We start from the raw sequence: 57,671 nt of genomic DNA on the forward strand, positions 1-57,671 counted from the left end.
TGCAGAATGAAGTAAAAATGAAAACTTATAAAACAAAAAGTAGTAGCAATCTCTTGATTACTACTACTTAAAAAATGTACCTTTAATATCTATAACCCTGTATCGTTTTTTTAGGACTAGTCAACTGTTACAGGGAGCCCTGTAACAGTTTTATTTTAATTCACATCACATGGAAAAGGCTTATATCATTTCTGCTGTAAGAACGCCACTCGGAAGTTTTGGTGGGGCATTATCTACTATACCGGCACCTCAATTAGGAGCTACCGCCATTAAAGCGGCTATCAAAAAAGCAAATATTGACCCGAATTCTGTAGACGAATTGTTCTTCGGGAACGTTTGTCAGGCTAATATTGGGCAAGCACCTGCCCGCCAGGCAGCAATTTACGGAGGGCTATCGGTTAAAACCAATACAACTACTGTGAATAAAGTATGTGCTTCCGGCATGAAGTCAATTATTTTTGGTAGTCAATCTATTGAATTGGGTGAAAATCAGTTAGTAGTCGCTGGAGGAATGGAAAATATGTCAATGATTCCGTTTTATCTGGAAAAAGCCCGTTATGGATATGGTTATGGTAGTGGCGTTTTGGTCGATGGATTGGCTAAAGATGGCCTGACAGATGCCTATCAGCCACAAGCAATGGGTTGTTTTGGCGATTCAACTGCAGCAAAATATGGGATCAGTCGTCAGGAACAGGATGAATACGCTATACAATCGTATAAACGCTCGGCAGAAGCCTGGGAAAAAGGTTATTTTGAAAATGAGGTAACTCCCGTGGAAGTCATTGATAAAAAGGGGAATATCAAGGTTGTAAGTCAGGATGAGGAGTATAAGAATGTGATTTTTGAGAAAATACCCAATCTGAAACCTGCTTTTACAAAAGATGGTACAGTTACGGCTGCCAATGCCTCTACTATCAATGATGGTGCGGCTGCCTTAGTTTTGAGTTCGGGTGAGAATATTCAATTATCAGGTTTGAAACCGATTGCCAGAATTATTGCTTATGCTGATGCAGAACAAGAGCCAGAATGGTTTACTACTTCACCAGTATTTGCTGCGCAAAAAGCACTCGAGAGAGCAGGCCTCTCAGTTTCCGATATTGACTTTTTTGAAGTAAATGAGGCATTTTCGGTTGTTCCTATGGTATTCTGTAAAGAACTAGATTTAAAATACGATAACGTAAATATTTTTGGTGGAGCAGTTTCAATTGGGCACCCGCTGGGTTGTTCAGGTGCGAGAATTGTGACAACCTTAATTAACGTGCTTCAACAGAAAAATGGCAAATATGGATTGGCTGCCATTTGCAACGGCGGTGGCGGTGCCAGTGCAATTATCATCGAAAAATTATAATTGATATAGTCTTCATGAAGAGATGCCTGCAAAAGCATCTCTTTTGTTTTGATGCTTCTTTATGGAAATTAACTCTAATAGCTCTCCTATTTTAAGAAACTTTTTTGGTAATAACCAGCCGCTGGTTCAAGCAAGTTCAACAGGTCGTTTAGATGTAATGGGCGGGATTGCTGATTATTCAGGCTCAATGGTTTTGCAGATGCCGATTAAAGAAAAGGCAACTGTAACAGTTGGACATAGAGGCTACAATCAATTGCATATCAAAAGTCTTGATGTAACTGAAAACAATGAATTATTCATTGATTTAGAAGAATTACCCAAAAACTATAAAGAAGCCAATGAATACCTCAAACAATTAGAGGGCGGCGATTGGGCATCTTATATTGTAGGTTGTTTTCTGGTATTAATGATTGAAAAGCAGTTGAATTTAGGTGGGATTGATATTTTAGTAAAATCAGAAGTGCCCTTTGGTAAAGGTGTATCATCTTCTGCAGCCATAGAAGTAGCAACCCTGAAAGCCCTTGGAGAATTATTTTCAATTGAGTTTTCTGGTACTGAACTGCCAATTTTAGCACAAAAAGCCGAAAATTTAGTTGTAGGCGCTCCTTGTGGGTTAATGGATCAATTGGCTTCCTATTTTGGTCATGATAAATATTTGCTTCCCATTCTATGTCAGCCTGACAAGATTTTTTCAAGTATCAAAATACCAGATAATTTATATTTTGTTGGCATCGACAGTGGTGTCAGGCATGCTGTGAGTGGGGCATCTTATGGAGAAGTTCGGACGGCAGCCTCTATGGGTTTTTCAATTATAGCTCAGAAACAGGGAGTTTCAAAACATGATTTAAAAGGTACAAAGAACCACCTTCTACCTTATTCAGGCTATTTGAGCAATATTTCTCCCTCACAATATGAAGCAAAATATGCCAAATATCTTAGTTCGATGTACGGAAAAGATTTTCTGAATGAATTTAGTGTGGTAACCGATACTTTAGCACATATTAAGCCGGATACCTATTACAATATCAAGGCAAGTACACAGCACCCAATTTATGAAAATCATAGGGTAAGATTTTTTACTGAAATGCTGAAAGGTATTAATGATAGAAATCATAGTGAGTTAATGCCATTAATGGGCGAATTGATGTATCAATCTCATCAGAGCTATAATCAATGTGGCTTAGGCAATGAATACACGGATTTGCTTGTTGAAATGGCACACTCGAAAGGAGTAAATTCCGGGGTTTATGGTGCCAAGATAACCGGTGGTGGTAGTGGTGGTACCGTTTGCTTAATGGTTTATGGTGAACATGGACTTTTAACTGCTAAAGACATTATGAACCAATACAAAAAACAGACAAATCAGGACTCTCTTGTATTTTTTCAATAAGTTTACGCCTTAAATACTTTATCAATATTATAATGAAATTTCTGTATTCTATTCTTCTCGTTTTAGTAATAGCTTGTCATCCTGTTCCGCAAAAATCTTTCATTCAGGTTCCCGGAAAAGGTTTAATTAAGTTTCTGAAATATAATTCCGGCTTTAAACCTATGATTTCCTCGCATAGAGGTGGTGGAGATATTCCTGGTTATCCTGAAAATTGTCTTGAGTCTTTTGAATTTCTGGCGAGTAAAATTCCGACAATTATTGAATGTGATATTGAGATTACGAAAGATAGCGTATTAATGATGATGCATGATAATTCATTGGATAGAACCACCACAGGGAAAGGCAAAATTATTGCCCGGAATTGGGATGAAATAAAAGACCTGAATCTAAAGGATAATGCAGGAACTCTGACAACATTTAAAATACCTACATTGCAAGAAGTTTTGAAGTGGGGCAAAAATAAAGTGATTTTTGGATTAGATGTAAAGCGAAATACACCATATGAAAAAGTAGTGGCGATGGTAAAGAATTTAGGGGCACAAGATTATTGTATGATTATTGTCTATGATGAAAAGCAGGCAAAAAAAGTGTATGATTTAGATCCTGGCCTCATGATTTCTGTTACAATGAGAGATTTAAAAGAATATGAACGACACCAACGGGTAGGGATTCCTGACAAAAACATGGTGGCTTTTATCGGAACCAGAGAGCCGAACAAAGAATTTAATGATTTTTTGCATAAAAAAGGTATCTGCACTATTCTGGGTACATTAGGGAACCTTGACAAAATGGCTATTGCAAAAGGAGACCACCTTTATAAAGGTTTTGTAAATAATGGAGCTGATATTCTTTCCACTGACCGCATGTTTGAAGCTTATGAAGCAATTAAATAACTTGGATTACTGAACTTCAATCGCTAACTTAGTTTTACCGACCACATTAAATCAATTAAAATACTTAAATTAAATTTCATCAATGCGAAATCTCTTGATTAGTCTTCTTACCATGTCTTGTGGTCTTACCATGGGGCAATCAGCACTAAAACCTAAAATCAGTACAAGTGCAGATGCCTTAGAAAAGAAAGTTGTGGCCTGGCGCCGTGATTTTCATGAAAACCCTGAATTAGGTAACCTTGAATTCAGAACCTCTAAAATCGTTGCGGATCATCTTCGTTCATTGGGCATTGTGGTACAGGAAAAGGTGGGTGTAACGGGAGTTGTAGGGATACTTAAAGGCGGTAAACCGGGACCGGTTGTAGCACTTCGTGCCGATATGGATGGCTTACCTGTAACTGAGCGCGTGGATGTGCCTTTCAAATCAAAAGTAATGACGGAATATAATGGCCAGAAAACTGGAGTGATGCATGCTTGTGGGCATGATTCTCACGTAGCAATTCTGATGGGTGTTGCGGAGATTTTGTCGTCAATGAAAAATGATTTAGCTGGAACTGTGAAATTTATTTTCCAACCTGCTGAAGAAGGTGTTTATGATGCTAAATTATTGAAAGATGGCAAATCAGGTGCCGAATTGATGGTAATGGAAGGGGTAATGGAAAACCCTAAAGTAGATGCTATTTTTGGTTTACATATCAGCTCAGTAACAGAAGTTGGAAAAATTGGTTATCGCTCAGGTGCTACCATGGCGGCTGTTGACCAATTGGGTATTAAATTAAAAGGTAAACAAACACATGGAGCCAATCCGTGGTCCGGAATTGACCCAATTGTTACTGCAGCGCAGATTGTGATGGGTCTACAAACCATTGTGAGCCGTAATGTAAATATTACCGAAAACCCAGCTATTGTAACTGTAGGCGCAATTCATGGGGGTATTCGTCAGAATATCATTCCGGAATCACTTGAAATGATTGGAACTATCCGTACTTTTGGAACAGAGCAGCGTCAGTTAGTTCATCGCCGTATTAATGAAGTGGCTACAAATATTGCAGAGAGTGCAGGAGCAGTTGCTGACGTAAAAATCGATACGGGCTATCCTGTTACTTATAATGATCCTGCTTTAACTGATAAAATGATTGGTACTTTAGAAGCTATTGCTGGAAAAGCTAACGTGAATGTTCAGCCTGTACAAACTGGTGCAGAAGATTTCAGTTTCTTCCAGCAAAAAGTACCAGGATTATTCTTTTTCTTAGGCGGCAAACCTAAAGGCCAAACAAGTCCTGCACCTCACCATACACCTGATTTCTATATCGATGAATCAGGTTTTACTTTGGGTATGAAATCTCTGGCGAGTTTAACAGTTGATTATTTCGAAATGAATGCAGTGAAAGCAACTGATTTACAGGCTTCTAAGAGTAAAAAAGATAAAAAGAGCAAGTAATTTTGTGTTCTTATAAAATCCTGAAAAGGTTCGGCGTAAAACTTTACGCCGAACCTTTTTGTTTTATTAGAGGGCTAAACTTAAATTGCCCACCTAATTACGAAAGATATGTCTGCTGAAATCATTGAAATATTTCCAACTAATCCTGACGAGCGTAAGCTTCGCCAGGTAGTTGATTGCCTGAAAGGCGGAGGAATTATCATATATCCAACCGATACAGTTTATGCGATGGGTTGCGATATATTCAGTACCAAGGGAGTTGAGCGGTTGTGTAAAATAAAAGGCATTAAACCTCAGCATCATAATTTTTCAATTGTTTGTCACGACTTAAGTAATATTTCTACTTACGCAAAGGTATCTAATAATGCTTTTAGATTACTCAAAAGGGCTTTACCTGGGCCGTTTACATTCATTCTTCCGGCCACTGCAGATTTACCCAAAATCATGCAAACCAATCGTAAAACCATTGGTGTCAGAGTGCCAGACCACAAAATTCCGCAAAGACTCATTGAGATGTTGGGTAATCCTATTATTACCACGTCAGTAAAGGATGATATCGATGATATTATTGAGTACCCGAATGAAATAGAGGTGCTTTATGACCAGAATAAGGATAAAGCCGATATAATTATTGACGGGGGTTGGTGCGGAATTGAACCCTCAACTGTTGTTCTAGCGATTGATGATGATTTTGAGGTAATAAGAGAGGGACTTGGAGATTTTGACGAAATTAACAGATAATTCATCTGCCAAAATAGTCTTATTTAATTTGATCAGAGTACATTAGCAGGCCGAATATATCTTTTACTCTAATTTTATCTTACCACTACCTAAGAAAACCGTATACTATGAAAATCCTATTCAAAAAGGTTCTTTCTCTAGCTTATCTAATATTTATTTTTCAAATAACTCATGCACAAAACCCTAAAGAATTAAGAACACTTATTGTGTTTTTTGATGGATTAAGGCCTGATTATATTACCCTAGAAAATATGCCGAATCTCTATACTTTCAGCAAAAAGGGTTCTTATGGCAAAAATCACCATAGTGTTTTTCCTACTGTTACAAGGGTGAATTCCTCCTCTTATTCAACCGGAAGTTATCCTAAAACGCACGGTTTGATGGGAAATACGGTTTACTTTCCGAAAGTTGATAAAAAGCAGGGTTTGAATACAGGAGAAGCTGAAAATCTCAATAAAATTAATGACTCAGAGAATGGAAATCTGCTAACTGCTATTTCATTAGGTGAAATATTGACTAAAGCAGGAAAAAAGATGATGGTTTTTAGTTCAGGCTCTACCGGGTCTGCTTTATTACAAAATCATAAAGTAGGCAGCGGTGCGGTTATCAATACGAGCATGATTTTACCTGAATCATTTAGAGAACAAGTACTGAAAGAAATAGGTCCGATTCCGGAAAGTGTAAAGCCTAAACCTAATTTGCTGCAACACAAATGGATTACAGATGCCATATTGAAATATGGCATTACCTTAGATGGTCCTTTGGTGAGTTCGGTCTGGTTTTCTGACCCGGATGGAGCGGCTCATACATTTGGCATTGGTTCTGAGTTTGCGATGGAATCAATCAGAATCGTTGATGAACAGTTTGGACGTATTCTGAAAGATATAGAACAGAAAGGTCTGACAAATAATTTCAACATCATTATTTCTGCAGATCATGGTTTTGCCACCTTTATCGGAAAAACTAATGTGGCTGATTTTTTAGTTAGTCAGGGCTTAAAACAAAGCAAAGAGAGTGAAGATGTGGTGGTATCTGAGGGAGCAATTTATGTTCAAAATCATGATAAAGCGAAGATTCAGCAGATAGTAACAATATTACAAGGTCAGGAGTGGGTGGGTGGTATTTATACAAAAGGGCTAAAAACAGGCGATGCCAAAGGTTTTATTGCAGGCACACTTTCTTTTGAAGCTATTCACTGGAATCATGCCAATAGGACTGCTGATATTTTGGTTGACTATAACTGGAATGATAATAAGAATGATAAAAACTATGCAGGAACAAGCTATGCTAAGGGAGTTGCAGGGCATGGCAGTCTAAGTCCTTATGAGGTACATATTGCACTCTTTGCAAACGGGCCAAGTTTTAAAAAGGCATTCGAGAGCAATCTGCCAACATCAAATGTTGACCTTGTTCCTACTATTCTACATTTGCATCAATTGCCCATACCAGCTTCTATGAACGGACGAGTTTTTTACGAATTATTAAATGAGAAAAACACACCGAAATTACCTGAATTGAAGGTAGAAAAAATCAGTACTAAAGCAGCTTACCCGGGCGGCTCATATGAATTAGTACTACAGCAAGGTATATTAGGAAAATATAGATACCTGGATTATTCTAAAGTAGTTCGTGCTAGTAAATAAGAATTGATAAAAATCTCTTATTTTTACACTGCTCAAAATTATTGAGCAGTTTTTTTCGACCTATTAACACCGCCAATTTAATCCTAGTCTTCTTAACCTTTCAGCTATGATCAAGAGATTCCTTACAGTATTATCCGTCCCACTTATTATCCATCAAACACAAGCGCAAAATTCTTTTTATATTGCTAATAAAGCATCTCTTGCGCCACTTGAATATATTGAACTACCCTTAGGAACAGTAAAACCTAAAGGTTGGTTGCATACGCAACTGACAATCATGAAAAACGGTACAACCGGGCATTTAGACGAATACTATCCTAAAATCATGAATGATAATGGCTGGTTAGGTGGCAAAGGTGATGCATGGGAAGAAACTCCTTATTGGCTTGACGGTGCTCTCCCCCTCGCCTATTTACTGGATGATCAAACATTGAAAACTAAAGTACAGAAATATGTCAATTGGGTGATAGATAGCCAAAGGCCCAATGGTTATATAGGCGGAATTACTAAAGATGAAAGAGAAGGCAAGACAATTGTTGAATGCAAGCAAGGTGATGACTGGTGGCCTAAAATGGTAATGATAAAGGTTTTACAACAATATTATACAGCTACTAATGATAAAAGAGTTATTAAATGCTTAACTAATTACTTTAAGTATCAACATCAGAATCTTAAAAGTTGTCCATTAGTGAAATGGACTGATTGGGCAAAAGCCAGAGGAGGCGATAATCTGATGTCGGTTTATTGGTTGTATAATATTACAGGAGATAAATTTTTATTGGAATTAGGAGATACAATTTACCAACAAACTACTCCATGGACTGACCTTCTAGGTAAACGCAATTGGGTAATGCAAGCCGCTGCTAATCAAACCGATGAAAAATGGATGGAAAGACATGCAGTAAATGTAGGTATGGGCATAAAGCTTCCGGCTATTTATTATCAGGCTAAAAAGAATCCGGAACTATTAAAAAGCCTAAAAACAGGTTGGACAGATTTAATGACTTTACACGGGTTGCCTCATGGTATGTACTCAGGTGATGAAGATTTGCATGGAAATGACCCAACACAAGGCATTGAATTATGTTCAATTGTGGAGACAATGTTCTCTTTGGAGCAAATGATTAGTATAACGGGTGACCAAACTTATATGGATGCTCTTGAACGCATGACTTACAATGCTTTGCCGACCCAAACAACTGACGATTTTAATTCGAGACAATATTTTCAGATAGCAAATCAGGTGCAGGTGAGCCGTGGTGTGTTTGATTTTTCTTTGCCATTCTGGCGAGGCATGTGTAATGTTTTTGGACCTTATGCAGGATACACATGTTGTACAGCCAATATGCATCAAGGCTGGACAAAATTCACCTCGCATCTTTGGTATGCCACGCCTGATAAAGGTCTGGCTGCTTTATTATTTGCTCCCAGTACAATTAAAGCTAAAGTGGGTAATGGAACAGAGGTAAGCATTGAAGAAGAAACCAACTACCCATTTGAAGACCAGATTAATTTTATAATCAGTACTTCTAAATCAGTTGATTTTCCATTAGAGATACGAATACCGGTCTGGTGTAATGAGGCTACGTTAATATTAAATGGTCAAAAGCTAAGAGTGGAAAAGGGAGGCAAAATTGCCCGAATCAAAAGAGTCTGGGCAAATGGTGATAAAATCACTTTGCAATTACCAATGGAGGTAACCACGTCTAACTGGGCAAAAAATTCTCGTGCTATTGAAAGAGGGCCGCTGGTTTATGCCTTAAAAATTGAAGAAGAGTGGACAAAAAAGGAAATCAAAGAAGAAGGAATTTACTATGATATTCAGCCAAAGAGCGATTGGAATTACGGCTTGCCTCAGACAGTTATTAAAAAACCGATAGAAAATTCAACTGTTACAATAAAACCCAAATCAGATGCCTTTGTGTGGAATAGCTCGAATGCCCCGATTGAGATAAAAACAGTTGGTAAAAAGATTCCAAGTTGGAAAATTATTGAGGGTGTGGCTCGTCAGCCTGTTACTCCTCGTGATGGTCTGTATTTAGGTGAAGTAGACGATAAAGCGGAAACTATCACTTTGATTCCATATGGTTGTAGCAAGCTAAGAATTGTCGCTTTTCCTGTGGTTAAATGATCATTCCAACTATATCAATGATTTAAGTATCTTTAATCAAAAAACTAGGTCTATGATGAAGATACTTAAATCATTTTTACTTATCATATTATCATTATTCTTTAGCTCGATGAGTTGTGAAGACGGCGCACCTGAAAGAGAAACTATTGATTTTCAATTCTTTCATAATATGCCGGGCAGTTGTCCTACCTACTTTTTTAATACTTTAGATTCACACGTTGCCCATATCCCTACAGAATCTTCAAATTCTGTTATAAAGGCTTTTTTGAAAGACCAACCCGATGCGACCAAAGTCAGCATATCACTTCAAAAGACCGGAAAAATTATTCAACATGAGTGCGGAGACCGAGAACCTAATCCTAAATTGCATCCATTTGTTGAAATAGAGATATTTTCAATTTCTGAACGCTAATTTATCTTGATATTTTGTTCTAAGAAGATTAATTCCGAAATTGTCAATTGTTCACTAGTTTCTGAAAACCTATTACTCTAATCTTCTTACCTATGAAAAGAATCAATTCCATTGATTTTACCCGTGGACTAGTTATGGTAATTATGGCGATTGACCATTGCCGTGATTTGCTCCACATCGGAATAAACCCAACAGATTTAACTGTTACCACTCCCGCCCTATTTTTTACCAGATGGATAACGCATTTATGTGCGCCAACTTTTGTGTTCTTATCAGGTACATCAGCTTATTTATCTTATAAAAACCAGAATATGGGTTTAAAGGAAAGTCAGCGCTTTTTATTGAGCCGTGGACTATGGTTAATTTTCTTAGAATTTACAGTTATCGGTTTTGCGCTTTGGTTTGATTTCAAGTTCAGGATGTTTTTCTTACAAGTAATTGGCGCTATTGGGATTGGTTTTGTTATTCTTTCTTTTTTAATGAAATTATCATCTAAAACTATTCTGATCATAGGATTAGTCATTATTTTTTGTCATAATCTTCTGGGGCTTTTGCCAATTAATAATACTCCCTTTTCATTACTATCCCCTCTATTCAGTTTTTCACTTTTCCAGATTACGCCTGATACCACTTTTGCAATTGGTTATCCTCCTATTCCATGGTTAGGAATTATGTTGGCCGGATATGGCTTTGGCGGAGTAGTTTTTGATAAATCTCAAAACGTGAGAAAGGCAGCACTATTAAAATTAGGCATAGGCTCATTAGCACTTTTTATAGTTTTACGCTTTATCAATATTTATGGTGACCCTGCCCCTTGGTCTCCTCAAAAAGATGCACTTTTTACTTTCATGTCATTCATGAATCTGACCAAATATCCTCCCTCTCTTTTATATACATTAGCTACATTAGGAATCAGTTTTCTTATTCTTTATGTGAGTGATGGGCCAAAGAATAAGTTCATAGAAATTACGTCTGTATATGGGAAAGTACCGCTGTTTTATTATCTCATTCACTGGTATCTGATTCATACTATTATGTTTATCATGCTATACATGCAGGGGTTCAGCAACAAAGATTTTGTTTTTGGGCCTTTCCAGTTTGGTCGTCCGCAACAACCATCAGGTTTAGAATTAGGTGGAGTCTATCTCGTCTGGTTAGGAGTTATTATTAGTCTTTATCCATTATGCAAGTGGTATAGCACTTATAAAGCAGAGCATAGAGATAAAAAATGGTTGCGATATTTGTAATTTTTATCACAATTTTCATAAAAACAGTGTGTTTAACAATTGATAATGGCTTGGGAAACTGAGCATTTTATTTTAATATCCTTATTCCTAAGCTTTCATATTGATTTATCAAACTTTCATTTGCCCCTAAATCTGTAATCAGATAATTTGCCATGTTAATTGGTGCAAAAGGCAAGTATTTATCTTTCTCGAACTTACTTGAATCACATAAAAGAAAACTTTCTTTGGCATATTTGGCAAGTGCAGTTGAAATTTCTGCTTCTTTTTCGCTTGAAGCACTTAATCCATTAGCGAAAGAAATACCATCTACTCCTAAGAAAGCTTTATCCGCTCTGTATCGGGTAAAATGTTCAATGGCTACATAACCATGACTCGCCTGGCGCTCCATATCAATTTCACCTCCGGCAAAATTTAAACTGACCGAAGAATTAAGCAGAGCATTTACTATTGGGATTGAATTAGTTACGACTTTGATTTTCATGTTCCGGATAAAGGGACAGATTCTAAATACAGTGCTGCCACAATCTAAAAATACTACATCTCCTTCTTTTATATACGAAGCTGCTATCTGACATATATAATCTTTCTGTTCTCCTCTTACTGCTGATTTATTGACAAAATCAACAGGATCATAACTCAGACTAAGCTTCATGGCTCCACCATGTGTCCGGAATATCAGACCTTTATCAGACAGAATAGCTAAATCTCTACGGACTGTTATTTCAGAAGTATTCAATAAAACTGCTAATTCTTTTACATCAGCACTGCCATTTGTCTCTACTTTTTCTATAATTATCTGTTTACGTTCTTGGAAATTCATATCTATTTTCTAAATTTGTTCAAAAATAATCAAAATAATTCAAAAACAATCAAAATGAATAATCGCGTTCGAAATTTGACTACAGAAATTTTATCTGATAATTGGTATACGCTTCGTAAAGTTACATTTGAATGGCAAAAGAAAAACGGAGAATGGCAAAAACAAAGTCGGGAAGCCTACGATAGAGGGAATGGCGCAACTATTTTATTATATAATAATGCAACAAAAACAGTCATACTAACTAACCAGTTCAGAATTCCTACTTATGTGAATGGAAATGAAACCGGTATGCTAATTGAAGCTTGCGCTGGATTGTTGGATAAGGACGATGCTGAAAATTGTATTAAGAGAGAAACTGAAGAAGAAACTGGCTATAAAATAAGTCAGGTCAAAAAAGTCTTCGAATCCTATATGTCTCCTGGGTCTGTAACAGAAATATTGCACTTTTTTGTAGCAGAATATACCAAAGAACAAAAAGTAAATGAGGGAGGCGGTGTGACAGATGAGGAAGATATTGAAGTTTTGGAGCTTGACTTTACAAAGGCTTTACAAATGATGGAAAATGGCGAAATAAAAGATGGAAAAACGATTATGCTTTTACAATATGCTCAGATTCATCAACTAGTAAGTTATAATTAATCCTAATATCGCTAAAATTACACCTAGATTCTTGATTAAGAATCTAGGTTTTCGAGCACTAAATCATTCATGCATTTAAAATGTCCTTTCGGGCATTTATTATACCCTATTTTTGAGCAGGGTCTACAAGGAAGATTTTTATTTTCTATGATTCTGAATTCAGTTTGATAAGGATACATCCCAAATTCCGGAACAGTATTTCCCCAAATGGATATGATATTCTTTTTCAATGCGGAGGCGATGTGCATAAGTCCGGTATCATGGCTTACGACATACTGTGCTTGTTTCAAGATGGAAGCAGACTGGTTCAGACTATATTTGCCACAGGCATTATAGATGTTATTGCCAAGTGCTTGAACAACTATTTCTCCGGCGGGCTCATCTTCTTTTCCTCCCAAAAGAATAATTTTTTTATTGATTTTGCTGCAAAGTTCTATAATTCTTTCAACCGGAAGTTTTTTTGTAAAATGTTGACCACCAATAGCATAGGCTGCAAAAGGCTCTCCTGGCTCTATAATTCCTTCAAGATTTACTTCTTGGTTTGATGGAATGAAATAGTCCAGCCCTTTATTGTCATTTTTAATACCCAAAGTTTCAATCGTCTTTAGATTTCTTTCTACGATGTGAACATCGGGCATGCGATTGATTTTGAGATTGACTAAAAGCCATTTTTCAAAATTCAGTTTATTATAGCTAAAAGATTTTTTACCTAATCGATACTTGATAATAGATGTTCGAAGATTATTATGCAAATCAATTACATAGTCGTAATTTTCAGCCAGAAGTATTTTGATAAAAGAGTCAAGTTTCCCCTCTAATAAAAAAAATTTATCAATATATGGATTGCTTTCTACTAATACCTTAAATTGCCTTTTGGTAGCAAAGTGAACTTCTGCTTCTGGATATTGCTGTTTCAGACATCTAATCACCGGAGTTGTGAGTACAATATCTCCAATAGATGAAAAACGCAAGATTAAAAACTTTGTTTTCATTCTTTATAATTTACATCTATATATTGACCATTGACTTTCTGATATTTCCAACGTTTATGTGACCACATCCACGGAGTTGGATCTTGCCTGATATCTCTCTCTAATTTCCTGGCGTGCTGCTCTAATATTTTTCCTTTTGGTAATTCCTTTGGTATAGTACTTATCATATCAAAAACCGCCCTATACTTGCCTCTGGCAATTCTTTTGATGCAGACATAAACTACAGGTACATTGAATCGATGGGCAAAGATTTCAGTTCCTGAGAAAAAGGAAGTTTCCTGATTTAGAAATGTCGTCCAATAAGCTCTATCAGGTGGTGCTGACTGGTCATTGGCTAAAATTAATAAGAAAGGCTTATCTCCTTTTGTATTAATTTTTTTGTATGCTTCTTCCATCGCAATCATTTCTACGCCATATTTGGAGCGGAAATTAAGAAATAATTGATTGAAATATGGATTATGTTGCGTGCGGTAAATGGTTTTTATCTGAAAAGGCAACATAAAAGGTAAAACCTGATTTACCCACTCATGGTTGCCATAATGACCTGTTGAAACAATTACACTCTGACCTTTATTGTACAGATTGGTAACTACTTCAGGATTTTCTATACTTACACGTTTAAGCAATGCTTCTTTGGAAATCGTGAGACATTTGAGCATTTCCAGAAAAAAATCAATGATATATTGAAAGAAAGCCTTTTCTATTTTAATTAACTCGGTTTCGCTCTTTTCCGGGAAACTGTTTCTCAGGTTAGCTCTTACCACTGATTTTCTATAGCCGACTATATAGTAAATAATTATATATAAAAAATCGGAAAGTAGATAGAGAATCGGAAAAGGTAAAATGGAAATAAAATATAAAAAGGGTAATGCTATATAATAACCACCTGCTCGCATTAGTTCTGATTGTAATTAGACAAAAAATTCCGGTACTCCTCCATCGTATCCAGGTCGATTTTCCCCTCAGGGAAATCAATAGTAACTGTATGTTCTTTATTGGCTAAAATTACTTTTTTTGCTCCGTTATCGCCGCTTAATTCCAATAAGTCATTGAATAGTTTTCTTTTAAATAATACCGGTATCCCTATTTGATTATCATATTTACAGGCAACAATGTCTGGAGAACTCTCAGTATTTCCAGTTACACCTTTAGCCTTTTCGACTATTTTTTGAATCAATTCTGCAGAGACTAAAGGCATATCAACTGTCAAAAAGATAATCGCCTCCAACTCTTTATAAGTCATGTACGAGCCAGCCAATCCCATTTTAATTGAACTCGACATGCCATTTTCCCATTGTGGATTATCTATAATGGTAATTGGCATATGCTCTAATTCTTTACGAATCATCTGCCGATTAGCTCCAAGTACCACAACAATCGGATAACAAGCTGTTTCCATTGTCATTTCTGTAATTCGCTTAATTAATGAAATCCCATCAATATGAAGCAATTGCTTGGGAACACCCATTCGAGAAGAAGCACCTGCTGCTAAAATTATTATTCCTGTATTCATCTATATAAATACCCTCAACCTATTGGGTTGAAAGAATGTAATTATCTAAAAAATAATTGGTGTTAAATCAGAAGGACAGACTTAATAAGGCTATTAGTGCGCCTCTAACCAATTGTTGCCAACGCCCATACCTGTTTCCATCTTAACTGGTAACGGAATAGCGCTACACATTAGTTCATCAACTCTTTGTTTCAGATAATCTACCTCACTCCGAAGTGCATCAAAAACTAACTCATCATGCACTTGTAAAATCATTTTTGATTGCAGCTTTTCTTTTCTCAGGAAGTCGTGAATATTAATCATAGCTACCTTAATCATATCTGCTGCTGAGCCTTGTATAGGGGCATTAATGGCATTTCGCTCGGCAAATCCTCTATCGACTAAATTCTGAGAATTGATGTCACGCAAATATCTCCTTCTTCCTAATATGGTTTCAACATATTTAGTTTCTCTGGCTTTATTAATAGCAGAATCCATAAAAATCTTGATTTTCGGAAACTCCATCCAATAAGCATCAATCATTTCCTTAGCTTCACCACGAGGAATACTCAGTCGTTGAGATAAACCAAACGCCGAAATACCATAAATAATCCCAAAGTTGACCATCTTTGCTTTTCTACGCATATCAGACGTAACCTGGTCGATAGGAACTTTGAAGACCTTTGAGGCAGTTGTAGAGTGAATGTCTATACCCTGATTGAAAGCATTCAACATACTTTCGTCCTCGCTGAAAGCTGCCATAATGCGCAATTCAATTTGCGAATAGTCAGCCGATAATATCACATGGTTTTCATCACGAGGAATAAACGCTTTACGTATTTCACGACCTCTTACTGTACGGATTGGTATATTCTGCAAGTTAGGGTTAGTCGAACTCAAACGTCCCGTGGCAGCTACTGCCTGATTGTAGGAAGTATGTATTCTTCCAGTCTTTTTAGAAATCAGGGCAGGCAATGCATCTACGTAAGTACTTTTAAGTTTTAACAACTCTCTGAAATCTAAAATCTTTCTTACAATCTCATGTTCACCTTCCAATTTTGACAAAACATCTTCACCAGTGGCGTATTGACCTGTTTTAGTCTTTTTGGCACCTTTGTCTATTTTAAGTCTCTCAAATAAAATCTCACCTAATTGTTTGGGGGATGAAACGTTAAATTCGCCGCCTGCCAGACTATATATACTTCTTTGAATCTCCTGAATATCAGTATCCAATACTCTTGACATTTCATGCAAGGTATCAACGTTTACCTTTACTCCCGACATTTCCATATCTGCCAGCACGCAAACAATTGGCATTTCAACATCCATTAAAAGCTTTTCTTGCAAACCAATCGCACTCAATCTTGGTTGTAATACCTGTTTCAATTGCAACGTAATATCGGCATCTTCTGCGGCATATTCTTTTACTTTTTCAACATCAACTTCCCGCATCGTCAGCTGACCTTTGCCTTTTTTGCCAATCAGGGTTTCTATTGAAACAGGGTCGTAGTTCAGATAAACGTTAGCCATATAGTCCATCCCATGTCTTTGCTCTGGCTCAATGATATAGTGCGCCAACATGGTATCGTACATTTTTCCTTTTACTTCTACCCCATAGTTTTGCAGAATCATCAAATCATATTTAATGTTCTGCCCTATTTTCATGATTGACTCATTTTCAAAAATTTCTTTAAATTCCTGAACAAGATGAAACGCTTCTTCCTGATTTTCAGGAAAGGGAACATAATAAGCCTCGCCTTTACGATAAGCAAATGACATACCTACAATTTCAGCATCAATAGCATCAACAGAGGTAGTTTCGGTATCAAAGCAGAATTCATCCTGCTGAGAAAGATAGTATATCAGGCTTTTTCTTAACTCAGGTGTATTAATCAGATGATATTCATGAACAACTGATTCAATAGTATCTTTAGAGGAAGCGTGAAATCCGAATGTTGCTTCTTCTTCCAAATCCGCAGGGAGCGCAGTATTATTTGAAGTATCGGACTCAAACATGGAAATCTGTTGACCAGATTTTGCGCCAATGGCAGATTTTTTCTCTCCAACAGCAGTTGTCGGTTTTGCTACAGGACTGGTTGTTGCTGTGTTTGAGGGGTCGTCAGGTAATAATCTTTTCCTAAGCGTTCTGAATTCTAATTCGTCAAGCAATGGTGATAATAAATCCACATGCGGCGGCATGATTTTTAGTTTATCAGCATCAAAATCAATAGGTACATTCAACTCAATTCTTGCCAGTTCTTTCGACAATAAGGCAATTTCTTTACTATTTCTGACTGACTCTCCTAATTTACCTGATATTTTTTCACTATTGGCTATCAAATTTTCAACTGTATCATACTCAGCAATTAATTTAGCGGCTGTCTTTTCTCCCACCCCTTGAATACCAGGAATATTGTCTACTGCATCACCCATTAATCCGAGTATATCAACTACCTGATCTACACGTTTGATTCCCCATCGGCTGCATACTTCATTCACACCCATTACTTCAGTGTCTTTTCCACCAATAGCAGGTTTATATAAATAAATATGTTCTTCTACTAACTGCCCGTAATCCTTATCTGGGGTCATCATAAATACTTCAAATCCCTCCCTTGCTGCTTTTTTAGCGAGTGTACCAATGACATCATCAGCCTCAAAGCCTTTGAGGCTCAGGCAAGGAATATCCATTGCTTCCATCAGTTTCTTTACATATGGGATAGCTATAGTAATATCATCCGGTTGTTCCTGACGATTAGCTTTATATTCAGGGAATCTTTCATTACGAAAAGTTCCTCCCGGCAAGTCAAAAGCAACACCAAGGTGCGTTGGTTTTTCTTTTTGAATAACTTCTAGTAAAGCATTGGCAAAACCGAAAACACAGCTTGTATTTAAACCATTAGAAGTGATTCGAGGCGCTTTAAGAAACGCAAAGTGCGCTCTGTAAATAAGCGCCATGGCATCAAGAAGAAATAGTTTTTTGTCGGGCATTGTGTAATTATTCGGTATAATTGTTGCAAAATCCTTTTCTAAATCAGATTTTTGTTTGGAATAGAATCCAGATTCAAATATTCGCCTTTTTATTAATATAATCTCTCAACTATGAAAAAATCTTTTTTAAGCATAATTTTAATCATAGTGTGCTCAGGAGTATTTGCGCAACAGAAGACTCCAACTAAAAGTAAGTCCAAAACTAAACCTGCTCCCGTTACCAAAAAGACTAACACTCCTAAAACTTCTACAAAGGTAATTCAACCACAGGTAAATTCACAAGAAGATAATACAATTGAAGAAGTTAATACAGCTACATCAGCACAAATTGGTAGTCCTACATTTATCAGAGTTGAGCCGGTCAGAAAATATAATTATGACTCATCTGACCTTGTAGTAAAGTGGCATGAATTAATTTTTGACCTGGTAGAGCAGACAGTAGGCTATAGCCCAAATGTTTCGGCAAGAAATATGGCCTATATCAATTTAGCAGCTTATGAAGCTATACTTCCTGCCTATCCGGATAATTTCTCGTTGGCAGGACAGTTACAAGGTTTGACAAAACCAGACAGTCTTTTTGCCGATAATACAAATTTCAACGCACCTCTGGCTGTGTCAAGTGCCATATTTACTATGGTGGATAAGTTATTTATTTCGTCGCCATATATCTGGATGGAAAAAGTTTATGCGTTAAACGATACCATCAACGATCATTTTGCGCAAAAACTTACCCCTGAAACGTTGGAAAAGTCAAGAAAGTATGGAGAAAAAATTGCGAATTGGATTTATCAGTACTCAATGACTGATGGCGGGCATAATACCTTTATGCGCACGTATGATATGAATTATAAAATACCAGTGTGTACTTCTTGTTTTGAAATTAACAGAGTAGCTGATTTAGAAAATACAGGGCCTTTACATCCGTACTGGGGTAAAAACAGAACATTTTTGAAAGAAAATCAGAATGGAGTGGATATAAAGCCTAAAGTAGAATTTTCAATCTATCCTAATTCTCCATTTTATAAAATGGCTTTAGAAGTTTATAATATTTCAAAAGAAGTAAAACCGAATAGTGAGAAATTACAAATAGCTAACTTCTGGGACGATGCCTCATCATTTACTTATTCAGCACCGGGCCATTCTGTTTCTATTCTCACTCAGGTGCTTAAACAAAACCCTAAAGGATTGGACCAGGCAACTGAATTATACAGTAATCTTACTATTGGGCTAAACGATACCTTTATAGCTACCTGGAAGATTAAATATGAACAGAACTTCATCAGGCCGATTGCTTATATTAAACGATATATTGATAGCAAATGGGAAGCCGCTTTGTTGACACCTCCATTCCCCGAATTTCCATCTGGTCACTCTGCACAATCGGCAGCCATGGCAACTATTCTAACCGATAAGTTAGGGGATTCAGTAATCTATACAGATTATTCAAAGTATTTTGTAGGCCCACCTAAGCAATTTGCCTCATTCTGGGCAGCGGCCAAAGAGTGTAGCATTTCGAGAGTATATGGGGGTATCCATTTTAGAGATGGAATTGATCAGGGTTCTGAAGTAGGAAAGATCGTTGGCAAAAATTGCTTAAGTTTACATTATAAAAGGTAAGTAATAAATCTGATTCCTATGCATGATGCCATTGTTATTGGAGGCGGACTAGGAGGACTAACGGTAGCAATTGAGCTAGCCGGAAAGGGATTTTCTGTGATTGTAATTGAAAAGCATGCTTACCCATTCCATAAGGTATGCGGTGAGTATATCTCAAATGAAGTAAGACCCTATCTGGAACATATAGGATTAGACATTAATAAACTTGGCGCTTCAACCATTAATAAATTTCAGCTTACTTCAATTAAGGGGAAAAGTCTGCACTCTCCTTTACAAATGGGTGGCTTCGGTATTAGTCGCTATACGCTTGATTATGAATTATATAGAATTGCGCTAAATATTGGTGTACAATTTGAACTAAATGCAAGTGTTGAAGATACCCAACGTATAAACGATACGTTTTTTGTGGATACCAATACAAATAAAACTTTTCAGGCAAAAGTACTTATAGGTTCTTATGGAAAACGAGCACGGGTTGACAAAGTCATTCAGCGGCCAATTCCAAAACAACAGACCAGTTATTTAGGTATTAAATACCATATCTCGCTTGATTATCCAAAAGATTTGATTTCCTTACATAATTTCCACGGCGGTTATTGTGGCATTTCTGCTATTGAAGACAATAAATTCTGTCTTTGTTATTTAAGCCAGACCTCGAATTTGAAACACAAAAGTGGAATTAAACAAATGGAAGAGGATATTCTCTACAAGAATCCATTTCTGAAAGAAATTTTTACAAATGCTGAATTTCTCTTTAAAAAACCTGAGGTGATTAATGAGGTAGTATTTGTAAGTAAAAGTCAGGTTCATGAAAACATAATTATGGTTGGTGATTCCGCCGGATTAATTACACCTCTTGCAGGTAATGGTATGTCCATTGCTATCAGGTCGGGTTTTTTTTCAGCACAATTAATAACAGAATTTTTACAAGGAAATATTAACAGAACAGAATTAGAAAAGTTATATATATCAAACTGGAACAGCAATTTCAGAAATCAGCTCTGGCGAGGCAGACAATTGCAAAAATTATTTGGCAAAGAAAAGATCTCTGAACTGGCTATTACCTTTTTAAAGAATCTCCCTGTGCTGATGCCGCTGGTTATCAGAAGTACGCATGGAAAAGTATTAGAATTCGACCATTAACGCAATTAAAATATGGAACAAAACGAAGACTCAACTTTTAAGAGGAATTTCACACTTAAAAGCAACAACTTGAAGGGGCAGGCAACTGCTAAAGATTTTTTTAACAGCTTCGGCTGTACCGGGCAAAATACATCACCTCACCTATCATGGACTGATGCACCAAAAGGCACTGAGAGTTTTGCCGTAACCATTTTTGATGTAGATGCGCCAACTGGAAGTGGATGGTGGCACTGGATAATTTTTAATATCCCGCCAGAAGTAACTGAATTGAAACCAGAGGCAGGAGATATTAATAAATCAATTGCACCTGAAGGATGCATTCAAGCCCGGAATGATTATGGGACTTTTGGCTATGGCGGCCCTTGTCCTCCGCCAGGTCAACTTCATCAGTATATCATCACAGTATTTGCACTAAAAACGAAATTAGATTTAGATAAAGATACCGTTCCAGCTATTATCGGTTTTAATATTAATGACAATACAATTGCCAAAGCATCTATTGTTATCTACGCTAAGCGTTAATTTTAAAGCTTTTGAGCCGTCAGTGTTAGAGATTAGCAAGATAAACCTATCTTAAGGTATATCCATAAACTTATGTGTTTGCAAGCTCACTTTCCATTGAGGGTTTTCTTTTACATAATCAATTATCAAAGGCAGCATCTCACTTTGCTTGCTCCATTCAGGTTGTAGCAATAACATGCAATCTTCATTGATTAAACTGGCATGTTTTTCAGCAAAAGCAAAATCCGATTTATTATATACAATCACTTTTAATTCATTTGCTACTCTATATATACTTTCGTGAGGCTCTTTAAATTTTTTGGGTGAAAAACATATCCAATCCCAGACGCCTGAAACCGGATACACACCGGAAGTTTCTATATTTGTTTGAAATCCGGCTTGTTTTAAAGCAATTGTTAAATGGTCTAAATTATACATTAAAGGTTCTCCACCAGTAATTACTGCCATTCTACCCTTGTATTCAGTAGCACCTTCAACTATTTCTTCTATTGTAAATTGAGGGTGTATTGAAGCATCCCAGGATTCTTTTACATCACACCATACACAACCCACATCGCACCCACCCAAGCGAATAAAATAGGCAGCCTTCCCCGAATGATACCCCTCACCTTGCAAGGTATAAAACGATTCCATCACGGGCAATTTTACTTCTTCTGTAACCATTAAGCAATAATTTTTCACAAAATTACCAATATTCTATCAAATTCGTATAAGTGTCTTTTTATCGTGAATACAATCACGGAAAATTGACATTTCCTATAATTAAATCACAATTCAATCACAAGTTTTGTACTTTTTTTAGAAGAAAAAAAATCAAGATTGAATTTATATTAAATTTTTCAACCATTCTTTCATAAAAGACGTTATATTCATGTTTAGATTTGCGTAAAAAAACTGAAACATTGAATGTCTGAATCAGAAAAAAAATATTGCGATTCTTTAACCGAATATTCCCGAAGAAAAACGAATCAAGTGCAGGTAGGTGATGTCTGGATAGGTTCTGATTACCAAATCAGAGTGCAATCCATGACTACAATTGATACGATGGATACTATTGGTTCTGTTGAGCAAACTATCCGGATGATTGAAAGTGGCTGTGAGTTGGTAAGAATCACCGCCCCAAGCGTTAAGGAAGCACAAAACCTTGAAAATATAAAAAAAGAACTTCGAAGCAGGGGTTATTCTACCCCATTAGTTGCTGACATTCATTTTACCCCTAATGCCGCAGAATTAGCCGCACGAATTGTAGAAAAGGTGCGTATCAATCCGGGCAATTACGCGGATAAGAAGCGTTTTGAGTTTATTGATTATACTGAAGCAAATTATCAGGCTGAGCTAGACCGAATCAGAGATAGGTTTTTGCCTCTTGTAAAGATTTGTAAAGAATATGGCACTGCTATGCGAATTGGTACTAACCATGGCTCCTTATCTGACCGCATTTTAAGTAAATATGGTGATACACCTTTAGGAATGGTTGAATCAGCTTTGGAATTCTTAAGAATCTGTGAAGACGAAAACTATTTCAATATAGTTATTTCGATGAAGTCTTCTAATCCACAAGTAATGGTTGAAGCCTATCGCTTACTCGTTCAAAGACTGAATGCTGAACAATTAAAGCCTTATCCACTGCATTTAGGCGTTACAGAGGCCGGTGAAGGTGAAGATGGTAGAATTAAATCTTCAATGGGGATTGGTACATTATTAGAGGATGGTTTAGGAGATACTGTTCGTGTTAGTTTAACAGAAGATCCTGAATTTGAAGCCCCTGTTGCTAAAGCATTGGTCGACAGATATACTTATAGAAAGGAGAAAACTACATTTATTCCGGAAATTATATATAATCCTATCAATCCCTATCAATATCAACGCAGAGAAACAGTTGAAGTAGAAAATTTCGGAGGGTTGAATGTGCCGAGGGTAATTGCAGATTTTTCGGACATTTTGGTTGAAAAACATGAAGATTTAAAGCCTATCGGTCATTTTTATTTGCCATTGCCTGATAAATGGCGCATGAATGACATTGGCGCAGACTATATTTATAGCGGTAAAAAATCGATTCCTTTCATGCTGCCAAATGGCTTGAAAGAGATTTTAGATGCAGAGACTTGGGCTTTGCATGAAGATAAGATTAATAAGTTTCCATTGTTCGATGCGAAAACATTTGTTGAGGCAATACAACGCAAAGATCTTCATCAATCAAACAATTTTGTAAAACTTAGCATTACAGATTTAAATGCTGATTTTATTGAAACTATCAAACAATATACGAATGTTATATTAATAGCAGAAACTGACAACGAAGCTGCTATGCCTGAATTAAGAAAATTATACTTCGATTTGCTTAATTCAAACGTTAAAAATCCGGTAGTTCTCAAAAGAGATTATTCAAATATTTCAGAGATTGACGGACAATTATATGCCGCCACTGATTGCGGTGGATTGCTGGTTGATGGTTTTGGTGATGGCATTATGTTATCTTTTGATAATCCTGTAGTAGCTAATAGTACTTCGTTTGGCATTTTGCAAGCCGCTCGTACCCGTATGAGCAAGACTGAATATATCAGTTGTCCGTCTTGTGGTAGAACCTTATTTGATTTGCAGGAAACCACAGCCATGATTCGTAAAAATACAGACCATTTGAAAGGTGTTAAGATTGGTATTATGGGTTGTATTGTGAATGGGCCTGGCGAAATGGCAGATGCTGATTATGGATATGTAGGTATTGGAAAAGATAAAATTGCTTTATATAGAGGGCAGAATGTGGTAAAAAAATCGGTGCATGCTGATAATGCAGTAAATGAATTAATAGAATTAATTAAAGAAGATGGTCGTTGGTTAGAGCCAGAAGTTTTAGAAATGGAGCTAATGAACGGGTGATAAAATTAAAGCGATGATACAAAAACTTAAACACTTTCTTTCAATTGGGCCTGTTTTTGCTTACTTTTTCAGGGTATTTCGCAAAGACAAAGAAGGAAAATATCCCCATAGTTTTAATCTGAAAATGATGCATGGAATTAATAAGATTTCAATAGTCATGTTTTTGATTTGCGTGATTATCATGGTAACCCGTTGCGCAACCAGATAAGAATAACAATGAATATAGAATCGTTCAGAGAATACTGTTTATCTAAGAAAGGCGTAACGGAAGAGCTACCATTTGGCCCTGATACCTTGGTTTATAAAGTGATGGGCAAAATGTTTGCACTGACAGGGTTGGATTCTGAACGATTCAAAATGAGTTTGAAAAATAGTCCTGAAAAGAATGAGGAACTGAGGGCGGAGCATACTTGCGTTACTGGCGCGTATCATATGAATAAACGCCATTGGAACACGGTTTCTGTGGATGGAACGGTGAAAGATAATATATTAAAAGAATGGATAGATGATTCTTATGGGATTGTGGTAAGTAATTTGCCAAAGAAAATTCAAGAAGAACTCACTAAATGATAATATGATGGAGGCCTTGCTGATTGGCATACCGTTTTTGATTTATATCTTTCTGAGAATCAGATTGGGTAGTGATATTTCGCCCCAGGAATACGATGAAATTATTTTTAAAGACGGAATTGAGGCTTACAAATCAGCCGATTATCTAGCTGCTTTCAGATATTTTGATGCGGAGGTGCATGAATACCCAAAATCTTCGACAGCGTATTTGTATAGAGGTAAATGTCATTATTCTTTTGAAAACTGGGAAGCAGCTTTGGCTGATTTTGAAAAATCTATCAGGCTTGATAATGCTTTAGCTGACACTTTTTACTGGAAAGGCCTTTGCCATTATCAGTTAGAAGATTATACTTTATCACTTTTTGAACTAAAACGAGCATCAAGAATGTATTTAGACAAAAATGCAGAAGTGATGCGCATGATTGGCGAATTGGAGTTTAGGAAAGCTGACTTTGAAAGTGCAGAAAAAAGCTTTAAAATAGCTGCTGACTTAGGAGATAATAAATCCAATATACTGTTACAAACGCTTTTCTATGGGAATATCAGAAAAGCATCAAGTTAAATCAAAGAAATGACTGAAGACGAATATCTTTTTGTTTACGGTACTCTATTGAGCGAGTACGGTAATATTGAATCGCACGAGTGGATAAACAAGTTTGCTGAGCCTATGGGCAAGGCTATGATGGAAGGTAAGATGTATATGGTTGATTACTACCCGGGTATTGTACCTTGCCAGAGCGGAGAAAAGTATTTTGTGAAAGGCGAACTATATAAACTAAAAGAGCCTGAGAAACTGTTTTCTCTTTTAGATAAATATGAAGAATATAACCCGATGGACCCGGCGCATTCGGAATATGTAAGAAAAAAGGCAACTATTTTTCTTAAAACCAATAAACAGGAATATAATGCATGGGTTTATTACTTTAATCAATCGGTAGAAGATCTAGAGTTTATGCCTAAAGGAGATTTTATTAATGAATATCATAAATAGAATCCAGTTTATAAGCATTTTGAAAACAATCATATAATAATTTTTATTAATCTTTATTTTCGGTTGACAGTATTTAGCTGTCAACCATTTTTTTTGCATTTTTCAAACAATATCTATCAGGAAACAACGTATTTCATAAAATGAAGCAACCATTTTTATGGCATATTAGTTTTATCATATAGAGAAGTGCACTGAAAAGTTATGAAATGAAGCAACTATATTTTTTAATTATATTCTTATCCTCCACTTTAGTTTTCGCACAAAATACTTATACAATCAAAGGGAAAGTTACAGATTTTGTTACACACGACCCGATCCCCTTTGCTGCTGTTAGTATCAAGAATTCAACTATAGGTAGAAATACTGATTTTGAAGGCAATTTTATTCTTCAATTGCCTAATCTTACCTCTGATTCATTGCTTATCAGTTGCATGGGTTATACAACCAAAACTGTTTTTATCAGACGTGACTCACTTATACAGGTGGTTAATATTCAATTAAAGCCATCGGATATTTTATTACATGAAGTAACGGTGCATGCCGGAGAGAATCCTGCATGGGCTATCATCCGCAAAGCGGTTTCAGCCAAATCTGATAACAATTTCAAGAAAATCAGCGCTTTTGATTATATAAGCTATAATAAGATTGAGGTCGATGTTAACAATATAACAGACAAATTAAGGAAACGTAAAATAGCTGAGAAAGTAAATAAAGCTATTGAAGACATAGGTACATTGACTGACGATGAAGGGAAATCTTTAGTACCTACCTTTATTTCTGAGTCAATTTCTCATTATTACTTCAGAAATGACCCGAGGCTTTCAAAAGAAATTATTGAAAAAACCAATATTAAAGGAATTGGGGTTACAGATGGTAGTCTGACAGCTCAATTGATAGGCTCTACTTTTCAGCAGTATAACTTCTATGTGAATCAGGTAGATGTACTCAATAAGAATTTTGCATCGCCGATTGCTGATGATTGGCGCCTGATTTATGATTATTATCTGGCAGATAGTAGTTATATAGGTGATGACTATTGCTATAGAATTGAATTTACACCTAAACGTAAGCAGGATTTAGCTTTTGCCGGTACTATGTGGATTAATAAAGGTTCATGGGCCATTGCTCAGATTGACGCTACTATCACAAAAGATGCCAATCTGAATTTTGTAGAGCGCATTAAGATTCAACAGGAATTAGAACCTATTGATAGTATATGGATACCCGTTAAAAATCGAATAGTTGTTGATGTTTCAGAAATTACTAAAGGTTCAGCAGGTTTGCTTTTGAAGTTTACCAACTATAATGAAGACATTGTCACGAATAGGCCAAAAGATGTAAAGTTTTATGATAGAGGAATTGAGATTGCTCCTGATTATCGTGAAAATGACAAAAAATACTGGCAATCTGTAAGGCCAGAACCTTTTACGGATAAAGAGCAATTGGCTTATACAATGATAGATACAATTAAAAGTATTCCGGTCGTTAAGACTTATACTGAAATAGCTAAAATACTGTCGAGCGGTTATACACGTTTGTTCACTGGTATTGAACTAGGGCCGTTGGTATATTCCGGTGCTTACAATAATGTTGAGGGAGTAAGAGTACGATTAGGATTGAGAACTAATTATGAGTTTAGCAGAAAATGGGTTCTCGAGGGTTATCTGGCTTATGGAACAAAAGACGATGCCTGGAAGGGAGGAGGTGAAATAACCAAGATATTCTCAAGAAAACCATGGACAACCTTAAGTCTTAAACTTACACATGATATTGAGCAGGTAGGTCTTCGAAAAGAAGATTTAGGCTTAGGAGCTGTTTATTCAGCTTACATGCGCTTCTTTACCTTGATGAGACCTTTCTACGAAAACGAAAGCAGAATTCAGTTTCAACGGGAAGTAGCTAAGGGCATTTTTACCACCGTGGGTTTCAGAACCCGGAGTTTTGACCCATTGTACTCTTTTCAGTATAGACTCCGTCCTGAATTGGGAGATTCCTCACCAACGACTACTCATTTTAATACTTCTGAGTTTCTATCAGAAATAACTTTTGCAAGAGATGAACTGGCTGTTATTAACGATAACGAACGATTGAGTTTCGGAACCATTAAATCTCCAACTATTTCAGTTAAGTACATTGTAGGAGCTAAAAACCTTTTAGGCGGAGATTTTACCTATCATAATATAGCAGCTAAGTATAGCCACACTTTGAACCTAGGTTATTTCGGTAAGACTTATTATCGTGCAGAAGCAGGGGCCATCTTGGGTACAGTCCCCTACCCGCTTCTGAAGAGTCATTTAGGTAATGAAACAATTTTTATAGTGGGTAATTCTTTTAACCTGATGAATAACTTTGAATTTATCAGCGACCGTTATTTCTCAGTAAGATATACTCATGATTTCGAAGGATTACTTTTCAACCGTTTCCCACTTATCAAAAAATGGAAATGGAGAACATTTACGACCGGCAAATTTTTATGGGGGACATTGACTGATAAAAATTATAATATAACACCACAGAATCCTGAAACAGATTTCAGGAACTTTTCAAGACTTAGTACGGCACCTTATATTGAATTAGGATATGGTATAAGCAACATCTTCAAGTTTTTCCGTGTAGAAGCGATGCACCGTCTTACTTACTTAGACAGACCTGACATTAAGCAATTTGGCGTAAAAGTTTCGGCGGAAATCTCTTTATAAACATTAATAGATTTTCTCCATAATGTCTTTGGCTACATTAGGTTTGTAATGGTATATCTCGTAATAATTAGTCTTATCATTGGTATATTCATTCTGTCCTGAGAAGTCATAAATACGCTCTTTGCCAAAGAAGCTTTGTAGTACTTTCAGATCATCAGCATTAAAATATTTCTGGTCGTAGGTAGGGCCAAGAACGATTTTATAGTTGGTATGATTTCTTTCTAAAACTGCCTTAATTCTTTTTAAATATTGGATCTGATAAGGTTTAATCACTTTGCCCACTAACTGTTTCTCAGGACTTCGTTCATAAAATAATACGGGCTGGTTGTAATATTTAACTGAATCTCTTTTGATTTCATCAATATAACTTGTAAAAATAAAATCATTTACTACAGGCGTATAATTGATTTTCCTGAATTCAAGATATTTCTTCATATAACTACGAAATTTCCCGAATAGCTTATAATCATAAAAGGCAGTAAAGAAGCCTTGCGAGAAATAAGAATTCAGAAAAATGGTTTGATATTTTAACCAAGGTAATTTACTCACACGGTAATCCTGAATAAATACGCATCCTAAAGTATCTTGTTCATAATCAAAAATGCTCCTATCCCAGACCAATAAAGCGTTATCAATCTTATTTCCTTGTTTTTCAATAAATTCCAATTTGGTAGCAATACCGTAGACTGTTTCGCAAGAGGCATCAAAATGATAAGGTGTTTTATCATTGATATGCTTTCCCCAATCCTGGGTATAAAAAACACTTGAACGAGAGCTACCGAATATAAATGATTTGTAGTCTTGCTTGGCATTATTATTCAGAAAAACCTGCGTACTGATGCGGTCTCTGTTTAAACTTTTAGCAAAGTTATCCGGGTAGGCCTGGTAAGCATGCAGAATCTGAAATGGGTCGAAGACGAAATAACCTATACCCAATAAAATAACTGGTAATAAGAAAATAAATATCTTTTTGAAAAACTTTAAAAACATCGAACACAAAATTTAGTACACAAATTACTCAATAATCAGTTTTTTAATAATTCTCTGATTCTCCGTATTAATACCCTCTATCAAATAAATTCCAGGATTAAGTTTTGAAGTTGGAATTAAAACATTTTCACCATTAACCGGAATTCGCTGGATAATATTGCCTTGACCATTTAACAATAATAATTCCTGAACAGAAGGTTGTATATTAACTTTTATATCAATACCTTTTGCCACAGGATTTGGATAAATGATTACTTCGTCATTTGAGAATGTTATACCTACCATATCAAGTGGCACTGACACTTCTACAACATTACTGTAAATTTCATCATCAATATTCAAGCGGTAATAATACTTTACACCTTTTTTTATCTTTAAATCCAGGAATGGCCCTTGAGTCAATGTAGCAATTTTAACAAAATTATCGGGCATTCCTACTGATTTCTCAATAGAATAGAATAAGTTATTTTGAGCAGACCATTCTAATGAAACACGCTTCAATATTCCCCCAATCGATTTAACTGATAATATGGGTTTTGGGGTATTAACATGCAAACTGATAGGAAAGTTTTTGAATGTAAAAGCCCGCAATCCACGCGAATTTTTAATGTAGGGAATCCCTGCTAAAGATTCGGAATTTAGCGTAAAATTATCAGGGCAGTAGCTAACTTGTTTTGCATTACTTGGTTCTGATAATTTCAATATTATTTTATTACCTATACCTACTCCACCAATAACTTTTCCTGCTACTCCATCAAGATATATATAGTCTTTCAAAAGAGTTGGAACTCCATTATTTTTTTTGACGGTATAATCGGGGTACTGCATTTTCTGAAACTTATCAAATTCCAGAACTAGTGAATCACGGTTTTCTGAAAAATAGGCTTTTTTAATGTTTGGTGTATGCACTTCAAGGGTATCGATACTATTCATAAAATCCTTGGCGATAAGCCTTGATATCTCCTGACCATTCAATTGATAACCCTCTAAAGTATAATGTAAACCATCAAACCCTGGTGTACCAATTGTTGAAAAGCCTTCACAATCTGGGTAAAGCTGGTTGACTTTTCTTTGAAAATCCCTTAAATCGCCTGCTTTGTTGTTATCTGTCCAATAAATATTATTCTGGAATACGTATATTTTCTTTACTCCTGGATAATCTTCTAAAATTTGCTTTCTTAATTGGGCAAATTTAGTGGGATAAACTTCAGCTCGATTTGCCTCAAAAGCTTCACTTTCACCTTGCCGCCAGATAAATATTCTGGCTGTTTTACTTAGCCCGACTTTGTTTGCTTTTTTGAGCATTTGCCCATAATAATACTGTATATCTTCATGATTTTTCTCATTCCGAATCATTAGTTCATCAATACTTTTATTTCCTACAGCACCATTGATAATTCCTATTGGAACTTTAAATTTATCAATTAGTTGACGCTGAATTTCTAGTCCGACCATACCAGATAGATAGTAATTCCATTTCATAGTCGGAAACCATGAATAATCATTTGTCTGAAAATTGGCGAATGTTGTACGACCATATTTGAATTCGTCTTTGAATTTAGCTAACTCCGTCGGGTCGTTGGCTTCGGCGTTAGACTGTCCATAAATAATTATGTTATCGCCACACAAAACCTGGGTCGATTCCCTAACTAAAACAGAATCCTGTCCTCTGAAAGCATAAAAGTAAAACTCGTATTCAACCAATCCGGCTGTTATGATAGGTTGAAATGAAAAAGGAGCATTTAACAGGTCGCCAGCTTGAAAAGTCAGTTTCTGTTTTTTATAATAAATATCCTTTTTATCTTTTTTTGCAATAACCGCTACATCGGTGTAGCCCTCTGTATACAATTTTCCTTTGATAGTCACTATTCCTCTGTTCAAATCATCACGCTGGTAGATTTGCGCCGTAATTGGGAATTCATCATAAATAACCGCTTGAGCATAAGAAGAAGACAAAGAAATACAAAAAAGTAGTCCTAAAATAAAAAGAGTTTGTCCAACCATATTTAATCGGACAAACTCTTTTTTATGTATGCAGATTGCTATTTTATTCATTCAATATTGCTGACAAGTAATATTTAGCGAATGTACAACAATTCTCTATATTTCACAAGTGGCCAATCTTCGTCATCAATCAAGAGCTCTAATTTGTCAACAGGGTATCTGATTTCCTCAAAGAAATTCTTGATGTCATTACCATATAATTTAGCTCTTTGCTCTAAATCTTCTACGGCATTGGCATGCTTACGCGCTTCCGTCATTTCTTCTACTTTCTTCGAAATTTCAGAAACACGGGCGGATATTTCTTTGATAATATTTACGATTGGCTCGGCTTCCTGATGTAATTCCATATCTTTTAAAGACTTAGCTGTCTGCACCAATTTGGCCTGATAATTAATAGCTGTTGAAACTACGTGGTTCATAGCTAAATCACCAATTAAACGAGATTCAATCTGAATTTTCTTGATATAGTTTTCTAATTCAATTTCATAGCGCGCATGAATTTCTCTCTCGGTTAATACCCCTAATCTCTCAAAAATCTCAGTAAATTCTGGTCTCAAATAGGCTTTTAATGCCTCTGGAGTACTACCAACATTTGATAATCCTCTTTTCTTAGCCTCTTCTTTCCACTCTTCTGAGTAACCATTTCCTTCAAACAAAATCTTTTTAGATTCTTTGATATAACCTTTCAGAATTTTAACAATTACTTCTTCCTTTTTACCCTCATGCTCCGTCATTTCAGCGTCGTATGCTGCTCTGAATTTAAGCAATTGATTTGCCACGATCGTATTCAACACCATCATTGGCTGAGCTGAATTAGCTGAACTACCTACCGCACGATATTCAAATTTATTTCCGGTAAAGGCAAATGGAGAGGTACGATTTCTATCGGTATTATCTAATAAAATTGATGGGATTCTATTTAATCCTAATTTAATATAGGCGTTCTCCCCTTTTTCGATAGATACTATCTCTTTATTCTCAATATCTTCAAGTACTTTAATCATTTGAGTACCCAAGAAGATTGAAACAATAGCCGGAGGAGCTTCGTTAGCACCTAAGCGGTGTTCGTTACCTGCTGTAGCAATACTCGCTCTTAATAAATGGGCATTGTCATGCACTGCTTTAATAACATTTACCAGAAATGTAACAAATCGTAGGCTTTCTTTAGGCTTAGTACTTGGCCCTAGCAAATTAACGCCTGTGTCGGTGCCTAACGACCAGTTGTTGTGCTTACCGCTACCATTAATACCTGCAAATGGCTTTTCATGAAAAAGCACCTCAAAATTATGTTTTCTGGATACTTTTCGCATCACGTCCATTAATAGGATATTGTGGTCGCAAGCCAGGTTTACTTCCTCAAATGTTGGAGCTGCTTCAAATTGAGCTGGTGCCACCTCGTTATGACGGGTTCTTACCGGAATACCCAATTTTAAACATTCAAATTCAAAATCAACCATAAATGCGTTGACACGCGGTGCAATGCTACCAAAATAATGATCTTCTAATTGCTGTCCTTTAGCGGGTGCATGACCAAAAACCGTTCTACCCGACATCATCAGGTCAGGACGAGCGTTAAATAAGGCTTTATCAACTAAGAAATATTCTTGCTCTGCTCCTAAAGTAGCTGAGACCTTTTCAACATGACGATCAAAGATAATGGCTACATCAGTAGCAGCTTTGTCTAACGCATGTAATGATTTGAGCAAAGGCGACTTAGAGTCTAGTAGTTCACCTGTATAAGAAACAAAGATAGATGGGACGCAAAGAGTACCTGTTCCCGCTTCATTATAAATAATAAAAGCCGGAGATGTTGGGTCCCATGCAGTATAGCCTCTGGCTTCGAAAGTTGCTCTGATGCCACCACTAGGAAAAGAAGAGGCATCTGGCTCTTGCTGTACTAATGAACTGCCTTTGAATTTCTCCAGGGCTTTGCCATCAATATTAATATCAAAAAAAGCATCGTGCTTTTCTGCCGAACCACCTGTTAATGGTTGGAACCAGTGTGTATAATGGGTAGCACCTTTCGACACCGCCCACGATTTCATAGCCGAAGCTACTTCGTCAGCAATTTCACGATCTATTTTCTCACCACTTTTAATGGCAGTTGTTACTTTCATATACGCCTCCGGAGAAAGCATGGCACGCATTACATCATCATTAAAAATGTTTGCCCCATAATACTCAGTTACTTTTCCGGTAGGTACATCTACTTTAACAGTTTGGCGGCTTTGTGCTTCATCAACCGCCTTAAATCTTAATCTTGCCATTTTTATTAGTAGTTTTGTTGAGATGTCCTATATTTGGGGTTAAAAATAGGAAAGAACGTTGATAAAAAAAACAATTACCCCTTTTGCTAATTAATAAATATAGCTTTTACCTTCTAATAAGGCATTATTTCTCAAATATTGGTAGAGAATAGCCCCAATAGATACTAATTTACTGAACCGATTCAATGAAAGAACGCTTACAATTTTTACTGATTTATTACGGGTTTTGGGTTATTTTTTTTCTGGTTGCCAGAGTAATATTTTTAGGGTATCATATTGAGGACACAAAGTTATTAACGCTACAGACTATATGGGGGGTTTTCTGGAATGGAATAAGAATGGATTTTTCAATGGCAGGGTATCTTTCAGTTATACCGTTTTTGCTAGTTTCTTTATCAAACTTCATAAAAAAAAGCAGGCTTGAAAACTGGATCTTTACCTATACATTTTTATTAGTCCTAATTGCAAATCTGATAATCGTCATTGATTTGCAGGTTTTTAATACCTGGGGCTATCACCTCGATGCTACTCCCCTACGCTACCTGAAAACGCCTCGAGAAGCATGGGCCTCTGTAAGTTCTTCCCCATTGCTGCAATTGTTTATTAGCTTTCTGATCCTGCTAACCGTCGCTTCTTTAATTGTGTATCGTATTATTACTAAAAACATTGATAATTGGAATTATATCGACAATCTTCCTTTTATACCTGTGGCTATAGTGTGTACACTCGCATTGATTATTCCTATCAGAGGAAGTCTTGGTATTTCTCCGATGAATCAGAGTACAGTATACTTTTCTACAAATAATTTTGCCAATATTGCTGCTGTTAATCCAAACTGGAATTTCTTTAGCTCTTTGGTAAATGGCTCTATAGATAAGGTAAATCCATATACTTACTTGCCTAAAGAAGAATTGAGTAATAATATCAAAGAACTTTACGAAAGTTCTAATACTTCAGATAAGGTGTTAAATAGCGATATTAAAAAGCCAAATGTACTGGTTATTATCTGGGAGAGCTTTACACAAAAGGTAACGGAACGAAAAATTGATGGAATTGAAATAACACCCAGATTTAATCAGCTGAAAAAAGAAGGCATTTATTTCTCTAATATTTATGCCAGCGGTGATAGAACAGACAAGGGGATTCCTGCCATTTTAAGTGGATATCCGGCTCAGCCTACTACTTCTATTATTACCGAGCCAAACAAATCTTCCAAATTACCTGTTTTGAGTAAAGATTTTGAAAGTAATGCCTATTCAACAGATTTTTATTATGGAGGAGAAGTAGAATTTGCTAATATCAAATCTTATCTTTTTTCTGCTAATTTTCAGAAAATTATTAGTAAGCAGGATTTTGATTCTAAGTACTGGAATTCTAAATGGGGTGCGCATGACGATATTGTGTTCAAAAAGTTTCTGAATGACCATTCTACTGTCAATCAGCCATTCTTTTCAACAATATTGACATTGAGTAGCCATGAGCCTTTTGAGATTCCTACAGAGAATACATTCGAAGGAGAGGATGAGCCATCGAAGTTTATGAATGCCATGCATTATGCGGACCAATCGTTAGGTGATTTTATAGATTCGGCAAAAAAGCAATCGTGGTGGCCAAACACCCTAGTAATTATTATCGCAGACCATGGGCATAGAATACCTGAAACAGGGAAGAAGGTTGACGATTTTAAGATTCCGATGTTGTGGCTCGGTGGGGCATTGGCGAAGCAGGGAGTTGAAGTGGCGAAGATTGCTTCACAGATTGATATTTCATCAACCTTATTGAATCAGGTTGGCCTGAAAGCTTATGCTTATAACTGGAGTAAAAATATTTTCGATCCAAAGACAAAACCCTGGGCTTTCTTTTCGTTTAATAATGGATTTGGTTTTGTTCAAACCAAGCAGGAATTGGTTTTTGATAATATAGGTAAAAAGATGATTGAGTTGAATGGGTCTTTGAATACACATGATATTGATATGGGTAAAGCCCTTATGCAAAGAATGTTTCAGGATTATTTAGATAAATAGCTATGAGCAAAATAGACATACCCAGCCATACTATTTTCGTTTGTGATGGGAGTAAGTGTGGCAAATATAGTAAATCCATTCGCCGGGTTTTTAAAGATAAAATTAAAGAAAACCATTTGAAAGGTGAAGTGCTTCTTATAAAGATGGATTGCTCTGATAATTGCGACCATGCCCCTGTAGTAAGTTTTCAGCCTGAAAACTTTTGGCATGGTGAAGTGACAGAGAAAAAAGCTGAGATTTTTTTCAATAAATATATATTGGAAGAGTAAGTAATGGGTAGGCAAAAGCCTACCCATTATGTTTATGAATTTATTTGCACTGATTTACGGATAAATTTAGCGGCCTCAATCATGTTTTTCAGCGCCTCTTCAGTTTCATGCCAGCCTCTGGTTTTCAATCCGCAATCAGGATTTACCCAAAGATTTCTTGCAGGAATTACTTCTAGAGCCTTTTCTAATAAAACTATCATTTCTTGTGTACTTGGGATTCGTGGTGAGTGAATATCATAAACACCTGGCCCTATCTCATTCGGATATTTAAAATCAGCAAAGGCTGATAGTAGTTCCATCTGAGAGCGGGATGTTTCGATAGTGATCACATCTGCATCCATAGCCGCAATATGCTCAATGATATCATTAAATTCTGAATAACACATATGTGTATGAATCTGGGTTTCGTCTGCTACACCCGCGGCACTCAATCTGAAAGCGTTTACTGCCCACTGCAGGTATTCGTTCCATTTTGATTTTCTTAACGGTAAACCCTCTCTAATGGCAGGTTCATCAATCTGAATTAATTTTATTCCGGCTTTCTCTAAATCCTGTACCTCATCCCGAATAGCTAAGCCAATCTGGAAAGCGGTTTCAGAACGAGATTGGTCATCTCTCACAAATGACCATTGTAGGATAGTTACCGGGCCTGTTAACATACCCTTCATTAATTTGTTGGTCTTTGATTGTGCCAAAGCAGACCATCTCACAGTCATGGCTTCCGGACGTTCAACATCTCCATAAATGATAGGAGGCTTTACACAACGGCTACCATAACTTTGTACCCAACCATTTTGCGTAAATACATAGCCCGAGAGTTTTTCACCGAAGTATTCAACCATATCGTTGCGCTCAAATTCGCCATGAACCAATACATCAATACCTAAATCTTCCTGCCAACGAACTGATTTTTCAATTTCTATTTCAATCAATTGGTTATAAGCCTCTTCTGTTAGCTCTCCTTTTTTTAATCTGGCTCTTAATTGTCTGATTTCAGTTGTTTGTGGGAAAGAGCCAATGGTTGTCGTCGGGAAAGCCGGTAATTTTAATGCTTTTGTCTGAGTTTCTTGTCTTATCTCAAAAGCATTATCTCTATTAAAGTCACTTTCCTGAAGCACTTTAACTCTTTCTTTTACCTGAGGTTTGTGAATTTTAGCAGATACTTTTCTTTGTCCAATGGCTACTTGATTCTTACTCAAGTGAGTAAAGTATTTTTTAGCAGTTGTTGAATCAGAAAGATGGGCTAATGTCACCACTTCTGATAATTTCTGTTTGGCAAAAGCCATCCAATTTTTGATTTCGGCAGGTAAGGTTGCTTCATCTTTTTCTAAATCCAAATCACATGGAGTATGCAGTAAAGAGCATGAGGGAGCAATCCAGATTCTATTGCTTCCAAGTACTTTTGTTGCTTTTAGGATAGTATTTAAAGAATTAGTAAAATCATTTTTCCAGATATTTCGTCCGTCTACTACACCTAGCGATAGGATTTTATTCGAATTCTTGAAAGATGAATTATCTAAAATAATATCTAATTGGTGTGGAGCTCTTACCAAATCAATATGAAGGCAATCAACAGGTAATGAAATTGCCAGGTTTGTATTTTCTCCTAAATCCTCAAAATAGGTAGCGATAATAAATTTTTGTTGCGGCAAAACTTCTCTGATAGATTGATAAGCTTTTTGGAAGGCAATTTGCTCATCTACACTTAAATCCATTACCAGATAAGGTTCATCGATTTGAATCCACTCAGCACCAGCCCCAAAAAGTTCTTTTAGAACTTCAATATAAACGGGTAGCAATCTTTCCAGTAAATCAATTCTATTGAAGCCACTTTCTTTTTCCTTACCTACCAGTAAGTAAGAAACAGGACCGATAATTACAGGCTTTGTTAAAATGCCTACTGATTTGGCTTCATTGAATTGATTGACTGCCTTTTTTGAGAAATAACTAAATTGCTGGTCTTTTATAAATTCAGGGACAATATAATGGTAATTGGTATCAAACCATTTGGTCATTTCCATAGCGCTGATGTCTATACCTTCTTTTTGAACGCCACGAGCCATAGCAAAATACAGACTTAGCTCATTATTTTGTAAGGCTTGATAGCGTTCGGGAATGGCACCAACTGTCAAAGACATGTCTAAAACAAGGTCATACAACGAAAAATCGTTTGAGGGAATCAGGTCAATTCCGGCATTTTTTTGTATCTGCCAGTTTTTTAATCTGATTTGTGCTGCTGTTTCCAATAATTCAGTTTGTGTGGCTTTGCCTGCCCAAAAAGCTTCCGATGCTTTTTTTAATTCGCGTTTGTTACCAATACGTGTGTAACCTAAATTTTGAGTGCGCATTTTTTGATTGATTTGTTAAAGGTTATTTATACCCCGAACCTACCAATATTCTCCTTTAACAAGAGAATCTTTACAGAATTGTCAAAGCGATGCTACTCAAGCCGTTTTTCAAGGCTAGAACATCCAAATCATTTCTATAAAATCAATGCTTGACTAAAGCCTTATCCGTGAAAGCATAGTCATTAAGATTAACGGCAAGTCTCCTGACTTATGAATATTACTCTGTCGCCCTTCTCATTTTGCAAACAATGGGCTTTATTGACAAAACTTATTCTTTACAGAACATTCATTTACAGTAGCACGTCTGTTCGTGATTTTCACACGATTCCTTTTTAATTTTGTTTAAGCTTACTCAAACAAAACCGTCAATCCGATTGAAAGGTATTGCGAAGACGAAGCAAATGTAAAACACTTTATCTAAATTACAAATAATTTTTAGTTAAATAATCTTGATTAATTAGTCTTATTAGATATTATAACCACAAAATAAGAAATTAATAGGTAAAATTATTATCTTCTAAAGTCTTAAAAACAAAAAAGCACGGGCTGAGCCCGTGCTTCTATTCTTTTACATGAGAATTATTATTCTATTTCGCCACTGCCGATTTTACCGATTTCTTTGTCGATAACAAATAGGCCGGTACCGTCTTTGCCTATAACATCAAATAATTCGATAGCGCGACGGGCGTTTGCCTCTTCTTCCACTTGTTCTTTCACAAACCATTGTAAAAAGTTCTCTGTAGCATAATCTTCTGCATTACGCGCTTTAGTAACTAATTTGTTAATAGCATGCGTTACATTGATTTCGCTTTGTAGCGCATCTTCGAAAACACTTTGGAAAGTCCCCCACTCTACTTGTGGTGTACCTACTTCAGGGCTGATAGCTGTACCACCCACTGATGCCACATAGTGGAAGATTTTGAGCATGTGCTCACGTTCTTCGTTTGATTGTTTATATAAATAAGCGGCGCTTTTCAGATAACCATTTCTCTCACACCAAGAGGCCATTGATAAGTATTTGGCAGAAGCCTCAGCTTCCATTTTTATCTGTCCGTTTAATGCGGTTTCTATTTCTTCTTTTAAAGAGGTGCGAAGTCTGACTAAATCTTTCATGTTCTATAATAATGTTTTTTCAAATGTATAACATTATTACAAACCAACTAGTAAAATTGTTCAAAATGTAGCTTATCGGAGCAAAATTTAGAGATATTCTAAATATAAATAGAATTAAACGACCTCGTATTCGCCTAAAACTTCATTCAGGAATGAATTTACGTATAGGGCAAATTTTGCACCTGATAGTAATTCTCTTAAATGAATAAGGTCACAAAGATGTAGTGTAAAGGTTTGATTTGAGTTAGGAGCATTGATAATATCGAAGTCGGCTTCGTCTGATAAATCGTAGAGTTTATCAATAATGTTTATGCCGTCAATTAGTCTTTTGAAATTGATAAAGTTATGAACCTTGAAAGCTGTAATAATACCACCAAATTCTAAGAAGATTCTGTTTGTAAGATTACACTGATAGGCTTGACCTTTACTAGTTCTATATAACTCTATCTGAGAAGATTCCATTACTTGTTGGTACCCCATTTGTAATTGACTTAATAAGACTTTAATATTCTGATACAAAAGTATGGCTTGTTTAGAATAAATCCAAATTTAATTACGATTTATTTGGAACGGGTCTAAATAGCTTCAGTTAAGGCATATGTTGGATAATATATCTGTCTGATTTTACGAAAAAGCGTTATCAAATACTTTGAAAACAGAATGTTATTTCTGAAATTCAGGGATGTCTAATCTTGGATTACAACTCATTAATAGACATCCACGCGAAAACTATTATGGTTTTCGAAGAAAAAAAGAAAGAGTCAAGCGCAATGCCAATAGCATTGGTGTAGCAAATATATTTCTCATTATGATTAAGAAAGCCTATGACTACTATTTATGAGGGGGAACCAATGAAGTCTTCAAGGTATTAACCACTAAAACGGAACCTGAAAAGGTAACCGATATGGCAGCTACCTTTTTAAACGTTGGCAGCATAGGAAACTGGTTTAAAAGTGAGATTGGTTATAATTACCAACAGATAGTTTCAGAATCAGGCAAGTATCGACAAAGAAATGGGCATCAGAAAAGGTTGCCAATATGGTGGGAACCTTTTTGACCGAGGACAGCAAAAATATCCAGATTATTGTAACAACTTCCCAGTAGGTAGAACTTTATTTAAACATCAAAGACAGCTCATTTGAATTAGTCAATTCTACTTAAAATATACTTTTATAGATAAGCATTAATTCTTAAAAAAATCAAATCAATCAAAAATACAATTTTCACAATTATTAGTGCAATTTTTCGTTAAATGATAAATATTTTTTATTTTTTCTAAAAAATAAGGTTTCAAAAAGGCATCAGCAATTCATTTTTTTATAATTTTATACTGAAATAAGAATATAGTTTATTTACAAACCGAGGAGCAATCTTACTTTTTCTATAATTAATTGCATTTTTTAAAGAATATGAAATTTTTGACTAAAATAATTGGAGTTTAAAGAATCTTATATTGTTTTTAGCATATATATTTGTATCATATTCTTTGATTAATAACCGGAACATCTTAAAAAATTACAACAATGTCAGTAGCTAAATTAGAGTACATTTGGCTTGATGGTTACAAACCAACACAAAGCCTTCGCAGCAAAACCAAAATAGAAAAAAATTTCAGTGGTAAATTGGAAGATTGTGATATGTGGTCGTTTGATGGTTCATCTACAGAACAAGCACCAGGTGGTTCATCTGATTGCTTATTGAAACCTGTATTTATCTGTCCTGACCCAGCTCGTTTAGGAACCGGATATTTAGTAATGTGTGAGGTATTGAATGCTGATGGCACTCCGCATGAGTCTAACGGTCGTGCAACAATTGAAGATGATGATAATGATTTCTGGTTTGGTTTCGAGCAAGAATATTTCTTGTGGAATCCTGAAACTAACAAACCATTGGGTTTCCCGGCAAACGGTTACCCAGCTCCGCAAGGACAATACTATTGTTCGGTAGGTGCAGCTAACGCATTTGGTCGTGAAATTATTGAAGAACACCTTGAAATCTGTTTGAATGCTGGCTTGAACGTTGAAGGTATCAATGCTGAGGTAGCTGCTGGTCAATGGGAATTTCAGGTATTTGCTAAAGGTGCAAAACAAGCAGGTGATGAAACCTGGATTGCACGTTATTTATTGGAAAGATTAGGTGAAAAATATAATGTTGCTATCAACTGGCATTGTAAACCGCTTGGTGCAACAGACTGGAATGGTTCTGGTATGCATGCTAACTTCTCAAACACTGTCTTGAGAACTGCAGGTAAAAAAGAAACTTACGATATTATCTGTCAGGCGTTCGCTCCTTTTGTGAAAGAACACATTGCAGTTTATGGTGCTGATAACCACTTACGTTTAACTGGTAAGCACGAAACTCAATCAATTGACAAATTCTCATACGGTGTGTCTGACCGTGGTGCATCAATCCGTATCCCGATTGCAGCGGTTCAGAAAGGTTGGAAAGGCTGGTTAGAAGACCGTCGTCCAAACTCTGCGGCAGATCCTTACAAAGTGGCTGCCCGTATCATTAAAACCGTTAAAACAGCAGAAGTTTAAGATTTTTTCGAATAATATTTTGTTTACAAAGCCTCATGACCCTGTTATGAGGTTTTTGTTTTTTATTGTTTGATAGTTCTTGAAAAAAAATACACTTTATTTCCGTTTCGCTCTATATCATGGCCTTCTCTTATCAAACCCATTTTTTCTAAAACTCTCATAGAGGCAGGATTTCTTGCATCTACATATCCAATAATTTTATCAGGATTAAGATTTGCCAACGCATAGTCAACCATGGTTTCAGCCATTTCAGATGCATAGCCTTTGCCCCAATGTTCTTCAAAAACACTGTAGCCGATTTCAATCACACCTTTTGGCTCTTCTACAAATTTTATCAGCCCAATAATTTTTTGGTTGGTATTATCTATAACAAAATAATTCCCAAAAATGGGATCGTCGGTATATCTCAGATACCTTTGAATAGCTTCCTCAGTTGTGAGTGCATGACCTGTAATGTATTTCATAACATTATAGGTAAACCTAATCTCGTTGAATTTATGAATTGATGTTTCTTTTACTTTCAGAAAATCAAATCTTGAACTTTTTAACATAAAAAGGTATTGTTTTTAGGAGTCATGAAATAATAGTAGTACTGGTTTTCAATGGAATAAGGGCAAATCTATTAATTTTCATTAAATTTGCACCTTGAAATTTGTTTTTATGAAAAAAGTAGCCTTTTATACATTGGGTTGTAAGCTAAATTATTCTGAAACCTCAACTATCGGACGTATGTTTGAAGAACGAGGGTACCAGAAAGTGGAGTTTAATCAGCAACCTGATATTTTTATAATTAATACTTGTTCTGTGACCGAAAATGCAGACAAGAAATGCAAAAAGATTGTCAGGGAAGCGAATAAAATAAATCCTGATGGTTATGTGGCCATTATTGGTTGCTATGCTCAGTTGAAGCCAAAAGAGATTTCGGAGATTGAGGGGGTTGATGCAGTTTTGGGCGCAGCAGAAAAATTCAGATTGATAGATATTATTGGTGATTTTGTAAAAGAACCTAAAGAACCAACAGCCAAAGTTTATAATTCGAAAATTGAAGAGGCCATTGATTATCATACTTCCTACTCTTTAAATGACCGTACACGTACTTTCCTGAAAGTACAAGATGGTTGCGATTATCCTTGTTCTTATTGTACCATCCCATTGGCTCGCGGCAAAAGCCGCTCTGATACTATTCAGAATGTGGTGAAAGCTGCTTATGAAATTGCTGAAAGCGGAGTAAAAGAAATTGTATTGACTGGTGTAAATATTGGTGATTTTGGTTTGCAAAACGATGAGCGAAAGGAAACTTTCTTTGAATTGGTTAAGGCGCTTGATAATGTAGATGGCATCGAAAGATTCAGAATCTCAAGTATTGAACCAAATCTTCTTACAGACGAAATCATTGAATTTGTGGCTAGCTCAAAACGATTTGTTCCTCATTTTCATATTCCTTTGCAATCGGGTTCTAATAAAATATTAGGGTTGATGCGCCGCAGATACAAAAGAGAATTGTATGCAGATAGAGTTGCCAAAATAAAAGAACTCATGCCTGATTGTTGTATTGGTGTTGATGTGATTGTCGGACATCCGGGTGAGACAGATGAAGAGTTCATGGCTACTTATCAGTTTCTAAATGACCTGGATATTAGTTATTTGCACGTATTTACTTATTCTGAACGTCCGAATACACTAGCATTGAATATCAAGCCTGTAGTTCCTGCGAATAAAAGGACTGAACGTTCAAAGATGTTACACATACTATCGGACAAAAAGAGACGCTATTTTTATGAGCAACAAATGGGTAAAAACTTCTCGGTTTTATTTGAAGAAGACGTTGAAAATGGTTTGATGCAAGGCTTTACTGAAAACTACGTGAGAGTGGTGGCAAAATATGATCCTCTATTAATTAACGAAACCAAGAAAGTAAATCTGGTGGCAATTAATGAAGACATGCTTGTTGAAGTTGAAGAGGTGTATGAGGAACTAGTTCATGCTTAATTTAACAATAACGATAATAGAAAGGTAGCTTCTGAAGTCAGTAGCTACCTTTTTTTATTTAAAATTATGGATTAAACTGGCAAGATTCTATAGAGGTTGCCTGAATATCGTTGGCAACTGTTAAACCCCAACCTGCTCTATCAGAATACAGACCCGACAAACCAGTCATAGTCAGGCGCGAATAACCGACACCGCGGGAATCATCAGGGCAAATATTACCACTACCCCCATATTGTCGACTCCCACCCCACTCCCATGCTAAATATCCGATACCTTTCTGGTTGCAAACCTGCATGATGGCTAAATAGTCATTAGGAGTAGCATCTAGCGGACAATCTTGTGCTACAGAAAACTCTCCAACTATCAGACAGATACCTGCGGTGACAGCATTGTTTGCGGCGTTAGTTAGTCTGGTAGTATAATTATCGTTGTTCCAATAGAGATGTGATGAAAAAATGAGATTATGATCAGGGTCATTAGCCAGTAAGGTTGGCGCTGCACTAACCAATGCTTCTATATTTTGGCCGCAGTCAGTAGCGTCAATTGTTATCGGGCATTTGAGTCCTGCATTTCTTAGGGCTGTGATTGATGGTGTATAAGCATCAACCATTTTTTGCACCACGGCAGGTGTATTTCCTTGCCAATCACTTCCTACTTCATTGGCAATATTCAGAATCAGATAATTTTCATATTTTTTTAAGACAGCCAGAACATTAGCCGAAGTCCAGTAATTAGTGGCAATCTGAATATTGGCAGGGGTCAAATTGGCACAGGTTAAATCGTGCAACTCTACCATAGCTATCATTTTACTCGCAACAATATGTTTTATCAAAGTATCCAACACCTTATAATCTCTGCTATATTCTGTATTGGCACTCCAGGGTAAACGGACTGTATTGGTACCTGATTTTTTGATTTCTTTAATCCTGTTTAAAGTATTCATGCGGTTATTTATGTCATATTGCCAGTAACCCCCAAAATTTACCCCTCTTATAATAAAATCCGTTCCGCACTTATTCTTGATTTTTGTACCCTGCACCGTTAAGTACGGCACTCCGGTTCCATTAGTACACCCACCCATTTGGGCAGTAAATACAGCCCCTGTATTTATCTGAAATCCCGGACTTAATGTAATTGCTTTACCTGCCTGAAAAGTAATGCTTGCCGTACTACCAATTGAGGTTCTGATATAGGCAGGATCGTTTGAAGCAACGTTATTCAGCACCGTTCTGACAGAGTTTGAAGCGCTCAATGTTACCATTCCGGAAATCGTATTCGATGGATAATCATTCCCTGAAACAATTAAATTTTCAACACAAGGACTACCCACAATGAATTTTACTGTAGCTGTTTTGCTAAAAGTCAAATCATCAGTCAAATGATACATAAGACTATCAGTACCAATGAACCCATTAGCTGGTGTGTAAGTGAATACTCCGGTTGGGCGCCCCATAGACATTTGCCAGACAACTGTACCGTGTTGCACTCCCAATACTTCGTAAGGAAAAGGAAGAGTAGCTTCCGTATCATTGTCTTTAACATTTCCGCTTACGGCTGTATTGACATTTGTCGAAAAAGTATCATCAGCAGCAAATTGTCTCAATAAAACTAAATATCTGGAATTGATACAAGACGATGCATTTGTGCAACTTACTTCAATATACATCATATTATAGTCACCACTATTATCGGCTGTTAATGTAATAGAATTAGTATTGGCAGCAGAAGACCCATAAGTCCATTGCAATGTGCCTGTGCAATTCGTAACTGATAATGTTACTGTCTGACCAGCATGAATATAGATATTATCATTCCCTACATTGTTTTCAATTGGTAGTGTTGAAGTAAGATTAACTGCCGGATTAGGGTTAACAGTAATTGTTACTTCATTCGATGGGTTTGAATAATTTGGAGCAATTGTACATACGGCTGTATAAGTAGTTGTTGTAGTAGGATAAACATAAATAGATGTACCCGACTGACCACTACTCCATGTTATTACTCCGCCCATACAACCTGTCGCCGTTAGATTGCTTGCGTCTCCCTCGCAAATAGTAAGCGGGTTACCGGCAATAACAGGTGGTGTTATTCCTCCACCATTATTTACCGTGACGGTTACATTAGTTCCAGCCGACTGACAATTGATGCCAAATGTACAATAGGCAGTATAAGTAGTAGTTGGCAGTGGAGAAACTGAAATAGCGCTTGTTGTTGCTCCAGTATTCCATTTTACACCATAACCGCTTGTGCAGGTTGCTGTAAGCGTTGTACTTTGCCCGGCATTGATAGTAATACTGCTTGGTGAAACATTTGGTACAGGATTAGTATAAGTAGTTAACTGATAATCTTTTACGAAATTCCAGATTGCTAACGAGCCATTGATACCTCCGGTTTGTGCAGTTGTTGGCCAGGTATGTCCCATGCCTCTGATAATCATCATCGATAATTCTTTGTTGGCACCCCCTCCCGGACAAAAAGTAAGTTTATCAACTGTTGTATTACCGGAAGTAAAGTAAGTACCGGTAAAGTTTCCGGGTTCATTGTTGCATCCTTTATGAGAAAGTGGAAACATTGGCCAAATCCATTGATTATTGAGGCTGGGAGGTGTAGCTGGATATGGATTCGGAAGATTAGTGCCTGCAAACTGAGTACCAGACGTTACATCGGCAGTACCATGCACGTGCATTAATGGTATTTTGGGCGTATTCACATTGTTGATAATGTTTTGCCATACATCAGTACCTGAATAATCCTGCGGAAAACCTGCCACCGGTGCAAAAGCGGCAAAGGCATTGAATAATTTCGCAGAAGCAAAATAGGTCATATTCGATCCACTTGAAATGCCTGTGGCATAAACTCTGTTTTTGTTGATCCCATAGTTAGTATGCAGATAATTGATTATGGCCAACATGAATGTTGAATCAACCTGTCCATTCAGATAGGCAGGCTGGTCAATCCGATAACTAAAATAGGATTGTCCTGATAATTTATCCGGATAGACGGCAATAAAATTATTTGCATCTGCTAAGGGACTAAAACCTGTTGTAGCTTCTATTCCTGCTCCTGTGCCACCATCACCATGAAAAACCATCAATACTGGTAGGTTACAATCAGGATTGGCAGAAGGTAAATGAAATCTGAAAGTACGACTATCGGTTCTCGTACTTCCAGTCGTAGTTGGCGTTACTACTGATATAGTAGCATTCTGGCTTATACCTCCTCCACCATTGACAGTTATAGTTACACTGGTTCCGGAACTTTGGCAAGTTCCACCCCGGACACAATAAACTGTATAAGTGGCATTACTAGTAAGTGTAGGAGTTGTAAAATTAGGAGTAGTTGCCATTTGAGTAGCCCCATGCTTCCATAAATAAGTTTGGTCAGCTGCACAATTAGTGGCAGTGAGATTAGCATTCTGTCCGGAGTTAATAGTAGTGCCATTAGCAGTTGGGTTGCCGGGAGTTGGTAATAATGTACATGGTATAATAGCAGATTGGCCGTTTCCCGGAAAAACTTGTGCAAAAGTAGTTACAGCAAAAGTTGGTGTACCATTAGTTGGTAAAAACTCGTACTGAAATGTATTTCCTCCATTTACCTGATTATTAATATAGATTTTTTTTGAATAAAGTTCATCATAAACCATCCCACCTAATTGTTGACCGCTTGCTGATACGGCCCAGGTATTAGCATCAGTTCCTCCTGTTAAGTTTTTTGCAGTATAATTAGCTGCATTGATTTCAGAAAGTATGGTTGTAACTGGCGAACTATTAATTCTTACTGCATAATTATTATTGTTATTGGCTATCCAGATATTTCCAGAAGCATCTCTCACTACCCCTTCTGGTGCTTGTAAGTAATTGGCTGAGACGGTTACAGGCTTAACAAAAGCCGCGGGTGTAGAAGTAGTAAGATAAGAAGTACTAGTGGGAAAATCTGATAATCGACAAACCGCTAAACTATTGAGACTATAACTTGCGGCCCAAAGGGTGCTGGAAGCGTTATCAAACATTAAACCTCCTAAAACATAACTGCCATTACTAAAAAATCTTACTGTAACCTTATTTGCTGAACTATACACACCTGCATTCGGCATAAACTTAGTGACGGTTCCGTCCATATTTGCCGAATAAATATTTCCATTGGCATCTGCCACCACTTGAAACGTCTGTTGATTATTGATCAGTATAACCGGAGCATCGGATGCAAATATACCTGAAGAAAAACTTACATTTTTGTACCATATAATCCCATGTCCACTGGCTGCGTTATCATCATAAGCTACAAACATATTATTTCCCGAGAAACAAACCCCGTTGGCTCCGTGTCCTACCGGTAAAGTCTGACTCACTCCATTCAAATAAAATTTGATATTTCCTGTGGCAGGATTAAATGTATTGGTAGTGCTGGAGAAATTGGGTACAGCAATGTTGGTCTGAGCATACACCTGCTGCATGATAAGCAACAGAAGTAAAATTTTTTTCATTTTATTTTTTGTTAAATGGATTAAAGTGTTGATTTAGAAAGGAATAAAAGGCTGTTTTTCTTCTTCTTGAAATAGATACTTCTTGTTGGTTCACCATAATTACTTTCCCTGCATTCATCTCTTGCATATTAACATATGTCAGGTTAACCATATGTGAGCGGTCAAGCCTATAGAAGGCGTTTGTCAGGAGAAATCTTTGTTCTAGAACCTTTAGAGTGGTAGCTACAACAAGCATTCTACCATTACGTAAGTATAATTGTGTATAGTTGTGATCTGCCTTTAACAAAAGCACATTTTCAGGATCAACACTCATTCTGCCACCAATGGCTATTTTTTCTATTTTCATGGACTTAATAATTAATGTTTATTTTTTACTTTATTTTTTAGCCGATAAATCTATATAAGTATAAATTTCTTCTCCTGAATAATTTGTACCGTTCCATTTTCCTGAATAGGTCTTTTTAGCAGGAAATCCCTTCTCATTAAACTGGTAATTATTTGTGTAATTATGATCAGCAGAACTCTCAGACCCATTGGGTTGTATATAAACTATTCTGGTATTCAATACATTATTCGAATAATTGCCATTGGAATTGACATATTTAGGCCAACCTTTGAAGAATGAAGTTGGATTTGCTAAATACGTTGCCTTTTGTGAATCAAAAGTCTGTTCAGTGTAAGAATACTGTTTACCAGATTCCCATCTTTCAGTTTTTATCAGATGATCTGCCGCATCATATTTATAAAAATTGGTGCTTGTACCATATTTATTTTGAACTATGAGTCCATTACTGTAAGTATCATATTCCATCTCAGGTCCGTTGCCTGACTGATAAACCTTTTTGGTTATTTTTCCACCACTTAGAAATGTAGTAGACTTACTTGTTCCACTTGATGAGCTCACACTTTCCTGTAAAATCTGGGTTAGACTCCCTTTCGAATCATAGGTATAACTGGTCGTTGTCTGATAAGTGGATATTTCCTTTTTACCAGTTGCAAAAGTGGTTCGTTCGTAAGTATTGTTTGAAACTTCCTGACTTAAGCGGCCTTTCTGATAAGTATACTGAATATTAGTAGTTGAAATATCTCTAGTATCCTTTCCGCCAGAGTTCATATCACTTTTTGCACTAGTTACAAATCCATCTTCATTGTATGAGTAGGTTGTAGTGGATAAACCATTCGATTCATCTGAAGTACTTTTGTTTTTTGAACTTGTAATACTTCGGAAAAGTTGGTTATTGGTATTGTACTCATAATTAACCACATAATTGTTGCTAACCCAACCACCACCGGTTGAATTTTGAGTACTACTTGCCAGCAAATATGTTGGTTGCTCATTCTCTGGGTCAATGTTTTTTGAGCAGCTTGACAAAGTGGCAAGCGAACAGATAATCAATACTAGTTTTTTCATGGCTTTATTATATTTATTTGACTACTTTTACTTACCTGACTGATAAATAGAATACAGTAACGCCTTAGCTATACGTTTAGCCTCTTTCTCACAGATATGTCCCTGCCCTTCCGGAGCATCAACCCCTTGTTCCTTACTTGGGCAACCAGCCGTTGAGCGATATTGATCACATATCCGCCAGAAATTGCCAAGCTTACATTGGCCATTATCCGATTCGAGTTCCTGTAATTCAAAAATTATGTCTTTATCTTTAAAACTTGATTTCATCCAGTCAGCTATTTTCATTTTTGCTGCATTTCCATCATCTTTTGTTACGATATAAATAAGTGGAGGGGTAACATGTATGAATTTTAAACCGGGAATTTGCATGCGTAAATCATCAATCATTTGCTTGTAGGCAGTTTTCACTAGCTCAATATTAGTATCATTAATATCTGCATAGCCAAATTTGAAAATCGCTATCTTAATAATAGATTTATGAGTCAGGGCCATTTCTTTAAATTCTTTCAGCTTCTCCATCGGATTTCCGTTAGAAACACTAAATACATTACCACTTAAACCTTTGTCAGGTTTCTCGTTTCGGTCAAAATATTCGAATTTAAATCCATTAGCATTGGCACCATCTTCCAGGTCTCCTCCAACAGATTGATGCATAAAGATGGTGTTCCACAATTTTATCTTATTTCTCTCCTCTGTTGATAATTTATCCCAGGCATCAATGCCAGCAATGCCTACTATACCTGGTTGCCCATTTCCCAAATTTGTATTTGTAGCGGGAGGATTATTATTAACATTAGGATTTTCATCCATCTCGTTTTTACAACTCCAGAAGAAAAGAGCTGCCAACAACATTGCATAAAGAAGATTATAGAAAGTTTTCATGGAACTATATTATTAGCAGCTAATGCCAGATAAATACAAGTCCTTAATCCTATACGCATCCAATACTCTATCATGCGGGTTTACCACATGAAAAAGGAATAGAATAAACAGTATTTAGTGTTTCATAGCTGATTTAAATATCAGTTACAAATTTTGTAGAAAAACAGATATGAGTAAATAGCATAAAAGTGTTACGTGGTGATAACATCATTTAACCAATTTTTCACGAAAAGCTTTGGAAACAGCTTCTGTAGCAGATTGGACGTGGAGTTTTTGATAGATATTCTGTAGATGTCGGCGAACGGTCTCTATAGAGATTTTAGTTGACGCAGCAATCAATTTATAAGAATTGCCATAAGAAAGCAATTGGAGAATTTCTCTTTCTCTTTCGGTAAGATCGTACTCTTTGGTTGATTCGGTTTGATGAAAAGCCTGTAACACTTGTCTGGCTATAGCCGGTGACATGGGTGCGCCCCCATTTTGAACATCTTTGATTGCCTGGATGAGCATGGTTGCGGAATCCCGCTTCAATATATAACCATCAGCGCCTCGTTTCAGGCATTCAAATAAACGTTTATCATCATCAAATACGGTATGCATCAAAACTTTTATCCCTTTATTTGCCTGTTTGACTTGGAGCACACCGTCTAATCCATTGACTTCAGGCATGTCAATATCCATTACAATTACATCAGGTTGTTCTTTACTAATGTCATCCAAAACATTAAGGCAATTCTGGTGAACTCCTGTTACTTCAAAACCCTCAGTATTTTCTAGCATCATCATAACTAATTCGCTTAGGCGTAGATTATCTTCATATATGGATACTTTAGTCATGGTTAGTTTTGTTTTCACAGGTCAGTCAATCACGGTAGCGATGAATTTGTTAATTCTCTGAACAAATGAAGTAGATAAAATTCATTTTTGCAATAACACTTTCGGGTTATTTCTTAGTTTAGAATTGATTTGTTTAGGCTTATTCCTTCCCTTTAAATGTATTTTTTTGTTGAACCTGCATCAAATGATGAAAGCCTAAATAAGAGTCATTCGCATGAGTAATAGCGCAGCAGTCTAATTATACTAAAAATCTACCTAAACACTTTGAAAACACAAACTTACATCGGAAATTTATTGGAGTGTGCATGAGTATCTGTCACTAAAACGGAATCAGAAAAAAAGCAATATGGTAAGAACATTTTTGAACGAGAACAGAGAGCGTTGCAGTATTAGCCAAGAAAACGAACCCAGAAAAGGTGAACAATACGGTGGGAACCTTTTTGAAATAGAACAGAGAGCATTGCATGTACCATACAAGAAAACGAACCCAGAAGAGGTAAACTATATGGTGGCAACCTTTTTGAAAGGGAACAGAGAGATTTTCAGATCCAAGCCACGAAAGCGAAGCCAGAAAAGGTTACCAATATGATGGGAACCTTTTTGGGCGAGAGTGATATGTTTAAAGATTTTAAAGTAATGAAAATCTTAGACAACCTCTTTATCTCAATTTTAATGATTTTTAACTGATTACTCTACAAACTATCGAGTTCTGTCTAAATCTAAGTACTCGTTTTAAACCATCTGAAAATTGTTTTGTATTTTTGTTAAACATCTAATCTAAACATTGTTCATGAAAAAAGGACTATTCTTAATTGGCTTCATCATCATTTCATTTAACATTTCAGCACAGAAGATTATTAACCGGGACCCGCAAATCGAAGCGCTTGTAAGTCAGGTTTCAAGTGATACTCTCAGGGCTTATATTGACAAGTTGGTTAGTTTCGGTACAAGAAGTACACTCTCTACCACTACTGATAGCAAGCGTGGTATTGGAGCAGCCAGAAAATGGGTTTTGAGCAAATTTCAGGAATTTGCCAAGCATTCAGAAGGTAGAATGACAGCCTATCTGGACACCTGGACTCTACAACCAGATGGTAAAAGAGTTGATAAACCTATTGAAATTGCCAATGTGATGGCCACATTAAAAGGCACTGATCCTAATGATAATCGCGTATTTCTGGTTAGTGGGCATATTGATAGTCGGGTAACTGATGTAATGAACAGAGAGTCTGATGCTCCCGGTGCTAATGATGATGGTAGTGGTACAGTAGCAGTAATAGAGTTAGCCAGAATTATGTCAAAGTCTAAATTTCCGGCTACTATTATTTTTGCAACCGTAAGTGGAGAAGAACAAGGCCTTCTAGGTGCGAATCATCTCGCAGAGAAAGCAGTATCAGAAAACTGGAATCTGGAAGGTATATTGAATAATGATATTATGGGTTCAAACCACAGTAATGAAACAAATATCATTGATAACACACGTTTAAGAGTATTCAGCGAAGGACTACCAGCCTTTGAAATGGACAAAAAAGTAGGGGCTATTAGGCAATATGGGGTTGAAAATGATGGAAAAGCCCGTCAATTAGCCCGCTATTTGAAAGAAACAGGCGAACGCTATGTTGACAATCTCGAAGTAGTAATGATTTATAGAAATGACCGTTTCTTACGGGGTGGCGACCATACGCCATTCGTGAATAAAGGGTTTGCAGCTGTTCGTATTTCTGAAATGAATGAGAATTTTTTGCACCAACACCAGGATTTACGTATAGAAAAAGGAATTGAGTATGGCGATTATGCCAAGCATATGGATTTTGAATATCTTCGTAAAAATACTGGTGTAAATCTGGCTACACTTGCTAATCTGGCAAAATCTCCATCTATGCCTGAAGATGTGATTCTCGATGTGAGTGGTTTAGGTAATTCAACCAGTCTTCGTTGGAAAACCTCAAAAGCCGGAAAAGTAAAAGGTTATTATGTTTTGATGCGCGAAACCGCCATGCCTTACTGGCAAAAGAAGTTTTTTACGACTGATGTAAAAATTACTTTACCCTATTCAAAAGATAACTATTTCTTCGCTGTGCAATCTGTGAGTGAAGATGGTAATGAAAGCTTACCGGTATTACCGAGAGTAGGTTTAAGAAATGCTGGAGAATAATAAGTAGTTTAAATTAGTATTGAATTAAAATTGCAATAGACTTCCAACGTTATTCTGAAAAACAGAATCACTATCAAAAAAAACCAGAAATATGAAACTACTTTTTGTTGCACTAAGTCTTGCTTTTATTCTTGATACTTGTGATTCTAAAGTTATTGAACCCAAAGAACTAATAGGTAAATGGAATCCGGCCTATAAGGTTCAAAATAAAAACCCGGATGGTACATGGGGGGCATGGTCAACCATTAATACTTTTGTGGCATTGCCTCAGATGGAGTTCACTTCCAACGGAGATTTTTTAAGAGATGGAAAACCCGGTGCGGATTGTTGCTCTGCCGGCAATAAATTCACTGTGGCGAATAATGTTATTACATTTTCAGATTTAAAGTCTTGTCCTCAAGTAAAATGTATGGATTGCTCTAAGTGGACCATCAATCAGCTAGATTCTGACACTTTAGTTATTGAAGTTTGTGATTCAAGAAGCAAATATTCGAGAGGGAAATAATAGTAGAATAAAGAAATAATATTTTAGATTATAGTCGAGGAATGGGTGTGGTATAAATCCTGCACTCATTTTTTTTGATGCTATAAAACCATCCATTCCAACTTTATTCTTAAAAAAGGTATCATTACCAAAAAAACTAAACTATGAAAACTCTTTTTATCTTCCTTTGTCTGATAATCGCCTTAAGCAGATGTGATTCTGATTCAATCTCACCTGTTAAGCTGTTTGGCAAGTGGAATCCAACCTATCAGAGGCAAATTAAGAATGATAATGGTTCATGGAAACCATGGACCATGATAAATACGCTTGAAGCAATCCCTCAATTGGAGTTTACTGCCGAAGGCAAGTTCTTAACAGATGCCTTGCCATCAAAAGATTGTTGTTATCCAATGGGTAATTATAGCCTTTCAAGAAATGTTATTACGTTTGAAGCCCAAATAATATGTCCTAATGGATTATGTGTGGACTGCAAAAAATGGATAATTAATAGTCTGGATTCAGATACACTGATTGTTGAATCATGTACTTCAAGAAACAAGTATGTAAGAGTCAAATAGAATAATTAAATCTGGATATTCCCTTAAAAAGACCACATTGAAAAAAAAATATGAAAAGACTATTAGCAACGTTTGCCACTGTAATTTCAGTTTTTGCCTGCAAATCAGATGTTATTGTTCCCGAAAAACTGATTGGAAAATGGTTTCATACAAATCAGGTACAATACAGAACCGCTGATGGTTGGGGGCCTTGGAATACGTTTGTCAATATAACTGCCATCCCTCCTATAGAATTTACTGCCAAAGGGAATTATTTAAGAGATGGAAAACCAGGAGCTGAGTGCTGTACTGCAGGTAATAAATTTACAGTTTTGAATAATGTAATTAAATTCTCAGATGTGCTGGATTGCCCCCAGATGAGTTGCATGCCTTGTAGAGAATGGTCTGTACTTAGATTAGATACGGATTCACTGGTTGTTGAATCATGTGGATTAAGAATTAAGTATGCTAGAATTAAATAGACCTTCAATCGCAATTTGAGTCTATCGTCTTCCTATAAATTCTTCTAATCTGATTATCAAATATTCAGTTTTAACAAAAGAAAATGCCCACTAAAGTAGCGGGCATTTTAACTTATGGAGTACAACAAAACCACAATAAAAGTACGGTTTAACCCGCAATTGTGATTTTGTTATAAAGTAACAATATCGTTTATGCTAATTCTGGTACGCCAGCCTCAACCAAAGACTCATCGTGTTGGCTTACATCAAGACCTGATTTTTCATCAGAATCAGAAACACGTAGCGGTAGAATTAAATCAGTAACTTTCAAAAGAACAAATGACATAGCAAATGCGAATACCGAAACAACAACCAGAGCAATCATATGGTTCACAAATAATTTTGATGCACCAAAGAATAAGCCTTCATCAACTACCGCACCATTAACGCCTTTACTTGCAAAAATACCTGTCATAATCATACCTACCATACCACCTACCCCATGGCAAGGGAATACATCTAGTGTATCATCTAAAGCCGTTTTAGTTTTTAAGTGTGCTAAGTAGTTAGAAATAAGAGAGGCAATTGAACCAATAAATATTGAATGAGGGATAGTTACGAAACCTGCAGCAGGCGTTATAGCCACTAGACCAACTACTACACCGATACAGAAACCTAGTGCTGAAACTTTTTTGCCACGAGCAGCATCAAATAATACCCAAGCCAAACCAGCCGCCGCAGCAGCAGTATTAGTTGTAGCGAAAGCTGAAGCAGCTAATGTACCAGCGCTCAATGCAGAACCTGCGTTGAAACCAAACCAACCGAACCAAAGTAAACCAGTACCCAATAATACATAAGGAATATTTGCCGGAGGAAGGAAGCTTCCATCAACGTGTGCACGACGACGTTTCAGGTAGATTGCACCTGCTAAAGCAGCCCAACCAGCTGACATATGTACCACAGTACCACCAGCGAAGTCAAGTACACCTAATTTGAACAAGAAACCTTCAGGATGCCATGTCCAGTGCGCCAGAGGAGCATAGATGAACAAGCTGAAAAGGATAATAAACAATACGTATGACTTAAAGTTGATACGTTCTGCTAATGAACCTGTTACAAGAGCAGGGGTGATAACTGCGAATTTCAATTGGAAGAAAGCAAAAACAACCAAAGGAATAGTTGGTGCCAGCGACCATGGTTTGCTTTCTAAAACTCCTTTGAACATAAAGAATGTAGAAGGATCTCCTACGAAACCACCAATAGAGTCTCCAAATGCTAAGCTAAAGCCGACTGTAACCCAAAGAATTGAGATTACACCCATCGCAATAAAGCTTTGCAACATAGTTGAGATGACGTTTTTGGTGTTCACCATACCGCCGTAGAAATAAGCTAGTCCAGGTGTCATGATTAAAACCAATGCAGTACTGACAAGCATCCAGGCTGTATCTGCTCCATTAATACCATCTGTAACAATTGTTGATGGCACAGCAGGCATAAACACTCCTGCGATTGCTATGGCAAGCAAAATAATCAGAGGAAGAGGATTTTTACGCATAATGTGTTTGGGGTTTAAGTGTTGTACAAAAAATTAATGTAAATGTTTAGTTTAGGTTTATTGACGAAGTATATTAGAATTTGAAGATTAGCGCTGCACCAATTGTTGACTGAGAACTTTTAGTGAATTTGCCATCGCTATCCTGGAATTGCTCACCATCTGCACCGATTCCTTTAGCGTAGCTATCAAGACGGAACTCAGGTTTGAACAATAGGTTTTCAGAGATTGTAACGTTTGATGTTAAAGTGAATGAGTTTACTGAAGTACCGCCGTCAGGTCTTGATGGATTTTTCAAACCGCGGATACCGCTTGTATTATCGAAGTATTCGTAACGTGCTCCTAAACCGAATTTATCAGTAAAGGCAACTTGCGCATACAACGCAGCACCACCCCATGATTTTTTATCTTGTGTACCATAAGCAGCATTCACACCTAATAAGAATTTCTCAGTGATCTGGTATGATGTTGTTAAATCAATGATTGAGTAGTATGATTTTTCAGTTACACCTTCATCACTTCCTAACCAGTTTAAATAAACATTCCAACCTTCAACAGGTGAAACGTAAAACTGAGCCATTACTCCTAATTTATCATTATTATCATCTTTAGTATCAATACCATTAACAAGACCTGCTGTTAACGAAGCTTTGCTTGAAAGCGCGACTGTAGCTTTTAAACCAGTATGATAGAATGGACCGTTACC

At 36.5% G+C, this 57,671-nt stretch carries 48 protein-coding genes and 1 riboswitch (1 of these 49 running past the window's edge); of the genes, 28 read left to right on the top strand and 20 right to left on the bottom strand.

Translation table 11 applies throughout. From position 1 onward, the window contains the following. The first annotated feature begins 169 nt into the window (after positions 1-169). From D0T08_RS18840 to D0T08_RS18880, 9 genes are all read left to right on the top strand, one after another. The gene (locus D0T08_RS18840; protein WP_116984238.1) at positions 170-1,348 is read left to right on the top strand and encodes a thiolase family protein; all 1,179 of its coding nucleotides are present in this window, start codon (positions 170-172) and stop codon (positions 1,346-1,348) included. Positions 1,349-1,409: 61 nt separating this feature from the next. Continuing rightward, positions 1,410-2,738: a GHMP kinase gene (locus D0T08_RS18845; RefSeq protein ID WP_116984239.1), complete on the top strand. Its 1,329-nt coding sequence runs from the start codon at positions 1,410-1,412 to the stop codon at positions 2,736-2,738. Positions 2,739-2,770: 32 nt separating this feature from the next. Next, positions 2,771-3,631, top strand: a complete 861-nt coding sequence (locus tag D0T08_RS18850; protein ID WP_116984240.1) for a glycerophosphodiester phosphodiesterase family protein — start codon at positions 2,771-2,773, stop codon at positions 3,629-3,631. An 82-nt stretch (positions 3,632-3,713) separates the two neighbouring features. Beyond that, complete coding sequence (locus D0T08_RS18855; RefSeq protein ID WP_116984241.1) at positions 3,714-5,072, top strand: amidohydrolase; 1,359 nt, start codon at positions 3,714-3,716, stop codon at positions 5,070-5,072. Positions 5,073-5,180: 108 nt separating this feature from the next. Further along, positions 5,181-5,813 (top strand): L-threonylcarbamoyladenylate synthase, encoded by a 633-nt coding sequence (locus D0T08_RS18860; RefSeq protein ID WP_116984242.1) that lies wholly within the window; start codon positions 5,181-5,183, stop codon positions 5,811-5,813. A 107-nt stretch (positions 5,814-5,920) separates the two neighbouring features. Then, complete coding sequence (locus D0T08_RS18865; RefSeq protein ID WP_116984243.1) at positions 5,921-7,456, top strand: alkaline phosphatase family protein; 1,536 nt, start codon at positions 5,921-5,923, stop codon at positions 7,454-7,456. 106 nt (positions 7,457-7,562) lie between these two features. Beyond that, positions 7,563-9,587: a beta-L-arabinofuranosidase domain-containing protein gene (locus D0T08_RS18870; protein WP_116984244.1), complete on the top strand. Its 2,025-nt coding sequence runs from the start codon at positions 7,563-7,565 to the stop codon at positions 9,585-9,587. Between the two features lie 52 nt (positions 9,588-9,639). Then, positions 9,640-9,999 carry a hypothetical protein gene (locus D0T08_RS18875; protein WP_147322816.1) on the top strand — a complete coding sequence of 120 codons (360 nt, stop codon included), beginning with the start codon at positions 9,640-9,642 and terminating at the stop codon, positions 9,997-9,999. A gap of 92 nt (positions 10,000-10,091) precedes the next feature. Beyond that, a complete protein-coding gene (locus D0T08_RS18880; RefSeq protein WP_116984246.1) occupies positions 10,092-11,246 on the top strand; it encodes a DUF1624 domain-containing protein in 1,155 nt (384 codons plus the stop codon). 67 nt (positions 11,247-11,313) lie between these two features. Here D0T08_RS18880 and D0T08_RS18885 read toward each other — a convergent pair whose 3' ends face one another. Next, positions 11,314-12,066 (bottom strand): DeoR/GlpR family DNA-binding transcription regulator, encoded by a 753-nt coding sequence (locus D0T08_RS18885; protein ID WP_116984247.1) that lies wholly within the window; start codon positions 12,064-12,066, stop codon positions 11,314-11,316. Positions 12,067-12,120: 54 nt separating this feature from the next. Between D0T08_RS18885 and nudK the strand changes: the two genes are divergently transcribed. Continuing rightward, positions 12,121-12,705, top strand: coding sequence for a GDP-mannose pyrophosphatase NudK (nudK, locus tag D0T08_RS18890; protein ID WP_116984248.1), 585 nt, complete (start codon positions 12,121-12,123; stop codon positions 12,703-12,705). A gap of 35 nt (positions 12,706-12,740) precedes the next feature. Here nudK and D0T08_RS18895 read toward each other — a convergent pair whose 3' ends face one another. The 4 genes from D0T08_RS18895 to polA form a co-directional block, all read right to left on the bottom strand. Further along, positions 12,741-13,697: a glycosyltransferase family 9 protein gene (locus D0T08_RS18895; protein WP_116984249.1), complete on the bottom strand. Its 957-nt coding sequence runs from the start codon at positions 13,695-13,697 to the stop codon at positions 12,741-12,743. Further along, positions 13,694-14,593: a lysophospholipid acyltransferase family protein gene (locus tag D0T08_RS18900; RefSeq protein WP_116984250.1), complete on the bottom strand. Its 900-nt coding sequence runs from the start codon at positions 14,591-14,593 to the stop codon at positions 13,694-13,696. Before D0T08_RS18900 ends, D0T08_RS18895 begins: the two co-directional genes overlap by 4 nt. Beyond that, complete coding sequence (locus tag D0T08_RS18905) at positions 14,593-15,210, bottom strand: NTP transferase domain-containing protein (protein ID WP_116984251.1); 618 nt, start codon at positions 15,208-15,210, stop codon at positions 14,593-14,595. The genes D0T08_RS18900 and D0T08_RS18905 overlap by 1 nt, the downstream gene beginning before the upstream one ends. 93 nt (positions 15,211-15,303) lie before the next feature. Beyond that, entirely contained in the window at positions 15,304-18,180 is a 2,877-nt protein-coding gene (polA, locus tag D0T08_RS18910) for a DNA polymerase I (RefSeq protein WP_116984252.1), read from the bottom strand. A 111-nt stretch (positions 18,181-18,291) separates the two neighbouring features. Between polA and D0T08_RS18915 the strand changes: the two genes are divergently transcribed. The 3 genes from D0T08_RS18915 to D0T08_RS18925 are packed head-to-tail and all read left to right on the top strand — an operon-like array spanning position 18,292 to position 21,462. Continuing rightward, the gene (locus D0T08_RS18915; protein WP_116984253.1) at positions 18,292-19,797 is read left to right on the top strand and encodes a vanadium-dependent haloperoxidase; all 1,506 of its coding nucleotides are present in this window, start codon (positions 18,292-18,294) and stop codon (positions 19,795-19,797) included. Between the two features lie 18 nt (positions 19,798-19,815). Then, entirely contained in the window at positions 19,816-20,940 is a 1,125-nt protein-coding gene (locus D0T08_RS18920) for an NAD(P)/FAD-dependent oxidoreductase (RefSeq protein WP_116984254.1), read from the top strand. Between the two features lie 12 nt (positions 20,941-20,952). After that, a complete protein-coding gene (locus D0T08_RS18925) occupies positions 20,953-21,462 on the top strand; it encodes a YbhB/YbcL family Raf kinase inhibitor-like protein (protein WP_116984255.1) in 510 nt (169 codons plus the stop codon). Positions 21,463-21,513: 51 nt separating this feature from the next. On the opposite strand, the gene D0T08_RS18930 is transcribed toward D0T08_RS18925, so the two are convergent. Beyond that, positions 21,514-22,125, bottom strand: coding sequence for a 7-carboxy-7-deazaguanine synthase QueE (locus D0T08_RS18930; protein ID WP_116984256.1), 612 nt, complete (start codon positions 22,123-22,125; stop codon positions 21,514-21,516). A gap of 243 nt (positions 22,126-22,368) precedes the next feature. Between D0T08_RS18930 and ispG the strand changes: the two genes are divergently transcribed. From ispG to D0T08_RS18960, 6 genes are all read left to right on the top strand, one after another. Continuing rightward, positions 22,369-24,339 carry a (E)-4-hydroxy-3-methylbut-2-enyl-diphosphate synthase gene (gene ispG, locus D0T08_RS18935; RefSeq protein ID WP_116984257.1) on the top strand — a complete coding sequence of 657 codons (1,971 nt, stop codon included), beginning with the start codon at positions 22,369-22,371 and terminating at the stop codon, positions 24,337-24,339. 13 nt (positions 24,340-24,352) lie between these two features. Further along, on the top strand, positions 24,353-24,547 hold the full coding sequence (locus tag D0T08_RS18940; protein ID WP_116984258.1) for a DUF6728 family protein: 195 nt from the start codon (positions 24,353-24,355) through the stop codon (positions 24,545-24,547). Positions 24,548-24,555: 8 nt separating this feature from the next. Beyond that, on the top strand, positions 24,556-24,909 hold the full coding sequence (locus D0T08_RS18945; RefSeq protein ID WP_116984259.1) for an MmcQ/YjbR family DNA-binding protein: 354 nt from the start codon (positions 24,556-24,558) through the stop codon (positions 24,907-24,909). A gap of 4 nt (positions 24,910-24,913) precedes the next feature. Further along, complete coding sequence (locus D0T08_RS18950) at positions 24,914-25,471, top strand: tetratricopeptide repeat protein (RefSeq protein ID WP_116984260.1); 558 nt, start codon at positions 24,914-24,916, stop codon at positions 25,469-25,471. Between the two features lie 9 nt (positions 25,472-25,480). Beyond that, on the top strand, positions 25,481-25,900 hold the full coding sequence (locus D0T08_RS18955) for a gamma-glutamylcyclotransferase (RefSeq protein WP_116984261.1): 420 nt from the start codon (positions 25,481-25,483) through the stop codon (positions 25,898-25,900). 206 nt (positions 25,901-26,106) lie between these two features. Beyond that, a complete protein-coding gene (locus D0T08_RS18960) occupies positions 26,107-28,599 on the top strand; it encodes a DUF5686 and carboxypeptidase-like regulatory domain-containing protein (RefSeq protein ID WP_116984262.1) in 2,493 nt (830 codons plus the stop codon). A gap of 3 nt (positions 28,600-28,602) precedes the next feature. On the opposite strand, the gene D0T08_RS18965 is transcribed toward D0T08_RS18960, so the two are convergent. The 3 genes from D0T08_RS18965 to D0T08_RS18975 are packed head-to-tail and all read right to left on the bottom strand — an operon-like array spanning position 28,603 to position 33,860. After that, positions 28,603-29,589 carry a hypothetical protein gene (locus tag D0T08_RS18965; RefSeq protein WP_116984263.1) on the bottom strand — a complete coding sequence of 329 codons (987 nt, stop codon included), beginning with the start codon at positions 29,587-29,589 and terminating at the stop codon, positions 28,603-28,605. Between the two features lie 24 nt (positions 29,590-29,613). Further along, positions 29,614-31,644 carry a sialate O-acetylesterase gene (locus D0T08_RS18970; protein WP_116984264.1) on the bottom strand — a complete coding sequence of 677 codons (2,031 nt, stop codon included), beginning with the start codon at positions 31,642-31,644 and terminating at the stop codon, positions 29,614-29,616. A 23-nt stretch (positions 31,645-31,667) separates the two neighbouring features. Continuing rightward, positions 31,668-33,860 (bottom strand): glutamine synthetase III, encoded by a 2,193-nt coding sequence (locus D0T08_RS18975; protein ID WP_116984265.1) that lies wholly within the window; start codon positions 33,858-33,860, stop codon positions 31,668-31,670. Positions 33,861-34,045: 185 nt separating this feature from the next. On the opposite strand from D0T08_RS18975, the gene D0T08_RS18980 reads away from it, so the two are divergent. Beyond that, on the top strand, positions 34,046-35,884 hold the full coding sequence (locus D0T08_RS18980) for an LTA synthase family protein (RefSeq protein ID WP_116984266.1): 1,839 nt from the start codon (positions 34,046-34,048) through the stop codon (positions 35,882-35,884). A 2-nt stretch (positions 35,885-35,886) separates the two neighbouring features. Then, positions 35,887-36,153 carry a ferredoxin gene (locus D0T08_RS18985; RefSeq protein ID WP_116984267.1) on the top strand — a complete coding sequence of 89 codons (267 nt, stop codon included), beginning with the start codon at positions 35,887-35,889 and terminating at the stop codon, positions 36,151-36,153. Positions 36,154-36,185: 32 nt separating this feature from the next. Here the strand turns inward: D0T08_RS18985 and metE are convergent, their stop codons facing one another. From metE to D0T08_RS19000, 3 genes are all read right to left on the bottom strand, one after another. Next, entirely contained in the window at positions 36,186-38,501 is a 2,316-nt protein-coding gene (metE, locus tag D0T08_RS18990) for a 5-methyltetrahydropteroyltriglutamate--homocysteine S-methyltransferase (RefSeq protein ID WP_116984268.1), read from the bottom strand. Between the two features lie 175 nt (positions 38,502-38,676). Next, a riboswitch (cobalamin riboswitch) is annotated at positions 38,677-38,883 on the bottom strand. 200 nt (positions 38,884-39,083) lie between these two features. Next, on the bottom strand, positions 39,084-39,614 hold the full coding sequence (locus D0T08_RS18995) for a ferritin (protein ID WP_116984269.1): 531 nt from the start codon (positions 39,612-39,614) through the stop codon (positions 39,084-39,086). A gap of 114 nt (positions 39,615-39,728) precedes the next feature. Further along, complete coding sequence (locus D0T08_RS19000) at positions 39,729-40,094, bottom strand: hypothetical protein (protein WP_116984270.1); 366 nt, start codon at positions 40,092-40,094, stop codon at positions 39,729-39,731. A 424-nt stretch (positions 40,095-40,518) separates the two neighbouring features. On the opposite strand from D0T08_RS19000, the gene D0T08_RS27630 reads away from it, so the two are divergent. Then, positions 40,519-40,671 (top strand): hypothetical protein, encoded by a 153-nt coding sequence (locus tag D0T08_RS27630; RefSeq protein WP_158561308.1) that lies wholly within the window; start codon positions 40,519-40,521, stop codon positions 40,669-40,671. 466 nt (positions 40,672-41,137) lie between these two features. Next, positions 41,138-42,154: a glutamine synthetase beta-grasp domain-containing protein gene (locus tag D0T08_RS19005; protein WP_116984271.1), complete on the top strand. Its 1,017-nt coding sequence runs from the start codon at positions 41,138-41,140 to the stop codon at positions 42,152-42,154. 62 nt (positions 42,155-42,216) lie between these two features. On the opposite strand, the gene D0T08_RS19010 is transcribed toward D0T08_RS19005, so the two are convergent. Then, on the bottom strand, positions 42,217-42,705 hold the full coding sequence (locus D0T08_RS19010) for a GNAT family N-acetyltransferase (RefSeq protein ID WP_116984272.1): 489 nt from the start codon (positions 42,703-42,705) through the stop codon (positions 42,217-42,219). A 109-nt stretch (positions 42,706-42,814) separates the two neighbouring features. Between D0T08_RS19010 and mtaB the strand changes: the two genes are divergently transcribed. Beyond that, positions 42,815-44,143 carry a tRNA (N(6)-L-threonylcarbamoyladenosine(37)-C(2))-methylthiotransferase MtaB gene (mtaB, locus tag D0T08_RS19015; protein ID WP_116984273.1) on the top strand — a complete coding sequence of 443 codons (1,329 nt, stop codon included), beginning with the start codon at positions 42,815-42,817 and terminating at the stop codon, positions 44,141-44,143. Positions 44,144-44,207: 64 nt separating this feature from the next. On the opposite strand, the gene D0T08_RS19020 is transcribed toward mtaB, so the two are convergent. From D0T08_RS19020 to D0T08_RS19040, 5 genes are all read right to left on the bottom strand, one after another. Next, on the bottom strand, positions 44,208-48,626 hold the full coding sequence (locus D0T08_RS19020; RefSeq protein WP_116984274.1) for a 3-coathanger stack domain-containing protein: 4,419 nt from the start codon (positions 48,624-48,626) through the stop codon (positions 44,208-44,210). A gap of 1 nt (position 48,627) precedes the next feature. After that, entirely contained in the window at positions 48,628-48,972 is a 345-nt protein-coding gene (locus D0T08_RS19025; protein ID WP_116984275.1) for a LytTR family DNA-binding domain-containing protein, read from the bottom strand. Between the two features lie 30 nt (positions 48,973-49,002). Next, on the bottom strand, positions 49,003-50,037 hold the full coding sequence (locus D0T08_RS19030) for a hypothetical protein (RefSeq protein WP_116984276.1): 1,035 nt from the start codon (positions 50,035-50,037) through the stop codon (positions 49,003-49,005). A gap of 27 nt (positions 50,038-50,064) precedes the next feature. After that, a complete protein-coding gene (locus D0T08_RS19035) occupies positions 50,065-50,919 on the bottom strand; it encodes a hypothetical protein (RefSeq protein ID WP_116984277.1) in 855 nt (284 codons plus the stop codon). Between the two features lie 207 nt (positions 50,920-51,126). Further along, positions 51,127-51,756 (bottom strand): response regulator transcription factor, encoded by a 630-nt coding sequence (locus D0T08_RS19040; protein WP_116984278.1) that lies wholly within the window; start codon positions 51,754-51,756, stop codon positions 51,127-51,129. A gap of 790 nt (positions 51,757-52,546) precedes the next feature. On the opposite strand from D0T08_RS19040, the gene D0T08_RS19050 reads away from it, so the two are divergent. From D0T08_RS19050 to D0T08_RS19065, 4 genes are all read left to right on the top strand, one after another. Next, complete coding sequence (locus tag D0T08_RS19050; RefSeq protein ID WP_116984280.1) at positions 52,547-53,911, top strand: M20/M25/M40 family metallo-hydrolase; 1,365 nt, start codon at positions 52,547-52,549, stop codon at positions 53,909-53,911. 91 nt (positions 53,912-54,002) lie between these two features. Then, positions 54,003-54,416 (top strand): hypothetical protein, encoded by a 414-nt coding sequence (locus D0T08_RS19055; protein ID WP_116984281.1) that lies wholly within the window; start codon positions 54,003-54,005, stop codon positions 54,414-54,416. Between the two features lie 143 nt (positions 54,417-54,559). Then, positions 54,560-54,973 carry a hypothetical protein gene (locus D0T08_RS19060; RefSeq protein ID WP_116984282.1) on the top strand — a complete coding sequence of 138 codons (414 nt, stop codon included), beginning with the start codon at positions 54,560-54,562 and terminating at the stop codon, positions 54,971-54,973. Positions 54,974-55,023: 50 nt separating this feature from the next. Then, a complete protein-coding gene (locus tag D0T08_RS19065; protein WP_116984283.1) occupies positions 55,024-55,434 on the top strand; it encodes a hypothetical protein in 411 nt (136 codons plus the stop codon). A gap of 190 nt (positions 55,435-55,624) precedes the next feature. On the opposite strand, the gene D0T08_RS19070 is transcribed toward D0T08_RS19065, so the two are convergent. Both D0T08_RS19070 and D0T08_RS19075 read right to left on the bottom strand, forming a co-directional pair. Then, a complete protein-coding gene (locus D0T08_RS19070; RefSeq protein ID WP_409012939.1) occupies positions 55,625-56,968 on the bottom strand; it encodes an ammonium transporter in 1,344 nt (447 codons plus the stop codon). Positions 56,969-57,041: 73 nt separating this feature from the next. Continuing rightward, a protein-coding gene (locus D0T08_RS19075; RefSeq protein ID WP_116984436.1) for a porin crosses the window boundary here: on the bottom strand, positions 57,042-57,671 show its 3' portion. The gene runs 495 nt beyond the window's last position; the window shows 630 of its 1,125 coding nt (coding positions 496-1,125); the start codon falls outside the window, past its right edge; the stop codon is at positions 57,042-57,044.

The sequence above is a fragment of the Emticicia sp. C21 genome (genome assembly GCF_003418935.1).
In the GTDB taxonomy this organism is placed as follows: domain Bacteria; phylum Bacteroidota; class Bacteroidia; order Cytophagales; family Spirosomataceae; genus Emticicia.

Coding starts and splice junctions, on each gene's coding strand:
- D0T08_RS18840 (WP_116984238.1), top strand. CDS start 170: ATGGAAAAGGCTTATATCATTTCTGCTGTAAGAACGCCACTCGGAAGT.
- D0T08_RS18845 (WP_116984239.1), top strand. CDS start 1,410: ATGGAAATTAACTCTAATAGCTCTCCTATTTTAAGAAACTTTTTTGGT.
- D0T08_RS18850 (WP_116984240.1), top strand. CDS start 2,771: ATGAAATTTCTGTATTCTATTCTTCTCGTTTTAGTAATAGCTTGTCAT.
- D0T08_RS18855 (WP_116984241.1), top strand. CDS start 3,714: ATGCGAAATCTCTTGATTAGTCTTCTTACCATGTCTTGTGGTCTTACC.
- D0T08_RS18860 (WP_116984242.1), top strand. CDS start 5,181: ATGTCTGCTGAAATCATTGAAATATTTCCAACTAATCCTGACGAGCGT.
- D0T08_RS18865 (WP_116984243.1), top strand. CDS start 5,921: ATGAAAATCCTATTCAAAAAGGTTCTTTCTCTAGCTTATCTAATATTT.
- D0T08_RS18870 (WP_116984244.1), top strand. CDS start 7,563: ATGATCAAGAGATTCCTTACAGTATTATCCGTCCCACTTATTATCCAT.
- D0T08_RS18875 (WP_147322816.1), top strand. CDS start 9,640: ATGATGAAGATACTTAAATCATTTTTACTTATCATATTATCATTATTC.
- D0T08_RS18880 (WP_116984246.1), top strand. CDS start 10,092: ATGAAAAGAATCAATTCCATTGATTTTACCCGTGGACTAGTTATGGTA.
- D0T08_RS18885 (WP_116984247.1), bottom strand. CDS start 12,066: ATGAATTTCCAAGAACGTAAACAGATAATTATAGAAAAAGTAGAGACA.
- nudK (WP_116984248.1), top strand. CDS start 12,121: ATGAATAATCGCGTTCGAAATTTGACTACAGAAATTTTATCTGATAAT.
- D0T08_RS18895 (WP_116984249.1), bottom strand. CDS start 13,697: ATGAAAACAAAGTTTTTAATCTTGCGTTTTTCATCTATTGGAGATATT.
- D0T08_RS18900 (WP_116984250.1), bottom strand. CDS start 14,593: ATGCGAGCAGGTGGTTATTATATAGCATTACCCTTTTTATATTTTATT.
- D0T08_RS18905 (WP_116984251.1), bottom strand. CDS start 15,210: ATGAATACAGGAATAATAATTTTAGCAGCAGGTGCTTCTTCTCGAATG.
- polA (WP_116984252.1), bottom strand. CDS start 18,180: ATGCCCGACAAAAAACTATTTCTTCTTGATGCCATGGCGCTTATTTAC.
- D0T08_RS18915 (WP_116984253.1), top strand. CDS start 18,292: ATGAAAAAATCTTTTTTAAGCATAATTTTAATCATAGTGTGCTCAGGA.
- D0T08_RS18920 (WP_116984254.1), top strand. CDS start 19,816: ATGCATGATGCCATTGTTATTGGAGGCGGACTAGGAGGACTAACGGTA.
- D0T08_RS18925 (WP_116984255.1), top strand. CDS start 20,953: ATGGAACAAAACGAAGACTCAACTTTTAAGAGGAATTTCACACTTAAA.
- D0T08_RS18930 (WP_116984256.1), bottom strand. CDS start 22,125: ATGGTTACAGAAGAAGTAAAATTGCCCGTGATGGAATCGTTTTATACC.
- ispG (WP_116984257.1), top strand. CDS start 22,369: ATGTCTGAATCAGAAAAAAAATATTGCGATTCTTTAACCGAATATTCC.
- D0T08_RS18940 (WP_116984258.1), top strand. CDS start 24,353: ATGATACAAAAACTTAAACACTTTCTTTCAATTGGGCCTGTTTTTGCT.
- D0T08_RS18945 (WP_116984259.1), top strand. CDS start 24,556: ATGAATATAGAATCGTTCAGAGAATACTGTTTATCTAAGAAAGGCGTA.
- D0T08_RS18950 (WP_116984260.1), top strand. CDS start 24,914: ATGATGGAGGCCTTGCTGATTGGCATACCGTTTTTGATTTATATCTTT.
- D0T08_RS18955 (WP_116984261.1), top strand. CDS start 25,481: ATGACTGAAGACGAATATCTTTTTGTTTACGGTACTCTATTGAGCGAG.
- D0T08_RS18960 (WP_116984262.1), top strand. CDS start 26,107: ATGAAGCAACTATATTTTTTAATTATATTCTTATCCTCCACTTTAGTT.
- D0T08_RS18965 (WP_116984263.1), bottom strand. CDS start 29,589: ATGTTTTTAAAGTTTTTCAAAAAGATATTTATTTTCTTATTACCAGTT.
- D0T08_RS18970 (WP_116984264.1), bottom strand. CDS start 31,644: ATGAATAAAATAGCAATCTGCATACATAAAAAAGAGTTTGTCCGATTA.
- D0T08_RS18975 (WP_116984265.1), bottom strand. CDS start 33,860: ATGGCAAGATTAAGATTTAAGGCGGTTGATGAAGCACAAAGCCGCCAA.
- D0T08_RS18980 (WP_116984266.1), top strand. CDS start 34,046: ATGAAAGAACGCTTACAATTTTTACTGATTTATTACGGGTTTTGGGTT.
- D0T08_RS18985 (WP_116984267.1), top strand. CDS start 35,887: ATGAGCAAAATAGACATACCCAGCCATACTATTTTCGTTTGTGATGGG.
- metE (WP_116984268.1), bottom strand. CDS start 38,501: ATGCGCACTCAAAATTTAGGTTACACACGTATTGGTAACAAACGCGAA.
- D0T08_RS18995 (WP_116984269.1), bottom strand. CDS start 39,614: ATGAAAGATTTAGTCAGACTTCGCACCTCTTTAAAAGAAGAAATAGAA.
- D0T08_RS19000 (WP_116984270.1), bottom strand. CDS start 40,094: ATGGGGTACCAACAAGTAATGGAATCTTCTCAGATAGAGTTATATAGA.
- D0T08_RS27630 (WP_158561308.1), top strand. CDS start 40,519: ATGGCAGCTACCTTTTTAAACGTTGGCAGCATAGGAAACTGGTTTAAA.
- D0T08_RS19005 (WP_116984271.1), top strand. CDS start 41,138: ATGTCAGTAGCTAAATTAGAGTACATTTGGCTTGATGGTTACAAACCA.
- D0T08_RS19010 (WP_116984272.1), bottom strand. CDS start 42,705: ATGTTAAAAAGTTCAAGATTTGATTTTCTGAAAGTAAAAGAAACATCA.
- mtaB (WP_116984273.1), top strand. CDS start 42,815: ATGAAAAAAGTAGCCTTTTATACATTGGGTTGTAAGCTAAATTATTCT.
- D0T08_RS19020 (WP_116984274.1), bottom strand. CDS start 48,626: ATGAAAAAAATTTTACTTCTGTTGCTTATCATGCAGCAGGTGTATGCT.
- D0T08_RS19025 (WP_116984275.1), bottom strand. CDS start 48,972: ATGAAAATAGAAAAAATAGCCATTGGTGGCAGAATGAGTGTTGATCCT.
- D0T08_RS19030 (WP_116984276.1), bottom strand. CDS start 50,037: ATGAAAAAACTAGTATTGATTATCTGTTCGCTTGCCACTTTGTCAAGC.
- D0T08_RS19035 (WP_116984277.1), bottom strand. CDS start 50,919: ATGAAAACTTTCTATAATCTTCTTTATGCAATGTTGTTGGCAGCTCTT.
- D0T08_RS19040 (WP_116984278.1), bottom strand. CDS start 51,756: ATGACTAAAGTATCCATATATGAAGATAATCTACGCCTAAGCGAATTA.
- D0T08_RS19050 (WP_116984280.1), top strand. CDS start 52,547: ATGAAAAAAGGACTATTCTTAATTGGCTTCATCATCATTTCATTTAAC.
- D0T08_RS19055 (WP_116984281.1), top strand. CDS start 54,003: ATGAAACTACTTTTTGTTGCACTAAGTCTTGCTTTTATTCTTGATACT.
- D0T08_RS19060 (WP_116984282.1), top strand. CDS start 54,560: ATGAAAACTCTTTTTATCTTCCTTTGTCTGATAATCGCCTTAAGCAGA.
- D0T08_RS19065 (WP_116984283.1), top strand. CDS start 55,024: ATGAAAAGACTATTAGCAACGTTTGCCACTGTAATTTCAGTTTTTGCC.
- D0T08_RS19070 (WP_409012939.1), bottom strand. CDS start 56,968: ATGCGTAAAAATCCTCTTCCTCTGATTATTTTGCTTGCCATAGCAATC.